Origin of the sequence: Actinoplanes sp. NPDC024001 (assembly GCF_040638955.1) — a bacterium.
Lineage (GTDB): Bacteria > Actinomycetota > Actinomycetes > Mycobacteriales > Micromonosporaceae > Actinoplanes.
Window position 1 is genome coordinate 1 of sequence record NZ_JBEZZB010000090.1, and the last position, 42,082, is coordinate 42,082.

At 72.4% G+C, this 42,082-nt stretch carries 44 protein-coding genes; 24 read left to right on the forward strand and 20 right to left on the reverse strand.

Features of this window, described 5'->3' with window-relative positions; genetic code table 11:
* From AB0F81_RS30325 to AB0F81_RS30335, 3 genes are all read right to left on the reverse strand, one after another.
* Window positions 1-1,008 (reverse strand): glycosyltransferase family 4 protein (locus AB0F81_RS30325; RefSeq protein ID WP_360202721.1); only part of this gene is annotated, 1,008 nt, incomplete at its 3' end.
* Window positions 1,005-1,403: a 6-carboxytetrahydropterin synthase gene (locus tag AB0F81_RS30330; RefSeq protein ID WP_328469950.1), complete on the reverse strand. Its 399-nt coding sequence runs from the start codon at window positions 1,401-1,403 to the stop codon at window positions 1,005-1,007. The genes AB0F81_RS30330 and AB0F81_RS30325, both read right to left, overlap by 4 nt.
* Before the next feature lie 58 nt (window positions 1,404-1,461).
* Window positions 1,462-2,439 carry a zinc-binding alcohol dehydrogenase gene (locus AB0F81_RS30335; protein WP_360202723.1) on the reverse strand — a complete coding sequence of 326 codons (978 nt, stop codon included), beginning with the start codon at window positions 2,437-2,439 and terminating at the stop codon, window positions 1,462-1,464.
* 83 nt (window positions 2,440-2,522) lie between these two features.
* On the opposite strand from AB0F81_RS30335, the gene AB0F81_RS30340 reads away from it, so the two are divergent.
* Window positions 2,523-3,368, forward strand: coding sequence for a CDP-alcohol phosphatidyltransferase family protein (locus AB0F81_RS30340; RefSeq protein WP_360202724.1), 846 nt, complete (start codon window positions 2,523-2,525; stop codon window positions 3,366-3,368).
* Between the two features lie 4 nt (window positions 3,369-3,372).
* On the opposite strand, the gene AB0F81_RS30345 is transcribed toward AB0F81_RS30340, so the two are convergent.
* Window positions 3,373-4,257 carry an ABC transporter substrate-binding protein gene (locus AB0F81_RS30345; RefSeq protein WP_360202725.1) on the reverse strand — a complete coding sequence of 295 codons (885 nt, stop codon included), beginning with the start codon at window positions 4,255-4,257 and terminating at the stop codon, window positions 3,373-3,375.
* A 112-nt stretch (window positions 4,258-4,369) separates the two neighbouring features.
* On the opposite strand from AB0F81_RS30345, the gene AB0F81_RS30350 reads away from it, so the two are divergent.
* On the forward strand, window positions 4,370-4,975 hold the full coding sequence (locus tag AB0F81_RS30350) for a hypothetical protein (protein WP_360202727.1): 606 nt from the start codon (window positions 4,370-4,372) through the stop codon (window positions 4,973-4,975).
* A 4-nt stretch (window positions 4,976-4,979) separates the two neighbouring features.
* Here the strand turns inward: AB0F81_RS30350 and AB0F81_RS30355 are convergent, their stop codons facing one another.
* The 3 genes from AB0F81_RS30355 to AB0F81_RS30365 all read right to left on the reverse strand — a co-directional run bounded on the left by AB0F81_RS30355 (window position 4,980) and on the right by AB0F81_RS30365 (window position 7,172).
* Window positions 4,980-5,891, reverse strand: a complete 912-nt coding sequence (locus tag AB0F81_RS30355) for an endonuclease/exonuclease/phosphatase family protein (RefSeq protein WP_360202728.1) — start codon at window positions 5,889-5,891, stop codon at window positions 4,980-4,982.
* Window positions 5,892-5,903: 12 nt separating this feature from the next.
* Complete coding sequence (locus AB0F81_RS30360) at window positions 5,904-6,728, reverse strand: alpha/beta hydrolase (protein WP_360202730.1); 825 nt, start codon at window positions 6,726-6,728, stop codon at window positions 5,904-5,906.
* A 78-nt stretch (window positions 6,729-6,806) separates the two neighbouring features.
* Complete coding sequence (locus AB0F81_RS30365; RefSeq protein WP_360202731.1) at window positions 6,807-7,172, reverse strand: hypothetical protein; 366 nt, start codon at window positions 7,170-7,172, stop codon at window positions 6,807-6,809.
* 181 nt (window positions 7,173-7,353) lie between these two features.
* On the opposite strand from AB0F81_RS30365, the gene AB0F81_RS30370 reads away from it, so the two are divergent.
* From AB0F81_RS30370 to htpG, 3 genes are all read left to right on the forward strand, one after another.
* Entirely contained in the window at window positions 7,354-7,617 is a 264-nt protein-coding gene (locus AB0F81_RS30370) for a hypothetical protein (RefSeq protein ID WP_360202784.1), read from the forward strand.
* 41 nt (window positions 7,618-7,658) lie between these two features.
* Window positions 7,659-8,210: an SMI1/KNR4 family protein gene (locus AB0F81_RS30375; protein ID WP_360202733.1), complete on the forward strand. Its 552-nt coding sequence runs from the start codon at window positions 7,659-7,661 to the stop codon at window positions 8,208-8,210.
* A 66-nt stretch (window positions 8,211-8,276) separates the two neighbouring features.
* On the forward strand, window positions 8,277-10,121 hold the full coding sequence (gene htpG / locus AB0F81_RS30380) for a molecular chaperone HtpG (RefSeq protein WP_360202735.1): 1,845 nt from the start codon (window positions 8,277-8,279) through the stop codon (window positions 10,119-10,121).
* A gap of 322 nt (window positions 10,122-10,443) precedes the next feature.
* On the opposite strand, the gene AB0F81_RS30385 is transcribed toward htpG, so the two are convergent.
* On the reverse strand, window positions 10,444-11,511 hold the full coding sequence (locus AB0F81_RS30385) for a PfkB family carbohydrate kinase (protein WP_360202737.1): 1,068 nt from the start codon (window positions 11,509-11,511) through the stop codon (window positions 10,444-10,446).
* A 310-nt stretch (window positions 11,512-11,821) separates the two neighbouring features.
* On the reverse strand, window positions 11,822-11,980 hold the full coding sequence (locus AB0F81_RS30390) for a hypothetical protein (protein ID WP_360202739.1): 159 nt from the start codon (window positions 11,978-11,980) through the stop codon (window positions 11,822-11,824).
* A gap of 135 nt (window positions 11,981-12,115) precedes the next feature.
* Here AB0F81_RS30390 and AB0F81_RS30395 point away from each other — a divergent pair, with 135 nt between their 5' ends.
* Both AB0F81_RS30395 and AB0F81_RS30400 read left to right on the forward strand, forming a co-directional pair.
* Window positions 12,116-13,597 (forward strand): MFS transporter, encoded by a 1,482-nt coding sequence (locus tag AB0F81_RS30395; protein ID WP_360202741.1) that lies wholly within the window; start codon window positions 12,116-12,118, stop codon window positions 13,595-13,597.
* Complete coding sequence (locus AB0F81_RS30400) at window positions 13,594-14,199, forward strand: TetR family transcriptional regulator (protein WP_360202743.1); 606 nt, start codon at window positions 13,594-13,596, stop codon at window positions 14,197-14,199. The genes AB0F81_RS30395 and AB0F81_RS30400 overlap by 4 nt, the downstream gene beginning before the upstream one ends.
* Here AB0F81_RS30400 and AB0F81_RS30405 read toward each other — a convergent pair.
* Window positions 14,129-14,740 carry a TetR family transcriptional regulator gene (locus AB0F81_RS30405; protein WP_360202745.1) on the reverse strand — a complete coding sequence of 204 codons (612 nt, stop codon included), beginning with the start codon at window positions 14,738-14,740 and terminating at the stop codon, window positions 14,129-14,131. The genes AB0F81_RS30400 and AB0F81_RS30405 overlap by 71 nt on opposite strands.
* Window positions 14,741-14,812: 72 nt before the next feature.
* Between AB0F81_RS30405 and AB0F81_RS30410 the strand changes: the two genes are divergently transcribed.
* The 3 genes from AB0F81_RS30410 (at window position 14,813) to AB0F81_RS30420 (ending at window position 18,710) form a co-directional block, all read left to right on the forward strand.
* Window positions 14,813-15,484 (forward strand): SDR family oxidoreductase, encoded by a 672-nt coding sequence (locus AB0F81_RS30410; RefSeq protein ID WP_360202746.1) that lies wholly within the window; start codon window positions 14,813-14,815, stop codon window positions 15,482-15,484.
* Window positions 15,485-15,629: 145 nt separating this feature from the next.
* Window positions 15,630-17,192, forward strand: a complete 1,563-nt coding sequence (locus AB0F81_RS30415; protein WP_360202748.1) for an alpha/beta hydrolase — start codon at window positions 15,630-15,632, stop codon at window positions 17,190-17,192.
* A 51-nt stretch (window positions 17,193-17,243) separates the two neighbouring features.
* Complete coding sequence (locus AB0F81_RS30420) at window positions 17,244-18,710, forward strand: SLC13 family permease (RefSeq protein WP_360202750.1); 1,467 nt, start codon at window positions 17,244-17,246, stop codon at window positions 18,708-18,710.
* Between the two features lie 137 nt (window positions 18,711-18,847).
* On the opposite strand, the gene AB0F81_RS30425 is transcribed toward AB0F81_RS30420, so the two are convergent.
* Window positions 18,848-19,831: a WYL domain-containing protein gene (locus AB0F81_RS30425; RefSeq protein ID WP_360202751.1), complete on the reverse strand. Its 984-nt coding sequence runs from the start codon at window positions 19,829-19,831 to the stop codon at window positions 18,848-18,850.
* A 108-nt stretch (window positions 19,832-19,939) separates the two neighbouring features.
* On the opposite strand from AB0F81_RS30425, the gene AB0F81_RS30430 reads away from it, so the two are divergent.
* From AB0F81_RS30430 to AB0F81_RS30440, 3 genes are read left to right on the forward strand one after another with little or no spacing between them, the layout of a single operon-like run.
* Window positions 19,940-20,335, forward strand: coding sequence for a RidA family protein (locus tag AB0F81_RS30430; RefSeq protein ID WP_360202786.1), 396 nt, complete (start codon window positions 19,940-19,942; stop codon window positions 20,333-20,335).
* A 59-nt stretch (window positions 20,336-20,394) separates the two neighbouring features.
* Window positions 20,395-20,877 (forward strand): DUF488 domain-containing protein, encoded by a 483-nt coding sequence (locus tag AB0F81_RS30435; RefSeq protein WP_360202752.1) that lies wholly within the window; start codon window positions 20,395-20,397, stop codon window positions 20,875-20,877.
* Window positions 20,878-20,920: 43 nt separating this feature from the next.
* The gene (locus AB0F81_RS30440) at window positions 20,921-21,577 is read left to right on the forward strand and encodes a hypothetical protein (protein WP_360202753.1); all 657 of its coding nucleotides are present in this window, start codon (window positions 20,921-20,923) and stop codon (window positions 21,575-21,577) included.
* Here AB0F81_RS30440 and AB0F81_RS30445 read toward each other — a convergent pair.
* From AB0F81_RS30445 to AB0F81_RS30455, 3 genes are all read right to left on the reverse strand, one after another.
* Window positions 21,574-21,891 (reverse strand): hypothetical protein, encoded by a 318-nt coding sequence (locus AB0F81_RS30445; protein WP_360202754.1) that lies wholly within the window; start codon window positions 21,889-21,891, stop codon window positions 21,574-21,576. The genes AB0F81_RS30440 and AB0F81_RS30445 overlap by 4 nt on opposite strands.
* Window positions 21,888-22,157: a hypothetical protein gene (locus tag AB0F81_RS30450; protein WP_360202756.1), complete on the reverse strand. Its 270-nt coding sequence runs from the start codon at window positions 22,155-22,157 to the stop codon at window positions 21,888-21,890. The genes AB0F81_RS30445 and AB0F81_RS30450 overlap by 4 nt, the downstream gene beginning before the upstream one ends.
* 79 nt (window positions 22,158-22,236) lie before the next feature.
* Window positions 22,237-22,605: an FKBP-type peptidyl-prolyl cis-trans isomerase gene (locus AB0F81_RS30455; RefSeq protein ID WP_360202758.1), complete on the reverse strand. Its 369-nt coding sequence runs from the start codon at window positions 22,603-22,605 to the stop codon at window positions 22,237-22,239.
* 129 nt (window positions 22,606-22,734) lie between these two features.
* On the opposite strand from AB0F81_RS30455, the gene AB0F81_RS30460 reads away from it, so the two are divergent.
* The 5 genes from AB0F81_RS30460 (at window position 22,735) to AB0F81_RS30480 (ending at window position 26,880) form a co-directional block, all read left to right on the forward strand.
* The gene (locus AB0F81_RS30460; protein ID WP_360202760.1) at window positions 22,735-23,637 is read left to right on the forward strand and encodes a lytic polysaccharide monooxygenase; all 903 of its coding nucleotides are present in this window, start codon (window positions 22,735-22,737) and stop codon (window positions 23,635-23,637) included.
* An 82-nt stretch (window positions 23,638-23,719) separates the two neighbouring features.
* Window positions 23,720-23,995 (forward strand): hypothetical protein, encoded by a 276-nt coding sequence (locus tag AB0F81_RS30465; RefSeq protein ID WP_360202762.1) that lies wholly within the window; start codon window positions 23,720-23,722, stop codon window positions 23,993-23,995.
* 16 nt (window positions 23,996-24,011) lie between these two features.
* Entirely contained in the window at window positions 24,012-25,406 is a 1,395-nt protein-coding gene (locus AB0F81_RS30470) for a DUF4331 domain-containing protein (RefSeq protein ID WP_360202764.1), read from the forward strand.
* Window positions 25,403-25,762 carry a phospholipase gene (locus tag AB0F81_RS30475; protein WP_360202765.1) on the forward strand — a complete coding sequence of 120 codons (360 nt, stop codon included), beginning with the start codon at window positions 25,403-25,405 and terminating at the stop codon, window positions 25,760-25,762. The genes AB0F81_RS30470 and AB0F81_RS30475 overlap by 4 nt, the downstream gene beginning before the upstream one ends.
* Before the next feature lie 119 nt (window positions 25,763-25,881).
* Window positions 25,882-26,880, forward strand: coding sequence for an AraC family transcriptional regulator (locus AB0F81_RS30480; protein WP_360202766.1), 999 nt, complete (start codon window positions 25,882-25,884; stop codon window positions 26,878-26,880).
* 24 nt (window positions 26,881-26,904) lie between these two features.
* On the opposite strand, the gene glgC is transcribed toward AB0F81_RS30480, so the two are convergent.
* Both glgC and AB0F81_RS30490 read right to left on the reverse strand, forming a co-directional pair.
* Window positions 26,905-28,137: a glucose-1-phosphate adenylyltransferase gene (gene glgC, locus AB0F81_RS30485; protein WP_360202767.1), complete on the reverse strand. Its 1,233-nt coding sequence runs from the start codon at window positions 28,135-28,137 to the stop codon at window positions 26,905-26,907.
* A 123-nt stretch (window positions 28,138-28,260) separates the two neighbouring features.
* Window positions 28,261-29,772: a GGDEF domain-containing protein gene (locus AB0F81_RS30490; RefSeq protein ID WP_360202768.1), complete on the reverse strand. Its 1,512-nt coding sequence runs from the start codon at window positions 29,770-29,772 to the stop codon at window positions 28,261-28,263.
* A 68-nt stretch (window positions 29,773-29,840) separates the two neighbouring features.
* Between AB0F81_RS30490 and glgA the strand changes: the two genes are divergently transcribed.
* The 3 genes from glgA to AB0F81_RS30505 all read left to right on the forward strand — a co-directional run bounded on the left by glgA (window position 29,841) and on the right by AB0F81_RS30505 (window position 33,721).
* On the forward strand, window positions 29,841-31,046 hold the full coding sequence (glgA, locus tag AB0F81_RS30495) for a glycogen synthase (RefSeq protein ID WP_360202769.1): 1,206 nt from the start codon (window positions 29,841-29,843) through the stop codon (window positions 31,044-31,046).
* 44 nt (window positions 31,047-31,090) lie between these two features.
* A complete protein-coding gene (locus tag AB0F81_RS30500; protein ID WP_360202788.1) occupies window positions 31,091-32,659 on the forward strand; it encodes a family 10 glycosylhydrolase in 1,569 nt (522 codons plus the stop codon).
* Between the two features lie 99 nt (window positions 32,660-32,758).
* Window positions 32,759-33,721 carry a hypothetical protein gene (locus tag AB0F81_RS30505; protein WP_360202770.1) on the forward strand — a complete coding sequence of 321 codons (963 nt, stop codon included), beginning with the start codon at window positions 32,759-32,761 and terminating at the stop codon, window positions 33,719-33,721.
* Here the strand turns inward: AB0F81_RS30505 and AB0F81_RS30510 are convergent.
* Window positions 33,703-34,608: an SDR family NAD(P)-dependent oxidoreductase gene (locus AB0F81_RS30510; protein ID WP_360202772.1), complete on the reverse strand. Its 906-nt coding sequence runs from the start codon at window positions 34,606-34,608 to the stop codon at window positions 33,703-33,705. The two genes, AB0F81_RS30505 and AB0F81_RS30510, sit on opposite strands and share 19 nt — an antisense overlap.
* Window positions 34,609-34,668: 60 nt before the next feature.
* Between AB0F81_RS30510 and AB0F81_RS30515 the strand changes: the two genes are divergently transcribed.
* Window positions 34,669-35,598, forward strand: coding sequence for an AraC family transcriptional regulator (locus AB0F81_RS30515; RefSeq protein ID WP_360202773.1), 930 nt, complete (start codon window positions 34,669-34,671; stop codon window positions 35,596-35,598).
* Here AB0F81_RS30515 and AB0F81_RS30520 read toward each other — a convergent pair.
* The 3 genes from AB0F81_RS30520 to AB0F81_RS30530 are packed head-to-tail and all read right to left on the reverse strand — an operon-like array spanning window position 35,588 to window position 38,524.
* The gene (locus tag AB0F81_RS30520) at window positions 35,588-37,222 is read right to left on the reverse strand and encodes an ABC-F family ATP-binding cassette domain-containing protein (RefSeq protein WP_360202775.1); all 1,635 of its coding nucleotides are present in this window, start codon (window positions 37,220-37,222) and stop codon (window positions 35,588-35,590) included. The two genes, AB0F81_RS30515 and AB0F81_RS30520, sit on opposite strands and share 11 nt — an antisense overlap.
* Before the next feature lie 25 nt (window positions 37,223-37,247).
* Complete coding sequence (locus AB0F81_RS30525; protein WP_360202777.1) at window positions 37,248-37,679, reverse strand: PPOX class F420-dependent oxidoreductase; 432 nt, start codon at window positions 37,677-37,679, stop codon at window positions 37,248-37,250.
* Between the two features lie 29 nt (window positions 37,680-37,708).
* The gene (locus tag AB0F81_RS30530; protein ID WP_360202778.1) at window positions 37,709-38,524 is read right to left on the reverse strand and encodes a PhzF family phenazine biosynthesis isomerase; all 816 of its coding nucleotides are present in this window, start codon (window positions 38,522-38,524) and stop codon (window positions 37,709-37,711) included.
* Between the two features lie 112 nt (window positions 38,525-38,636).
* On the opposite strand from AB0F81_RS30530, the gene AB0F81_RS30535 reads away from it, so the two are divergent.
* Window positions 38,637-40,052 carry a sigma 54-interacting transcriptional regulator gene (locus AB0F81_RS30535; protein WP_360202780.1) on the forward strand — a complete coding sequence of 472 codons (1,416 nt, stop codon included), beginning with the start codon at window positions 38,637-38,639 and terminating at the stop codon, window positions 40,050-40,052.
* A 3-nt stretch (window positions 40,053-40,055) separates the two neighbouring features.
* Window positions 40,056-42,005 (forward strand): VWA domain-containing protein, encoded by a 1,950-nt coding sequence (locus AB0F81_RS30540; protein ID WP_360202782.1) that lies wholly within the window; start codon window positions 40,056-40,058, stop codon window positions 42,003-42,005.
* Window positions 42,006-42,082: the final 77 nt, after the last annotated feature.

A 42,082-nucleotide genomic window follows, 5' to 3' on the forward strand; every position in this document is an offset into this window, starting at 1 on the left:
GCCCGCTGCTTGACGCCCTGAAGCAGATCGGCGTCGACCCGCGGGCCGGCCGCCGCCGGGCGCGGCGCCGAGCGCCTCCGGCACGCCGCCGACGTCGCTCGCCACCACCGGCAGGCCACGGGCGAGCGCTTCGGTCACCACCATGCCGTACGTCTCCGCGCGCGACGGCAGCACGAAAAGATCGGCCTGGGCGTACGCGTCGTCGAGGGCCGCCCCGGTGAGCGGCCCGGCGAACCGCACCCGCTCGCCGCCCTCCCCGGCCCACCGTGTGAACTCCGGGTGCGCACCGGCGCCGAAGTCCACCCGCGGGCCGGCGGTTGCTTCGGTGCGCGTGGAGCCGGGGCGCGGATCGGATCCCGCGTTCACCCGCGGGCCGGCGCCTACCAGGGTGCAGGTCCAGTCGAGGTCGGTGAGCCGGCGCAGCGCGGCGAGCAGGACGTCCTGGCCCTTGCGCGGGGTCAGCGACGCCACGGTGAGCAGGCGGGTGCCGCCGGGTGAAGGTTCGGCCGGCGGGGCGGGATCGACCCCGGGCAGCGCCACCTCCACGGCCGGCACTTCGTATATGTCCGAGATGTGCCGGGCGGCCTGGTTGCTCGTCGCGATCACGGTCGCGGCGAGGTGCAGCGTCCGGCGTTCCAGGGCGGTGAGCTCGGCGGCCTCGGCGCTGCTGAGCCCGGTCTCGTCACCGAGCGGCAGGTGCACCAGGACGGCCAGGCGCAGCCGGTGCGCGTGCGGTTCGAGCAGGTCCGGCACCCCGCCGGCGACCAGGCCGTCGAGCAGGACGGTCGCGCTGTCCGGGACACCGCCGAGCACCTCGGCCAGGGCCCGCCGCTCGGACGGTCCGGGACGCGGCCAGCTGCCGGCGACCAGCTCCTCCCGTACCTCGAAGGGTTTGCCGCCGGGCGCAGCCGCGGCGAGGCGCCGCAGCGCCTCGCGGTCGTAGCGGTTGCCGCCGCTCGGCGCTGCCGGGTCGTCGATGCCACCCGGCAGCACCGCGAACAATCTCACAGGGTGCGCTCGTAGGCGGCCCAGGCGATGTGCGACTCGTGCAGCTTGACCTCGATGCCGGTCAGCCCGCTCGCGCCCGGGCCGAACTCGCCGGCCTTGATCCGCACCGCGAGCCGGTCGGCGATCACCTTGGCCAGGAACTCGGTGGAGGTGTTGACCCCCGAGAACTCCGGGTCGTCGTCGAGGTTGCGGTAGCTGAGCCCGGAGCAGATGGTCTTCAGCTGCTCGCTCGCCCGGCCGATGTCGACCACGATGTTGTCGTCGTCCAGGTCGGGGCGGCGGAACGTGGCGTCCACCACGAAGGTGGCGCCGTGCAGCCGCTGCGCCGGGCCGAAGACCTCGCCGGAGAAACTGTGGGCGATCATGATGTGGTCGCGGACGGTGACGCTGAACAAGGGCTCATCTCCTCTGAGTCGATCGTGGGAGTACTACGGGTACCCGATCCCGAAAAGATCAATTCCCGTCCGGGTAGTCGATCACGTGACAGAGCGCGGCCAGGCTGCCGTCGGCGAGCCGGGGCAGCACCCGCGGCATCTCGTCGAAGGGGGAGTGTCCGGTGACCAGGGCGTCGAAGCGTGGGTCCCGCAGCAGGTCCAGGGCGACGGCGAGGCGTTCGGCGTAGGTGCGGCGGCGGTCGGGCCGGATGCCGCCGACCTGGCTGCTGCGGATGGTGAGGCGGCGGGAGTGGAAGAACTCACCGAGCGGGATCGCGATCTGCCGGTCGCCGAACCAGCTCAGCTCCACCACGGTTCCGCCCGGCGCGAGGAGCTCCAGCGCCCGGTTCAGGCCCTGTTCGGTGGCGCTGGCGTGGATGACCAGGTCGCGGTTCTCGTCGGCGCTGCCCGGCTCCGCGAATCCGATTTGTAGCTTCTTGGCGATTTCTTCGCGGCTGGGGTCGGTGTCGACCAGCTGCACGTCGGTGCCGGGGAAACCGGCCAGCACCGCGGCGACCGAGGAGCCGACCATGCCGCCGCCGACCACCGAGATCCGGTCGCCGATCTGCGGGTGTGCGTCCCAGACGGCGTTGACCGCGGTCTCCACGGTTCCGGTGAGGACCGCGCGGGCGGCCGGCACCCCGTCCGGGACCACGGTGACCGATTCCGCCGGGACGACGTAGCGGGTCTGGTGCGGGAACAGGCAGAAGACGGTCCTGCCGACCAGCTCGGGGGCGCCGGCCTCGACCACGCCGACGTTGAGGTAGCCGTACTTCACCGGGGCCGGGAAATCGCCGGCCTGGAACGGCGCCCGCATGGCCGACCACTGGTTCTGCGGCACCCGGCCCTGGAAGACGAGGGTCTCGGTGCCGCGGCTCACCCCGGAGTGGAGTGTGCGGACCAGCACCTCACCCGGTCCGGGATCGGTCACCGGCTCGGTGCGTATCTCACCCGTACCGGGGGAACTCAACCAGAACGCGCGAGCCGTAGTCGACAAGAGTTGGCCTCCCTGTGAACCGAAATCCCCCGGCGAGCGTGTCAATCGGGGACAGCCGCTAAACCCTACGTCCAGGAGGAACGGTGACCATCAGTACCGCCACGACCACGACGAGTCCGGCCCGGGCTCCACTGGCCGGGTTCGCGGCCCAGCTTCTCCTGCTCGCCGCGCTCGCCGCGACCGTGGGGCTCAGCACGCCGGGCTGGGTGGCGGGGGTCGCCTACGGAGCGGTCCTGTGCGGACTGCTCGCCGTCGCGCTGCGCCGCTCCGGGATGCGTGACCTGGGCTGGGCCAACTCGGTCACCCTCGGAAGGGCCATCCTTACCGGCGGGGTCACCGCGCTGCTGCTGTCCGGCGCGCCGAAGCTGCTCGTGGTGACGATCGCCGCGGTCGCGCTGGCGATGGACGGGGTGGACGGCCAGATCGCCCGGCGTACCGGGACCACCACCTCGCTCGGCGCCCGCTTCGACATGGAGGTCGACGCCTACCTGATCCTGGCGCTCAGCGCCGCCGCGGCCGTCGAGTACGGCTGGTGGGCCCTGGCGATCGGCGCCTTCCGCTACGTCTTCGTCGCCGCCGCCTGGGTGGCCCCGTGGCTGAACGCGCCGCTGCCGCCGAAGTTCAGCCGCAAGGTGGTCGCCGCCCAGCAGGGCGTCATGCTCGCCGTCGTGGTCAGCGGCCTGCTCCCGACGTGGCTCGCGGTCGCCGCCCTCGCCGTCGCGCTCGGCTCGCTGGCCTGGTCGTTCGGCCGCGACATCGCCTGGCTGTACTCTGCTCACCGGCGTCGCCTCCGGCTCGCGGGCGTTGCGCCCTGGGACGCCGGTGTCGAGGCCACCGAAATCGCCCACGCCTGCGCCTCGCCGATGTCGGCGTCCTCGACACCGGCGGGCGCAACGCGACTCTGGTTGCGCATCCAAGCGCAGAGCTGAGGGGTCAGGCGACTCTGGTGGTGGTGCCGGGCGGGGCGGGTGGGACGGCGTCCGGGTGCAGGATCGCGGCGATCGCCTCCACGCCGTCGACCAGCCGCGGACCGGGGCGCACCACCAGGCCGTCGCCGTCGATCGCCCACACCGCGGCGCCCGGGAAGTGCGGCGCCACCGTCTCCGCCTGCCGCGCCGCACCCTCCAGGTGGTAGCCGCACGGCGTCACCAGGACCACGTCCGGCTCCGGCGCCGCCAGCTCCGCCCAGGTCAGCGCCACCGAGCGTTGCCCCGGCCGTGCCGCCACCGGCTCGCCGCCGGCCGCGGCGATCAGGTCCGGCACCCAGTGCCCCGCGCCGAACGGCGGATCCACCCACTCCACCACGGCCACCTTCGGCCGCGGGCGGCCGGCCACCGCCGCGGCCACCCGCGCCAGGCGTTCCTCCAGCGCGGCGACCAGGTCACGGCCCCTTTCCGGTACGCCCACCGCGCGCGCCACCTCCGCGAAGGTGCCGAGCACGTCGGCGAGGGTGTGCGGGTCCAGCGACAGCACGTCCGACCGGCAGCCGAGGTGGCTCAGCGCGTCGTCGACGTGCCCGGACGGCAGCGCGCACACCCGGCAGAGGTCCTGGGTGAGGATCAGGTCCGGGTTCAGGCCGGCCAGCGCGTCCGCGTGCAGGGTGTAGAGATCCCCGCCGGAGGCCATCTCGGTGCGCACGTAGTCGTCGATCTCGGCCGGCGTCATGCCCCTGGTGTCGCGCCCGCCGACCACCACGGTCTTCGTCTCGCGGGCCGCGGGCGGCTCGTCACACTCGAACGTCACGCCGACCAGGTCGTCGCCCAGCCCGAGGGCGTAGACGATCTCGGTGGCGGACGGCAGCAGGGAGACCAGTCGCATGGGGGATCAGCCTAAAGGTGTAGTCGCGCCCGGACGGATCGAACCGGGGAGGGATGTGCGCCGCCGCGCTCCCGGGCGAGGCTGACAGCATCGCCGAAGCCCGGGAGGAAGCATGACCACGGCACCGACAGCCCAAGCCGACACGCTCGTCCTCGACTACCTCGCCGCGCTCTGGGCCGTCACCGACGACCTGTCGCCCGAGACCCGCGACGATCTGATGCGGACGGTGACCGGCTACATCGCCCTGCGCCAGGACCTCGCCGAGGACCCGGCCCTGATCCTCGGCCGGCTCGGGCCGCCGGAGCAGCTGGCGGCGGCCGTCCGCCGGGGCGGGATGCCGACGCACCTGCGGCTGCCCGCGCCGGTTCCCGCCGCGCCGGTCGCACGCCCGGTCGCGTCCACCCCCACGCCGGGTGGCGGGGCCGAGCACGCGGCGATCGCGCTGCTGCTCGCCGGCACGTTCGTGCTGCCGGTGATCAGCCCGGCGGCCGGCCTGCTGATCGCCACCGGCTCGAGCCGCTGGACCCCGGCGCAGAAAGGCGCCGCCTGGATCCTCACCGTCGGCGGCGGCACCGGCGCGCTGCTGATGGCGCTCGCCCTGGCCGGGCTCGGCGGGGGCGGGGCGCTCTTCCTGATCGTCGCCTACCTGGGCGCCTGCGCCGGGTCGGTGATCGCGGGACTCGCGCTGCTCACCGCGCTGCGGGCCCCGCGCGAGTGACTCGTCAGAGGTCGAGGGTGGCCGCGATCGGCAGGTGGTCGCTGCCGGTGCGCTCCAGTGACCACAGCTCGGGGACGGTCATCGAGCGCACCATGATCTGGTCGACCCGGGCCACCGGCAGGGTGGCGGGCCAGCTGAACGGGAAGGTGGACCGGCCGGTCGCCAGCAGCCCGGTGACCGGCGCCAGCCCGCGGTCGTCGATCGTGCTGTTCAGGTCGCCGAGCAGCACCACCCTGTCCACCGGTTCGGCACCGACGGCCGCGGCGAGTTTGCGGGCGCTCTCGTCTCGGCGTAGGCAATCGAAACCGCCCAGGCCGAGCCGCACCGACGGCAGGTGCGCGACGTAGACCGCGATGTCGCCGATCGGGGTCTGCGCCACCGCGCGCAGCCCGCGGTTCCAGTCGGCGCCGAAGGCAGCCGGCCGGATGTCGAGCGCACGCGCCTCCCGCAGCGGATGCCGCGACCAGAGCGCGACCGTGCCCTGCACGGTGTGATGCGGATAGTCCGCGCCGAACGCGGCCGCGTAAGCCGGCAGCGCCTCCGGGGTGACCTCCTGCAGCCCGACCAGATCCGGTTTCCCCTCCACGAGGGTGCGGACGGTGCCGGCCGGATCGGGGTTCTCGTCGCTGACGTTGTGCTGCACCGCGGTCAGCGACGACCCCTTGCCGGTGGTGGGGAACACCTGGCCGCCGAACACCACGGCCCAGACGGCGAGCGGCAGCAGCGCGGTCAGCAGGATCGCGACTGAACGGCGCCACAGGGCGAGCGCCAGCAGCACCGGAACGCCCAGGCCCAGCCAGGGGCGGAAGGCCTCGACGAGACTGCCGAGGTGGCCGAGCCGGTTCGGCACGAGACCGTGGAGCAGCATCAGGGCGGTGACGAGGACGGCGAGGGGCACGGCGACGCGGAGCAGCACGCGCCGATGATGTCAGGCCAGGATCTCGGCGATCACCCGGTCCCAGACGGCGCGGGGCGGGAACTCGTGGCCGACGCCGTCCAGCCAGACCAGGCGGGCGCCGGGGATGACGCGGGCCAGCTCCTCCGGATGTTCCGCCGGGAAGCGCTGGTCGAGGGTGCCGTGCAGGACCACGGTCGGTGCGGTGATGTCGCCGAGCCGGTCCCGGATCGGTGGGCCGTAACCGGCTAGCCGGTGGTTGTCGCGGGCCGCGGCCAGCCCGGCGGACCGGTCGAAGACGCGCTCGGCGAGGCGGCGCAGCTGCGGTTCCTCCGGGGTGAACGGGCCGCCGTGGGCGATCACCTCGGCGACCAGGCCGGCCACCGCGGCCTTGCGGTTCGACCAGTCGACCTCGGCGTGGGTGGTGTCGGTCGTGGTGCCGTCGGCGCTGGTCGACAGCAGGGTCAGCCCGAGGACCCGCCGTGGATGGCGGACCGCGATCCGCATGCCGAGGGCGCCGCCGAGCGAGAACCCGACCAGGTGGGCGGCCGGCACGCCCAGGGCGTCGAGCACCCCGAGGGCGTCGTTCATCAGATCGAGGCCGGTGTAACCGGGCACCCCGACCGGGAAACAGGTCGAGCGGCCGGTGTCCCGGTGGTCGTAGCGGATCACGAACCGGCCACCGGCCGCGAGCCGCCGGCAGAACTCGTCGTCCCACCAGTCCATCGAGTTGGCCTCGCCGGCGAGCAGCAACAACGGCGGTTCGGCGGGCTCGCCGAAGGTCTCCACACACACCTGGATGCCGTTGACGGGCATCAGCGTCTCGGTCACCACGCAGCCCATTGTGGTGAGCCTCACTTGCGGGCACGTTACGCGGGCATCACATCGGATGACGCGTCCGCTGAGAGGCGGCCGGGCCGCCTCTCAGCTTGCCCGTCACCGGCGAACTGGGACCGCCGCCGCGGCGCGGGCCTGCGCCCGCACGAGCCGCAACGACACCGCGGTGAGGGCCAGGGCGAAAGCGAACAGGGCCAGATGCAGGTACGGGTCGGCGATCGGCACGAAGCCGATGATCGCCACCGGGATCTGCACCACCCCGATGAGCGCGGCCAGGAGCCACCGGCGCCCGCCACTCCACAGCAGCGCCGTCCAGACCGGCGCCGAGACCACCAGCAGGGTGAGGCCGTCGAGCAGGGCGTGCAGGGCCGGGCTGTGCACCCGGTTGTGCGCGAACGCCTGAGCGGGGGAGGCGATCCAGAGACCGGCGAGAGTGAGGGCGAGAACGACAGCGGCACGACGCATGGGATCCTCCAGCGTTATCAGACCGTTGCTCCGAGTAATCACCGTATGTGGGCGGCGGTGACCGGGTAAAGCCTCACGCCGATTCATTCGTGCTCTTGGCCGTCACTCTTCGGGTTCGTCATCTCGGCCGATCGGCCAGCTGGATACATTCAGTGATCGTGACTAGCCTGCTCGGGTGCGAATGATGGAGCTGGCGATGGCCGCGGCGGTGACGGTGAGTATTTCCGGCGTTTCTTACGCTGCGTTGAACCCGCAGCGGCTCGAGGCGAACGCCGGCGTCGTCGCCGACCAGGCCACCTGCCGCGCCGTGGATACCGCCATCGTCGGGTACGTGGCCCAGCACGGCGAGACTCCGCGTAACGTGCGCCAGCTCCGGGACTACGTGAAGGGCGACCTCTCCCGCTACCGGATCGTCGACGGCATGGCGGCCGGCCCGGGCTGCTGACCGCGGCGAAACTGTCGGACCCGGCTGCTATTCATAGCGGCATGGATATCGAACAGGCCGGCCCCGCCGTTCTCGCCGAGCTGCGCGACGCCCTCGGCGCCGACGACGACGGCAAGTCGGCCCTCGGCTGGCCCGCCGTGCACGCGTTCGAGGCCCGGCACGGGGTGACCCTGCCGGAGCCCTACCGGTCGTTCGTCGCCGAGATCTCCGACGGCTCGTTCGCCGGCCCACCCGACTACGGCCTGGTCGCCCTCGCCGACCTGCCCGCCGACTGGGGTGACGACCGGCCGGAGCGGGTCCTCGCCCGCCCGTTCCCGCTCACCGCCGAGTGGCTGTGGGAGGAGGACGACGAGCCCGACGACGACCTGATCGAGCGGGTCTGCAACGACGGCTCGATCGTGCTCGGCACCGACGGCTGCGGGATGTACTGGCATCTTGTCGTCACCGGCCCGCACCGCGGCCACGTCTGGATGATCTCCGGTGAGGGCGCCGTGCCGTTCGGCGCCGCGTTCGGCCGCGACACCGGCGAGCCCGGTTTCGCCGGCTGGGTGCGCCACTGGTCGGCGGGCAAGGGATGGTTCGACGCCGCCTGAGCCGGACGTCATACGATCGGTGGGTAACACCGGGACATGACGGTCGAGCATGTTTGACGACAAAGGGTGACGATGGAGACGTTGGAGTTCCAGGCCGAGGCGCGCCAGCTGCTGCAGCTGATGGTCCACTCGATCTATTCGAACAAGGACATCTTCCTGCGCGAGCTGATCTCCAATGCGTCTGACGCGCTGGACAAGTTGCGCCTGGCCAAGTTGCAGGACGGCCTGGAGGCGGACACCTCCGACCTGCACATCGAGGTCGAGACGGACACCGAGGCCCGGACCCTGACGGTCCGCGACAACGGCATCGGCATGACCCGCGAGGAGGTGGTCGAGCTGATCGGCACGATCGCCAAGTCCGGCACCGCGGAGCTGCTCACCAAGCTCAAGGAGGCCGCCGAGGCCAAGGGCGACACCGAGCTGATCGGCCAGTTCGGCGTCGGCTTCTACTCGACGTTCATGGTGGCCGACAAGGTCACCCTGGTGACCCGCAAGGCCGGCACCGAGGGGCACGGCACCCGCTGGGAGTCCGCGGGCGAGGGCACCTACACGATCGACGACGCGCCGGACGCGCCGGTCGGCACGAGCGTGACCCTGCACCTGCGGCCCAAGGACGAGGACGACGCGCTCTACGACTACACCGACGACTGGAAGATCCGGGAGATCGTCAAGCGGTACTCGGACTTCATCTCGTTCCCGATCCGCAAGGGCGAGGACACCCTCAACTCGATGAAGGCGCTGTGGGCCCGCCCGCGCAGCGAGGTCACCGACGAGGAGTACCACCAGTTCTACCGGCACATCAGCCACGACTGGACCGACCCGCTCGAGATCATCAACATGAAGGCGGAGGGCACCTTCGAGTATGAAGCCCTCCTGTTCATCCCCTCGCGCGCCCCGCACGACCTGTTCCAGCGGGACGCCCGCCGCGGCCTGCAGCTCTACGTCAAGCGCGTCTTCATCATGGACGACAGCAAGGAGCTGATCCCCGACTACCTGCGCTTCGTCAAGGGCGTGGTGGACGCGGCCGACCTGTCGCTGAACATCTCCCGGGAGATCCTGCAGCAGGACCGGCACATCCAGATGATCCGGCGCCGCCTGGTCAAGAAGGTCCTGTCCACCATCAAGGACCTGATGAGCAGCAACCCGGAGAAATACGCGACGTTCTGGCGCGAGTTCGGCCGGGCCGTCAAGGAGGGCCTGCTCAGCGAGCCGGACAACCACAAGCCGATCCTGGAGATCGCCTCGTTCGCCACCACCCACGGCGCCGAGCCGACGACGCTCGCCGGTTACGTGGAGCGGATGAAGGAGGGCCAGGAGGAGATCTACTTCCTGACCGGCGAGAGCCGCTCCCAGGTGGAGAACTCGCCGCACATGGAGGCGTTCAGCGAGCAGGGCTACGAGGTGCTGATCCTCACCGACCCGGTCGACGAGATCTGGGTCGACGTGGTGCCCGAGTTCGAGGGCAAGAAGCTGCGCTCGATCGCCCGGGGCTCGGTCGACCTGAAGAAGGACGAGGAGGAGAAGCAGCCCGAGGGCGACTTCGGCCCGCTGCTCGGATTCCTCAAGGAGAAGCTGGACGAGCGGGTCAAGGAGGTGCGCCTGTCGCACCGGCTGACCACCTCGGCGGCCTGCCTGGTCAGCGACGCCGACGACATCACCCCGGCGCTGGAGAAGATGTACCGGGCGATGGGCCAGGAGGGCCCGCGGGTCAAGCGGATCCTCGAGCTCAACCCGAACCACCCGCTCGTCTCGGGCCTGCGCGCGGCGCACGAGCGCGGCGCCGACGACCCGGCGCTGCCGGACACGGCGGAGCTTCTCTACGGCACGGCCCTGCTGGCCGAGGGCGGCGACCTGGATGACCCGGCGCGCTTCGCGAAGCTGCTGGCGGATCGCCTGGCGCGCACGGTCTGATCGGGTTCTCCCGGCTGTGGGCGGTCCGCCGGCTCGGCGGGCCGCCCCTCCCGTTGCGCCGGCTCGGCGGGCCGCCCTCTCGCTGCGCCGGCTTGGTGGGGCGCCCCTCCCGTTGCGCCGGCTCGGCGGGGCGCCCTCTCGTTGCGCCGGCTTGGTGGGGCGCCCTCTCGTTGCGCCGGCTTGGTGGGGCGCCCTCTCGTTGCGCCGGCTTGGCGGGGCGCCCTTCTCGTTCCGCGCCTTCCACGACTCGCTCGCCACCGGCGTAGCGATCGCCGCGCAGGCCGGCGCCGGCCTTGCGGGCTGTGCTTCTGGTGGCGGCGAGTCAGCGGAGGTGGGCGAGCCAGGCGCGCGGGCCGGCATGTGTCACGCGGGTCGCGGCCACCGATATCGCGTAGGCGATCGCGGTCGGCAGGTCGTCGCCGCGGGCGAGGGCGACAGCTAGCGCGCCGTGGAAGGCGTCCCCGGCGCCCGCCGTGTCCACAGCCTTGACCCGCGGCACGTCGATCGCGCCCGAAGCGCTCACGCCCGACCCGCCGGCGTCCGCTGTGCTCGCGCCCGACCTACCAGCGTCCGCTGTGCTCGCGCCCGGCCTGTCGGTTTCTGCTGTGCTCGCGCCCGGCCTGTCGGTTTCTGCTGTGCTCGCGCCTGACTTGCCAGCTTCTGCTGTGCTTGCGCCGGACCTGGCGGCGTCAGCTGTGCTGACACCCGCGCTGCTCGCGCCGGCTTCGCCGAGGGTGTGCGGGGCGCTCGCTGTGCTGAACCACTGGACCGGGTTCGCGCCGTGGGTGACGACGACGTGCGGGGCGGCGACGGCTTCGGCGGTCGCGCGGTCGGAGGGCCCGGTCGCGGCCGGATGGCGGAAATCCGCTGAGCAGGCCACCACCTCGGCGTGCGGGAAGATCTCGGCGAAGACCGGGCGCCAGCTGCCCGCGTCGACCAGCAGGCGCCGCGCGGAGCGCGCCGCGGCTGTCGCCAGCGCTGGATGATGTCCGTCGACCAGCGTCAGGTCCGCTTCGGGCAGACCCCCTTGGGGCACGCCGACCGCACGGTTCCCGGCGTTACGGCTGACGATGGTGCGCTCGCCCGTGCCGGCCAGCACCGTCACCGCGGAGACCGGTGGCGGCTCGAGGTCGTCCGGCGCCACGTCGATCAGGGTGACGCCGTGCGCGGCGAGGTCGGCACGGATCAGGTCGCCGAGCGGGTGCGCGCCGACCGCCGTGACCAGGGTGACGTCGGCACCGAGCGCGGCGGCGGTGACGGCCGCGTTGGCGGCCGGGCCGCCCGCGGCGACCTCCACCGATGCCGACTGCACCTTCTCGTCGGGGCCGGGAAACCGCTCCACCTGCTGCACCAGATCGACGGTTGCCAGGCCGGCGCAGAGAATCCGCACGCCGCCGAGCCGGCCGCTCGGAGCGGGCCCGGCCGCTGCCGGGCGTCCTGCAGCGCCGCTTGGAGCAGGCCCGGTTGTTGCCGGGCGTCCTGCAGCGCCGCCGAGCCGGCCGCATGGAGCGGGCCCAACTGCTGCCGGGCGTCCTGCGGCGCCGTGGAGCCGGCCGCTTGGAGCGGGCCCGGTTGTTGCCGGGCGTCCTGCCGCGCCGCTCGGAGCAGGCCCGGCTGCTGCCGAGTGTTCCGTGGGGCCGCCGGCGGGGATCGGCGCGGGTGTCGTCCGATGCTCCGCGTCGCCGGCGGGTGGGGGCACGTCAGCCGTTGGAGAGGTCGACGAAGAACGTGCCGATGTTGGTGAAGATGTCGGCTACGCCCTGGCCGAGGCTGCGGGCCACGTCGGCGGCCGGGCCGGGGTTCGTGCCAATCCAGAAGACCAGCAGGAACACCACGATCCAACCGATGACCTTCTTCATCGAGCTCCTCCGCACCCCGCCGACGCCATCCAAGATCGTGACACAGGGCGGCAAGCGCGCGCAGGCGGCGCGCCCATCCGGAACTGTCTCGCATTGAACTGCGAGCAAGTAGCTTTTGACAGCTACCCTCAAAATATGGCTACTTCCACATCGCGCTGGTATGCGCTTGCCGCTCTCTCGCTCTGCACACTCGCCATCGGTCTGGACAGCACGGTCCTCAGCGTCGCGCTGCCCACGCTGGCCCGGGACCTGGAGGCGTCCACCGGCGACCTCCAGTGGTTCACCTCGTCATATCTGCTGGTTCTGGCCGCCGGGCTGCTGCCGGCGGGCATGCTCGGCGACCGGTACGGCCGCAAGAGGTTCCTCCTCGGCGCCCTGGTGCTCTTCGGGGCCGCCTCGGCCGCCTGCGCCTACGCGGAGACGTCCGGTCAGTTGATCGCCGCCCGCGCGGTCCTCGGGCTCGGCTCCGCGGTGATCATGGCGTTGCTCGGCGCGGTGCTGACCGTCCTCTTCGACGAGCGGGAACGCCCGCGCGCGCTGTCCATCTGGGTCACCGCCAACGCGCTCGGCGTGCCGCTCGGGCCGCTGCTCGGCGGCTGGATGCTCGACACCTTCCACTGGGGATCCGTCTTCCTGATCAACCTGCCGCTGGTCGCGCTCGGCCTGATCGCCGTCGGCATGCTGGTCCCCGAGTCGTTCGGCGACCGGCGCCGCCGCTTCGACCTGCCCGGAGTCCTGCTGTCGACCACGGGGCTGATCGCTTTCACGTACGGAATCATCGAAGCCGGGGAACGTGGCTGGAGTGACCCGCGCGCCCTGATCTGCATCGCTGTCGGCGTGTTCGCGCTCGGCGCGCTGGTGCTGTGGCAGCGGCGTGCCGCCGCGCCGCTGATCGACCTCGACCTGTTCCGGAACCGGGCGTTCACCGGCGGGACGCTGTTCGCCACCATCGCCGGGTTCGCGTTCTTCGGGCTGCTCTTCGCGTTGCCGCAGCTCTTCCAGGCGGTCGACGGGGCGGACGCGCTCGGCACCGGGCTGCGCCTGCTCCCGGTGATCGGCGGCCTGCTGGCCGGCGCCCGCGTCGCCGAGAAGCTGGCCGGCCGGTTCGGCGCCCGGCCGGTCGTCGCCACCGGCCTGGCCGTGATGGCCGCCGCGCTGTTCGCGGGCGCCGCCACCGGCCCGGACAGCGGGTACGGCTACGTCGCCGCCTGGATCACCGCGGCCGGCGTGGGCCTCGGGTTCACCATGCCGCCGTCGATGAACGCGGCGCTCGGCGCGCTCACCCCGGAACGCAGCGGCGTCGGCTCCGGGCTGATCCAGGCCCTGCGCCAGGTCGGCAGCGCGATCGGGGTGGCCGTGCTCGGCACCGTGCTGAACTCGGCCTACCGCGGCGCGCTGCCCGCCTCGGCGCCGGACGCGGTCCGGGAGAGTGTCGTTGCGGCGCCGGCGTTCGGGGATCCGGCGCTGCTCGACGCGGCCCGGGAGGCGTTCACCCACGGCATGGGCGTCTCCCTGGTGGCCGCCGGGGTGGTCACCGCGGTGGGGGCGGTGCTCGCGCTCGTGGTGCTGCCGCGCTCCCGGCAGGACACCGCTGTGCTGGCAGAATCGGGGGTATGACAGCGCCCCCGACCAGCCTGCGCGAGCGCAAAAAGGCGAAGACCCGCGCCGCGATCCGCGAGCACGCGATGCGGTTGTTCGAGGAGCAGGGGTACGCGGCGACCACCGTGGACCAGATCGCGGACGCGGCGGAGGTCTCGCCGAGCACCTTCTTCCGGTATTTCCCGACCAAGGAGGACGTGGTCCTCGTCGACGACGTCGACGCCGTCCTGTTGTCGGCGGTCCGCGACCAGCCCGCTGAGGTGCCGCCGGTCGAGGCGATCCTGCGCGGGATGCGCCGGGTGTTCGACGACATGAGCCCGCAGACGTGGGAGTTCGAACGGCGGCGGCAGCGGCTGGTGCTCGGGGTGCCGGAGCTGCGGGCCCGGATGCTGCATCAGATGACCAGCGCCATCGACATGGTGGCCGAGGTGATCGCCGAACGGGCCGGCCTGCCGGCGGACGATTTCTCGGCCCGGGTGACGGCGGGGGCGGCGGTGGGGGCGATGCTCGCGGTGCTGCCGTCGGACGGGATCGATCAGGCGGAGGGTGTCACGCCGGGCGATTACCAGCGGTTGGAGAAGGCGCTGATGCTGCTGCAGAGTGGGCTTCCGCTGGGCTGATCAGGGCCTCGCGGGCGGCGGCCAGGATGCGGTCGGAGAGTTCCGTGCCGGCGGTTGCCCGCGACAGCAGCAGCGCGCCAACCATGGTGCTGACGGCGGCGAGGTCAGCCTCGCCGGCCACGCCCGCGAGGTGCGCGAAGGCCTCGACCCCGTCCGCGTAGGCCTGGCGCGTCGCGTTCCCGCCGGCTGCGCGAGCGACGTCTCCGCCGAAACCCGCGGACGGGCAGCCGGTGCCGGGGTGGTCGCGGTGAGTGGGGGACAGGTAGGCCTCCAGCAGGGCAGTCCGCGCGTCGTCGCTGCGTGCCGAGCCCCGCCCCGCGATGCTGCTCGCCTGCTCCGCGAAAGCCTGCGTGACCGCCTCCGCCACCAGCGCGTCCTTCGACGCGAAGTGCTTGTAGAACCCGCCGTGCGTCATCCCCGCCTCGGCCATCACATCAGCGACGCTCACCCCTGCGACTCCGCGCTCCCGGAACAGCCGGGCTGCCGTAGCGACGATCCGTTCCCGGTTCTGTGCGGCCTGCGCCTGCGATACCCGTCCCATGACCGCAACTATAGATGAGGTGTGTCATCTATTACCTGGTGCGTATTAGATGATGCACGTAATCTAAGCGGCATGGAACTCACCGACGCCGTAGCCGTCATCACCGGAGCCAACCGTGGATTCGGGCGCCACCTCGCCGCCCAGCTGATCGAGCGCGGGGCGAAGGTCTATGCCGCCGCCCGCGACACCGAGAGCATCGACCTGCCCGGCGCCGTGCCGCTGCGGCTCGACGTGACCGACCCCGAGTCGATCTCCCGGGCCGCGGCCACCGCCTCCGACGCCACCCTGCTGATCAACAACGCCGGCGTCGCGGCCGGCGAGTCGCTGCTGGACGGTGACCTGGACGGCATCCGCCGCGACATGGAGGTCAACTACTTCGGCACGCTCGCCGTGACCCGCGCGTTCGCCCCGGTGCTCACGGCCAACGGCGGGGGAGCCGTGCTCAACGTGCTCTCCGTGCTGTCCTGGCTGCACCCGGGTGCCGCCGGTTCATATTCGGCGTCGAAGGCCGCGGCCTGGGCCCTGACGAACGCCAGCCGTGACCTGCTGGCGCCGGCCGGCATCACGGTGACCGGTCTGCACGTCGGCTACATGGACACCGACATGGCCGCGAACGTCCCCGCCGACCGCAAGACCGACCCGGCGGTGGTCGCGAAACTCGCCCTGGAGGCGGTCGCGCGCGGCGACGCCGAGGTCCTCGGCGACGAACTCACCCACGGTGTGAAGGCCGGCCTGTCCCGCTGACAGGGCCGCGGACGAACGACCGCACGATCCGCGGGCGGCCGGGGCTGACGGCGGTTGCATCGGCAGGTTTGAATGGGGCGGGCGGTCGCCGGTGACCAAGCCGGCGGCACGCCACGACCCTGCCGCCGACCCATGAGGTTCGCCCATGAGACGCAAAGTCGTACCTCTGCTCGCGCTCCTCCTGCTCGTCCCGGCCGCTCCGGCGGCCGCCGCCAACAAGCCCAGCCAGCAGGCGGGAAAGCCCAGCCCGCAGGCGGGGAGCATCGCCTGGGCCCCGTGCGATCCCGCCGAGGAGGCCCCCGAACGGGTCCTCTGCGGCACCCTCGAGGTGCCGATCGACTGGTCCCGGCCGCACGGCCCGAAACTCACCCTGGCCCTCGCGAAGCTGCCCGCCGCCGACCCGGCGCAGCGCATCGGCTCGCTGCTGATCAACCCGGGTGGTCCGGGCGGTTCCGGCGTGAGTTTCGCCTTCGCCGCCGGTGACGCGTTCTCCCCGGCGATCGTCAACCGGTTCGACATCATCGGTTTCGACCCGCGCGGGCAGGCCCGCAGCCAGGCCATTCAGTGCGACAGCGACGACATCGCCGCGCAGCAGGAGTTCGCCTATCCGAAGAGCGCCGCGGAGTACGCGAAGTTGCGCGCCGCCAACCGGGAGCTCTTCGCCGGTTGCCGGGAGCTGAGCGGCCCGCTGTTCAAGTTCGTGGACACCGCCAGCGTGGCCCGCGACATGGACGCGATCCGGGCCGGCCTCGGCGAGTCGAAGATCAGCTACTACGGCGTCTCCTACGGGACGATGATCGGCCAGCAGTACGCCGAGCTGTTCCCGACCCGGATCCGGGCCATGACGCTGGACTCGAACATGGACCACTCGCAGAACATTCTCGGCTACCAGGCGTACGAGTCGCTCGCCATGGAGGGCTCGTTCACCGAGTTCGCGAAGTGGTGCGAGCGCACCGAGGCGTGCGTGCTCAACGACGAGGACGTGCTCGCCTACTTCGACGGGCTCTACGCCGAGGCCGAGGCCGGCGAACTGGTCTTCGAGGGTGAGCAGGTCGCGCCGGAGACCCTGATCTCCGCGATCTTCGGCTACCTCTACGACCCGGTCAGCTGGTTCGACCTGGCGAACCTGCTCGCCGCCCTCGGCGGGGACGCCCCGGCGGGCGCGGACACCGCACGGCTGCGCCGCGGCGAGCCGGTCGAGAACGGCTACCTGCCGGTGATGTGCTCCGACTACCGGTTCGAGCTGGGCTCGTACAGGGCGCTGGCCGCCCTGGAACGGGTGCAGAACCGGCTGGCCCCGCACACCAGGTTCAACCCGCTCGCCTGGACCGACCTGACGAGCTGCCAGAACTGGCCGTACCCGGTGAGCAACCCGCCGCACCGGCTGAAGGCGTCCGGCAAGCTGCCGCCGATCCTGCTGGCGAACAGCCGCTGGGACGTCGCCACGCCGTACGAGTGGGGCCGCAGCCTGGCCAAGCAGCTGCCCAGCAGCACGTTCCTGACCTATGACGGCGTCGGTCACGGCACGTACTGGCTGAGCCCGTGCGCGCAGGCGGCGATCGACACCTACCTGGTCGAGCGCCGCACCCCGGCGAAGGGCACGCACTGCCCGGCGGTCTTCCCGGACACGCCGCCGCAGGTCGCCGCCCTGAGCACCTCCGGCCTGGTGAACCCGCTGCCGCAGTTGGTGGGCACGAACACACGGTGACGTGAGTGCCTCGGCGGATTCAGGTGCGTCGGCGAGGGGTATCGCCGCCCCATGTCGATCATCGCCGCCGAGGCCATCACCGATGCCGGCACCGGCCAGCTCGTTCTCGCTGCGGTGCTCGGCATCGCTGTCGTCGTCCTGCTCATCGCGTGGGCCAAGTGGCATCCGTTCCTGGCCCTGATCGGCGGCTCCGCCGTTCTCGGCCTGGCCGCCGGCGCCGCGCCGGGCAGCACGATCGACTCGTTCACCACCGGGCTGGGCACCACGGTCGGCAGCGTCGGTCTGCTGATCGCGCTGGGTTCGATGATCGGCGCGATGCTCGCCGAGTCGGGCGGCGCCGACAGCGTGGTCAGCCGGGTGGTCAACGGCGTCTCGGGCGCGGCCCTGCCGTGGGCCATGGCCGGGGTCGCCGCCCTGGTCGGCCTGCCACTGTTCTTCGAGGTCGGCGTGGTGCTGCTGGTGCCGATCGTGTTGCTGGTCGCCCGCCGTACCGATGTGGGTCTGCTCCGTCTGGGCATCCCGGCCCTGGCCGGGCTCTCGGTGTTGCACGGCCTGGTGCCGCCGCACCCCGGCCCGCTGGTCGCGATCTCCAGCCTGAACGCCGACCTCGGTCTGACCCTGCTGTTCGGCCTGATCTGCGCGATCCCCACGGTGATCATCGCGGGGCCGGTCTTCGCCAACCTCGTCGCCCGCTACGTGCACGTCCCGGTGCCCGCGCTGCTCGAACCCGCCGGTGACCGGTCCGGCTCCGGCCCGGCCGGCGGCCGGGACTTCGTGGACCGCGACGACCTGCTCAACCCGGGCGCCGGCGACCCGGCCGAACTCGTCGACCGGCAGGTCTCCGGCCGCCGCAGCCCCGGTTTCTGGCCGGCTGTGCTCACCGTGCTGCTCCCGGTCGCGCTGATGCTGGCCCGCGGCGTCGGCGAACTCGTCCTCCCCGAGGGCAACACCGTCCGCAACGCCCTGGAGATCGCCGGCGAGCCGGTGGTCGCGCTGCTCGCCGGGGTCGTCCTCGCGATGTGGACGCTCGGTCACCGGGCCGGTTTCGACCGCAAGGAGACCTCCGCGGTGCTCGGCGGCTCGCTGCCGCCGATCGCCGGCATCCTGCTGATCGTCGCCGCCGGCGGCGGCTTCAAGCAGGTGCTGGTCGACGCCGGGGTGGGCACCGTGATCGCCGACGCGGCGCGGGACGCCAACATCAACGCGCTGCTGCTGGGCTGGCTGGTCGCGGTCGGCATCCGCGTCGCCACCGGCTCCGCCACGGTCGCCACGATCACCGCGGCCGGCATCGTCGCCCCGCTCGCCGGCAGCCTGGACAGCACCGGCGTCGCCCTGCTCGCCCTCGCGATCGGCGCCGGCTCGCTCTTCTTCTCGCACGTCAACGACGCCGGCTTCTGGATGGTCAAGGAGTACTTCGGGATGACCGTCGGCCAGACCATCAAGACCTGGTCGGTCATGGAGACGATCATCTCGGTGGTCGGTTTCGCCTGCGTGATGCTGCTGGATCTGATCTTTTAGAAAACCCTTTCCGGTACGGGCTACGCCGCCCCAGGCGCAGCTACGACGCCCGTGGCATCCGCGCGGCCGGCTGCCGGGTTGCGGCCGCCCGGCGGGCGCCGGGCTGGAGCGGATGGTTGCGCGACCGGGTGCCGGGCTCAGGCGGGTGGCGGGGCGAGCGGCTGGTAGCGGTCGGCCAGCGCGGCCGCCCGCTCGCGCAGCGCGGCGCGCAGCGACGGCGGGGACAGCGCCTCCGCGCTCGCCGCGAGCTGCCACAGCGCCCACTCGGCGTGCCACGAGTCCTGGAAGGTCACCTCCAGCCGCGGCCAGCCGTCCGCGCCGGGTTCCTCGGCGCGGACCGCCACCGCCATGGCCAGCAGGTCCTCGCGCCGCGCCGGGTTCACCCGCACCAGCACGCTGAGGTGGCCGTCGGAGAGGAACTGCGCGCGGCGCTCCTGCCAGATCCGGTCCAGATCGACCCGGTCGGGCCGCTGTGCCGGCTCGGGCAGCGCTTCGGCGGCCAGCACCCGCGACAGCCGGTAGGTGCGGTCGTCACCGTCCCGCCGGGCCAGCAGATATCCGCGGTCGCGCACGGTGACCAGCCCGATCGGGTCCACTGTGCGCCACCGTGCCGCCTGGCCGGCGGCCGCGTAGTGCAGGCGCAGCTTGCGCCCGGCGAGCACCGCGTGCCGGACCTCGGCCATCGTCGCGTCCGGCACCGTCTCGGTGGCCGTGCGGCGGGAGAGCAGGTCGGTCTCCGGCTCGACCAGGATCCGCCGGGCCGCGTCGCTCGCGGTGGCCCGGTGGCTCTCCGGCAGCGCGTCGACCACCTTGCGCATGGCCGAGGCGAGCGCCGACCCGAGGCCGAAGACCTGCTCGCCGCGCCCCGACCCGGCGGTGAGCACGGCCAGCGCCTCGTCGTGGTTGAGCCCGGTCAGCTCGGTCCGGAAGCCGGGCAGCAGCGCGAAGCCGCCGTGCCGCCCGCGCTCGGCGTGCACCGGGACGCCGGCGGCGGACAGCGCCTCGATGTCGCGCAGCACGGTGCGGGTGGATACCTCCAGCTCGCGGGCGAGGGTCTCCGCGGTCAGCCGGCCCCGCTGGCGCAGCAGCAGGACCAGGGAGACCAGCCGGTCGGCGCGCATGCGCGAACATTATCGGAATACACGACAGAGGATGTCGTGATTTGTTGCGAGGCTTCGTCGAGAACGGCGGCCAACCGGCCGGACGAGTCGAATGGAGCGGATGTGGCAGTGCAGCGAACGGCGGTCAACCCGGTCACGTGGTCGGTGGAGATGGGGTTCAACCAGGGCGAACTGGTCTCGGGCCAGACCCGGACCCTGTACTGCTCCGGGCAGACCGCGATGAGCGAGGACGGCAAGCCCCAGCACGACGGCGACATGGCGGGGCAGCTGGCGCTGAGCCTGGACAACCTGGAGGCCGTGCTCGCCGGGGCCGGCATGTCGCTGGCGAACCTGGTGCGGCTCAACGTCTACACCACCGACGTCGACCAGCTGTTCCCGCACTACGGCGTGCTGGCGTCGCGGCTGGGCGCGGCCGGGGTGGCGCCGGCCACCACGATGCTCGGCGTGACCCGGCTGGCGATTCCCGGCCAGATGGTCGAGCTTGAGGGAACCGCGGTCGCGTGACCGACGCTGCCCGGGCCCGTCGCGCGGGCCCGGGCAGCCGGCAGGGGAGGTGAGCTCCGGTGCGCTCAGTGGTGACGATCGGCGTCTACGGCTTCGACGGCGAGTCCTTCCTGCGGCGGCTGCGGCTCGCGGACGTCCGCCTGCTGCTGGACGTGCGCCAGCGCCGCGGAGTCCGCGGCCCCGAGTACGCCTGGGCGAACTCGCTGCGGCTGCAGGCGGCCCTGGCCGGCGCCGGGATCGCCTACGAGCACCACCGCGAGCTCGCCCCGACCACCGAGCTGCGCCACCTGCAGTACGCCGAGGACCACCGCCAGGGTGTCGGCAAACGCTCACGCCGCGAGCTGGCCGCCGAGTACACCCGCCGCTACACCACCGAGATCCTCGACCGCGCCGACCTCGCCCCGCTCGTCGCCACGCTGCCGGGTCGCGGATCAGCGGCGCTGCTGTGTGTCGAACGCGACGCGCAAGCCTGCCACCGGTCACTGATCGCCAGGCGGCTGGCCGAGAATCACGACATCACCGTCGAGCACCTGCGCCCGTGATTGCCGGCCCGGCGTACGGGTATGGCTGAGCGCTGTGAGAGTGATGACCGTGATCATGTCCGGTGCGGCGCTGGCGCTCGGCGTCCGGCTCGCACGTTCCCGCCACCGCCGGTCGCTGCACCCGGACGGCCGCTCGTTCACCGGTGAGCTGGAGATCTGGGGTGTGTCCGGCACCGGTTCGGAGCTGCTCGGCCGCCCCGCCGTGCACCCGGTGACGGTGCGGATCTCCAAGGGCGCCGGCACCCGCCGCAGCCGGCCGGACGTCCTGGGCCTGGCGGTCCGGGTCGGCGAGACCGACCTGCTGCTCTCCACCACCGGCAAGAGCCGCCTGACCCGGCACGTCCCGATGCCACGGCGCGCCTTCGACTCCCGGTACGGCACGATCACCGGTTACCGCACCGGCGCGGGCCACAAGGTCTATCTGGCGGCGGGCGCCGACCCGGACGCCGTGCCGCTGGGGGACTCGCTGGAGTCCGTCGCCGCCGCGGCCGCCACCGGCCGCGCCGCTCTGCTGCTCTTCGCCGGCCCGCACGCGTTCGGGCGGGTGCGCTTCGGCGCCGCGCTGCCCGCGGCCACGGACGCGGCGCTGGCTTTCGACCCGGTGCGCAACTCGACCGCCGACCTGCACCCCACCGGCGCCGTGCACGGGGTGCGCGCCTACGCCTACCGTGCCAGCCACCGCTGGCGGGGAGTGCGCTAGGCCGCGTGGCCGCTCTGGGCGGCGTGCGCGATGGCCCGCCGCAGCACCGCCACCGAGACGGTGAGGTCGCCGGCCATCTCGGTCAGCCCCAGCTCGATCCACTCCCGGACCAGCTGCGAATAGGGCACGCCGGCCTGGTCGGCGGCGTCGCGGACCCGCTGGGCGAGCGCCGGCGGCACCCGGACCCCGAGCGGCACCATCGGCTCGGTCTCCGGCACCGGGGGCAGCGCCACCGGCCGGGACTCGTGGTAGGTGACCTGACCGTCGGCGAACGCCGCGGCCGCGGCACTGAGCTGGTCGTCGCTGTATCTCATGACGCCTCCCACTTCTCGAACCGGGTCAGCTCTTCGGCTGTCATCTCGCGGGCCCCGATGATCTGCTGCTGGTGCCCGCCGAGCAGGCGGACCGCGACCACCAGTGGCCGCCCCGCCCGGGTGCGCCCGCTGATCGTCAGGAAGTGCACCCCGGCGCTCTCCGCCGCGATCGGCAGCCGCCGCGGCGCGGAGAGCACCTCCGTCGCCTCGTGGGGTGCGACGTCACGGAGCGCGGCCAGCGCCGCCGTCAACCACTCGTACCCCACACCGCCAGCGTAAGACGATTGTCATACAACGTCGAGCGGCCCGTCCGGTGATCCGGACGGGCCGCTCGGACATCGCTGGTCAGTGCACCTCGAGCAGGTCCACCACGAAGATCAGGGTCTCGTTGGGCTTGATCGCGCCGGCCGCGCCGCGGGCGCCGTAGCCCAGGTGCGGCGGGATGACCAGCCGGCGGCGGCCGCCGACCTTCATGCCGGCCACGCCCTGGTCCCAGCCGGCGATGACCTGCTGGCCACCGACCCGGAAGCCGAAGGCCTCGCCCCGGTTGTAGGAGGCGTCGAACTCCTTGCCCGTGGACTGGGCGACACCCACGTAGTGGACGCTGACGAAATCGCCGGGCTTGGCCTCCTGGCCCTCGCCCACCACGATGTCCTCGATCGCCAGTTCGGTGGCGGGGGCGTCGGGGATGGGGCCGACGTCGGGCTTGCTCATGAATCCTCCAAGTTGTTACCGGACTCGGCCATGCAATCACAGCGGCGCGTGCGCTGAACGAGCGGTGCCGGAAGTACGTACTCCCGGGTGGCCGGGAAACTCCCGGTCACCGTGTACCCGGGAGATCCCGTGCTCGTCCGACGTCTCGCCATCGCCGGTCTGCTCGCCGCCGCGTCGGTGCCCGCCGTACCTCTGCCCGCGCTGGCGCACGGCGCGCCGATGACGCCGATCAGCCGGAGCGCGGCGTGCGCCGGCAACGGCGTGCAGCGCGCGGCCGCGGCCTGCAAGGCCGCGCTGAAGGCCACCGGCGGCTTCCTCGGCGCGTACGACAACGTGCGGCTGGCCGGGGTGAACGGCGACGACCGGCAGCGGGTGCCGGACGGGAAGCTGTGCAGCGCGGGCATCGACACCTACCGGGGCCTGGACCTGGCCCGCGACGACTTCCCGGCGACCGAGGTGCGCTCCGGACAGCGGCTCAGCGTCTCCTACCGGGGGACGATCCCGCACCAGGGCTCGTTCCGGATCTATCTCACCCGTCCGGGGTACTCGCCGGAGAAGAAGCTGGCCTGGGACGACCTGGGCGCCCAGCCGCTCGCCGAGGTGAAGGACCCGCCGCTGCGCGACAGCGCCTACCGGATGCGGGTGAAGCTGCCGGAGCGGACCGGGCGGCACGTGCTCTATGTGGTCTGGGAGACGTCCAGCACGCCGGACACCTACTACTCCTGCTCTGACCTGGTGTTCCCGGCCGCGGCGAAGACCCCGGCGGCGCGGCCGGCGAAGACGAGGAAGGCCACGCCCACGGCAGCGGCGCCGGCATCCGAGGCGCCGGCCACGCCGGGCACCGCCGCGCCGGCTACGCCGGAACCGAGCAGCGCCGCGCCGGTCCTGGCGGCCGCTGAGAAGGCGGCGGGCGCGGCCGAGGACAGCACGATCACTTTCGGGCACTTCCTGATCGTGGGAGCGCTCGCAACAGCCGCCCTGGTGGCGGCCGGTACGGGCGTCGCACGGCTGCGCCGCCGCGAAAAGAGTTGAACCGCTCGGCTGTGGATCTCGTACTGACGGGCGTCGACGATGCATTGCCTGTCCGGCCCCCAACGACGACGAAAGGCCAAGCATGAGTCGTGTTCGTTACCGTGCCCAGGGACGCCAGTGGCTGTCCCGCCGCCGGGTTCTCGCCCTCGCCGCGACCGGCGCCGGCGTCTCCGCGGCCTCGGTCGCCGGCCTGAGCCTGGCCGGTGAGAACGAGTCCGCCGCCGGCGACGGTTCCCCCCTGGTGGTCTCGGTCCTGGACGCCAAGAAGGGCACGATCGACGTCTTCTCCGGTGAGAAGCGCAAGACCATCACCGACAAGAAGCTCGCCGCGAGCCTGATCAAGGCCGCCGGCCGCTGACCTCCCGGAGGAAAAGATGTCTTCCCATCGCGAAGCCCCGGAGATCAGCAAGGACCCGGTGGCCGACAGTTCCGACCTGTACGCCTTCGTCAGCCCCGACGACCCCGACACGGTCACGCTGATCGCCAACTACGTGCCGCTGCAGCTGCCGGCGAGCGGCCCGAACTTCTTCGAGTTCGGCGACGACGTGCTCTACGAGATCCACATCGACGCGAACGGTGACGCCCGCCCCGACGTCACCTATCAGTTCCGGTTCCGTACCGAGCTGCGCAACGACCGGACGTTCCTCTACAACACCGGCCCGATCGAGTCGCTGGACAGCGAGAACTGGAACCGCCGCCAGTTCTACTCGGTCACCAAGGTGGACTCGTCCGGCAAGAGCACGGTGCTCGCCAAGAACCTGCCCTGCCCGCCGTGCAACGTCGGCCCGCTCTCCATCCCCGATTACGAGCAGCTCGCCGCCGACGCCGTGCACAAGCTGAAGACCGGTGAGAAGGTCTTCGCCGGCCAGCGCGCCGACGCGTTCTTCGTCGACCTGGGCGCCATCTTCGACCTGGGCACGCTGCGCCCGTTCCAGGACAAGCACCTGGTCGGGCAGAACCTGTTCAACTACGCCGGAAAGGCGGTCAACGCCACCGACAAGACCAACGTGCACAGCATCGCGATCCAGATCCCGCTGCACATGGTGCGCCGCGACGGCAAGAAGCGGGTCCGCGGCCGCGACGCCGGCGCGGTCATCGGGGTGTGGACCTCGGCCGGCCGCCGCCAGGTGGAGGTCCGCAACGGCGACGGCAGGTCCGGCGACGTGGTGGTCGGGCCGCAGGTGCAGGTGTCCCGGCTCGGCAACCCGCTGTTCAACGAGGTCATCGTTCCGATGGCGGAGAAGGACAGGTGGAACAGCCTGCCGCCGAGCGAGGACAAGCGGTTCGCCGAGTTCGTCGCCACGCCCGAGCTGGGTGCGCTGCTGCCGGTGCTCTACCCGGGCCTGTTCGACAACCTGGCCGCGCTCAACGAGACCAAGGAACCGCGTGCCGACCTGCTGGCGATCCTGCTCACCGGCATCCCGGACGGGCTGATCGACGGCTTCCAGAACAACACCGGTGAGCTGCAGGCCGACATGCTGCGCCTGAACACCGCGATCCCGCCGGCCGCCAAGGAGAACAAGTTCGGCCTGCTCGGCGGTGACCTGGCGGGCTTCCCGAACGGCCGGCGGATCGCCGACGACGTGGTCTCGATCTCGCTGCGGGCCATCGCCGGCGCGACCGTGCCGCTGGTCAACGCCGACTTCGAGCCGGACGCCGCGGCCGCCGCGGTCGAGCAGGGCCTGAGCATCAAGGACTCCAGCGCCAAGCTGCTGAAGAAGTTCCCCTACCTGGGGACGCCGTTCGACGGATTCGGGAACCCCTCATGAGCCACCACCACCATCACCACACCCTCGCTCCGTCGGGGCAGGGCACGGTCATGCTGAACATCGGCGGCCGGATCGGCGCCCTGATCATCGACACCCTGGCGCAGTGGCACGGCCACGAGATCGAGGTCAGCCCGGTCGGGGAGCCCGGTGAGCGTACGCACGCCGCGGTCCGCGCCCGGTTCGTGCGCGGCGGCGTCACCTACTGTGTGGTGCTCGACGCCCTGCCGCAGGGCCGCTACCTGATCTGGCAGGACGCCGCCGAGCCGCTGGCCGAGGTGGAGGTACGCGGCGGCGCGGTCACCATGTTCAGCTGGCCGGCCCACGCCGTTCCGGGCCGGGTGCCGGTCGCGGCCTGACGCGACGGTCCGCCGGGCACGTCCCGGCGGACCGCCCCGTGATCATTCGCCGGATTCGATGAGCGGCGATACCCGATCGGGGTCTGCCCGTGGCCCGTCCCGCGACTAGTGTGGACGCCATGGCGGGCAGCCTGTTCCACGGCGCGGATGTCCCGGTCCATGTCGGACTGCACACCACCGACATGGAGGAGGCGCGGGCGTTCTGCCGCAAGATCTACTACGGTCCGCTGCGGATCGAGCCGGTCGGCGACCCGCGCACCTTCCAGTTCTCCGCCGATGTGGTGCTGCTCGGCCCGATCACCGTCGGCGAGGTGGGGTACGGCACCGACATCCGGGTCACCATCGGGGCGCTGGAGACGTCGTACCACGTGCTGGTGCCGCTCACCGGGATGCTGCGCTCGCGGCACCGCGGCGCGGTCGTCGAGGCCGACCCCACCCGGGCCGTGGTCTACCGGCCGACCGGCGACATCGAGCTGGACTGGCCCGGCACCTGCCGGCTGCTCAGCGTCAAGATCGAGCGCGGCGCCCTGGAACGCGAGCTGGACGCCGCCCTCGACCAGCGGGTGGTCTCGCCGCTCCCGCTCGGCGCCACCTTCGACCTGGTCGACGGCCCCGGCCGGACCTGGGCGGCGATGGTCCGGCTGCTGCTGGCCGAGCTGCGCGACGCCGACGGGCTGGCCAGTCAGCCCCGGATGGCGGCGCGCTGGCGGGACATGGTGGTCAGCGGGCTGGCGCTGACCGTCGAGCATCCGTACGGCGAGGAGCCGGCCGGCCTGCAGGGCCCGCACCGCCCGCGCACCGTGAAACGCGCCCTCGACGTGATGCACGCGGAGCCGTGGCGGCCGTTCACCGTGGGCGACCTCGCCGACGTGGCCGGCGTCGGCGTCCGGGTCCTGCAGGAGTCGTTCCGCCAGCACGTCGGGATGCCGCCGCTCACCTATCTGCGGCGGCTGCGCCTGGACGGGGTGCACGCCGAGCTGTCCCGCTCCGACCCCGGCCAGCTCAGCGTCAGCGAGGTGGCGTACCGGTGGGGTTTCACCCACCTGGGCCGTTTCGCCGGCGCCTACCGGGAGCGGTTCGGCGTCTCCCCGTCCTACACGCTGCGCGGCAGTGACTGAACGGTCGCGGCGCCGGGCGGGTGATTACAGCTCCACCCGCTGGCCCTTGCCGATCACCACCACCCCGTTGTCGCTGACCGTGTAGAGCTTGCGGTCCCGGTCCAGGTCGACGCCGATCTGCGCGCCCTCCGGGATCACCACGTTCTTGTCGATGATCGCGTTGCGGATCACCGCGCGGCGGCCCACCGAGACACCCTCCATGATCACCGCGCCGTCGACGTGCGCCCACGAGTTCACCCGCACGTTCGGGGAGATGATCGAGCGCTCGACCAGGGCGCCGGAGACCACCACACCGGGCGAGATCATCGAGTCGATGGCCCGGCCCTGGCGGTCGTCGTACCCATGCACGAACTTGGCCGGCGGCCAGGAGCCGTAGTTGGTGAAGATGGGCCAGTCGTGGTTGTAGAGGTTGAAGATCGGCAGGGTGGCGATCAGATCCTGGTGGGCCTCGTAGAACGAGTCCAGCGTCCCCACGTCCCGCCAGTAACCGCGGTCGCGCTCGGTGCTGCCCGGCACGTCGTTGTCGCGGAAGTCGTAGACGTTCGCCTCGCCGCGCTCGACCAGCATGGGGATGATGTTGCCGCCCATGTCGTGCTTGCTGTCCGGGTTCTGCGCGTCGGCGGAGACGGCCTCGCACAGCGCCCGGGTGGTGAACACGTAGTTGCCCATCGAGGCGTAGACCTCGTCGGGGGAGTCGGCCAGGCCGACCGCGTCGCGCGGCTTCTCCCGGAATGCCTGGATCTTCTTGCCGTCCGGCCCGACCTCGATCACGCCGAACTGGTCGGCCAGCGACAGCGGCTGGCGGATGCCGGCGACGGTCACCGCGGCGCCCGAGGCGATGTGGTCGTTGACCATCTGCTTCGGGTCCATCCGGTAGATGTGGTCGGCGCCGAAGACGATCACGTAGTCGGGGGACTCGTCATTGATCAGGTTGAGACTCTGGTAGATCGCGTCGGCCGAGCCGGCGAACCATCGTGGGCCGAGCCGCTGCTGGGCCGGCACCGGAGTGACGTAGTTGCCCAGCAGCGTCGACATCCGCCACGTCTTGGAGATGTGCCGGTCGAGGGAGTGCGACTTGTACTGCGTCAGCACGACGATCTTGAGATACCCCGCGTTGGCGAGGTTGGACAGGACGAAATCGATCATGCGGTAGATGCCGCCGAACGGGACGCCGGGTTTGGCCCGGTCCGCCGTCAGGGGCATCAGGCGCTTGCCTTCTCCACCAGCCAGAACGATCGCAAGCACCTTGACAGCCATGGGAAGGACGCTAATGTTCCGGCCGCCCGTTCGCCACCCGAAAGGGCGGTTCGAAATATCTTGCTCGCGCTGCCATGATCTTACTGATCATGCCGCCGCTCGTCCTCCCGTTCGGGCCGGCGCTCATGCCGGCGCGAAGCGGTAGCACGCCCGGCCGGCGCCCTTCGCGGCGTAGAGCGCCGTGTCCGCGTCGTGCAGGGCCCGCGCCACCGATCCGACGTTGTCCAGATCGAGCACGCCCAGGCTGGCCGAGACCCGCACCGGGTGCCCGCTGACCGTGCGGGCGAGCGAGGCGACCCGCAGCAGCGCCTCGGTCCGCTCCCGGACCACCGCGGCCGGCGCCGGGCCGAGCACCACCGCGAACTCGTCCCCGCCGAGCCGGGCCACCAGGCCGTCCGGGACCACCGAGCGGAAGTCGCCGCCGAGCGCGACCAGCAACTCGTCGCCGACCGGATGCCCCAGGCTGTCGTTGACCTGCTTGAACCCGTCCAGATCGAGCAGCACGAGCCAGCCGCGGTCACCGGCCGGCCGGGCCGTCGCGGCCTCCAGCGCCGCGGTCAGCGCGGCCCGGTTGCCGAGCCCGGTCAGCGAGTCGTGGGTGGCCCGGTGCTCCAGCTCGGCGCGCAGCACGTCCTGCTGCCGCAGGGCGGCGTCGAGCGCCTCCGCCCGCCGCTGGACCAGCCCGCCGAGCACCCCCATCCGGACCACGAGCAGCACGGAGAGCGCGGCGGACAGCAGCACCGGCAGGACGGTCGTGGTGGACCCCGGGCGGAAGCCGCCGGAGAGCATCGGGCAGGCGACGGCGAGCAGGACGAACACGACGAGCCGCACCCGCGACATCCGCCCGTCGGTGCTGCGCGCGACCGCGGGTGTGGCCATCGCCGGGTGCAGCGCCGCCGCGCCGATCAGCACCGAGCCGAACACCCAGAAGACGTCCTGCAGCTCGGTGATCCGCAGCCCGGCCAGCACGCCCGGGTCCCAGCCGTAGACGTTGCGCCCGGCCTGCGCGGTGGTGAACACCACGTCCCCGACGATCTGCACCAGCGTGCCGCCGAGCATCAGCCGTTCCGCGACGCTGCGCCGGCCCGCGGCCAGCACCACCATCCCGGCCAGCGAGATGCGGATCAGGTCGAGCACCTCGTACGTGCCGAACAGCAGCACGGCCGGGACGTCGCCGCCGTGCCGGACCAGGAACGGCTCGGCCGCGACGGTCCAGGTGACCCCGGCCATCGCGACGAAGACGATCAGCCCGTCGAGCACGTCGGCGCGGCGCTGCACCGGCGGGATGTGCCGCCCGGCGAGCACCAGCAGGGCCGCGGCCGAGAACCCGAACGCCAGGAAGAACAGCAGGTCGTCGAAGGTCTCGGTGGGGATGTCGGGCCGCCGCCCGGCGAAGCCGATCCGCCACCACGCCTGAGCGGCGGCGTAGCAGCCGAGGGCGGCCGCCGCCAGCCACCAGAACACCGGCCGGGCCGGCCGGTGGCGGTACAGGCCGTAGAGCACCGCGAGCACGGCGGAGACCTGCAGCACCGTGGCGCCGGCGACCGCCCACCGCTGGCTGAACATGGTGGCCGCGGTGACCGCCGCGCCGGCCGACAGGTAGGCCGGCCATGCGCGATTCCCGAGCCGATTCACGTACCCGCTTATCGTCCGGTCGGAGCGCGACTTGAACGGCCGGCCGCCGGGCCGACTATCCTGCGGGCGTGGCCGACTTTCCCGCGCTCCGTGCCGACCTGCTGACCCGTGAGTACCCGCCGGAGGTGTACGGCGGCGCCGGCGTCCACCTGGAGTACCTCTCCCGGGACCTGCGCCGGCTCGCCGAGGTGCGGGTGCACTGCTTCGGCGCCGAGCGCGACGAGCCCGGCGTCACGGCGTACCCGGAACCCGCCGAACTGGCCGGCGCGAACGCGGCGCTGCGCACCATGGGGGTGAACCTGGCGATGGCGTCCGGCTGTGCCGGCGCCGACGTGGTGCACAGCCACACCTGGTACGCGAACTTCGCCGGGCACACCGCGAAACTGCTGCACGGCGTCCCGCACGTGATGACCACGCACAGCCTGGAGCCGCTGCGCCCGTGGAAGGCCGAGCAGCTCGGCGGCGGGTACGCGCTGTCCTCGTTCTGCGAGCGGACCGCGATCGAGCACGCCGACGCGATCATCGCGGTCTCCGGCGGGATGCGCCGCGACGTGCTGAAGGCGTACCCCTCGGTGGACCCGGACCGGATCCACGTGGTCTACAACGGCATCGACACCGAGCTGTACTCGCCCGACCACGGCACCGACGTCGTCGACCGGCTCGGCATCGACCGCAGCCGGCCGAGCGTCGTCTTCGTCGGCCGGATCACCCGGCAGAAGGGCCTGCCCTACCTGATGCGGGCCTGCCAGGACCTGCCCGCCGACGCCCAGATCATCCTGCTCGCCGGCGCCCCGGACACGCCGGAGATCGCCGCCGAGGTCGAGGCCCTGGCCCGGGACCTGCGCGCGGCCCGCGACGAGCACGGCGTGATCTGGGTGCAGGAGATGCTGCCCAAGCAGGAGGTCATCCAGGTCCTCACGCACGCCACGGTCTTCGTCTGCCCGTCGGTCTACGAGCCGATGGGCATCGTCAACCTGGAGGCGATGGCCTGCGAGACCGCGGTGGTCGCCACCGCGACCGGCGGCATCCCGGAGGTGGTCGCGGACGGCGAGACCGGCCTGCTGGTGCCGATCGAGCAGGTCGAGGACGGCACCGGCACCCCGGTGCACCCGGAGAAGTTCGTCGCCGACCTGGCCGCCACGCTGACCCGGGTGCTGCGTGACCCGCAGCTGGCCGAGGCGATGGGCAAGGCCGGGCGCCGGCGCGCCGTGGAGCACTTCAGCTGGGCCCGGATCGCCGAGGACACCCTCGAGGTCTACCGGTCGGTGCTGTGACCTTGCTTCGCCGGCCCCCCGTACAGATCGCCCTGTTGACCTCCGTGGTGCTGCTGGTCGTGGCGGTGCTCGGCCTCGGACTGCTGCGGGCCGCCCTCTTCGAGCCGGCCGCGGTGCGCGACGACGCCGTGCCGGTCGTCGAGGCGCCGGCGCAGACGGAGGCCGGGCAGTGCGGGACCCAGCCGGTGCGCGCCAACCGCGAACTGCGCGGCATGTGGCTGACCACGGTCTACAACATCGACTTCCCGAGCAAGCCGGGGCTGTCCGAGGCGCAGGTCAGGGCCGAGTACCTGAAGTGGCTGGACCTGGCCGTCGCGCAGCACCACAACGCGATCTTCGTGCACGTCCGGCCGAGCGGCGACGCGTTCTGGCCGTCGAAGTTCGCCCCGTGGTCGAACTTCCTCACCGGCAGGCTCGACGGCTCCGACCCTGGCTGGGACCCGATGGCGTTCATGGTCGACGAGGCGCACAAGAGGAACCTGGAGTTCCACGCCTGGTTCAACCCGTACCGGGGGACCCAGCCGGCGCCCGCCGGCGCGGGCGCCGACCTGACCAAGCTGGCGCCGAACCATCCGCTGCGCACCCACCCGGAGTGGCGCATCGCCTACCCGACCGGCAAGACCAGCCGGCTCTACTTCGATCCGGGCATCCCGGAGGCGCGCAAGTTCGTCGAGGACTCGATGCTGGAGGCGGTCCAGAAGTACGACGTCGACGGCGTGCACTTCGACGACTTCTTCTACCCGTACCCGGAGAAGGGCGAGGACTTCCCCGACAGCGCGTCGTACGCGAAGTACGGCGCCGGCAAGTCGAAGGCCGACTGGCGCCGGGAGAACGTGAACACCCTGATCCGCGAGATGCAGCAGCGGATCCGGCAGATCAAGCCGTGGGTGAAGTTCGGCATCAGCCCGTTCGGCATCTGGCGCAACGGCGGCGAGGGCTCCGACACCAAGGGCCTGGAGAGCTACAGCGCGATCTACGCCGACACCCGGCGCTGGGTCCGCGAGGGCTGGCTCGACTACATCGTGCCCCAGCTGTACTGGACGATCGGCTTCGACAAGGCCGACTACGCCAAGGTGCTGCCCTGGTGGGTGCGCACGGTCAAGGGCACGAACGTGCAGCTCTACATCGGCATGGCCGACTACCGGATCGGCGAGAAGGGCGACTGGAGCGATCCCGCCGAGCTGGACCGGCAGATGCAGCTCAACGACAAGCACGGCATCCAGGGCCAGATCCACTTCAGCGCCAAGCAGATCCGCGGCAACAAGCTGGGCGCGGTGGAGCGGTACCGCAGCCGGCACTACGCCTCGCCGGCCCTGCCGCCACGGATGGCCCACCTGCCGGCCCAGCCGCCCGCCGCGCCGAGCATCACCGGCGCCGAACGCGCCGCCGACGGCTCGATCGTCATCACGACGGCGCCGGGTGGGCAGGCCACCAGCTGGGCCCTCTACCGTACGGGTCCCGACGGCGCCGCCCTGGTGTCGACCGGCCGCACGGGCACCGCGGTGAGGGACCCGAAGCCGCCCTCCGGCACGGTCACCTACTGCCTGAGCGGCCTCGACCGCTCCGCCAACGAGGGCCCGCTGAGCGCGCCCTTCACCACCACCGGCCCGTGACGCCCGGCAGCGTCGGCATCGAGACATCGGGAAGCGTTGCGATCCGCTGTCCAGCAGAATCCGTCGCATGTCTGCACACGTCGTCACCCGGAGGCCCTGATGGCCGCCGCGAAGCGCCGGACCGGCTCGTCCAAGACCCACTACGTCTACCTGTTCCGTGACCCCGACACGGCCCGCATCCGGTATGTCGGGAAGGGAACCGGCAACCGGCTCCCCGGCTGGCTCAAGGCGGCTTCGGAGATCGAATCCGAGGCGGAACGCCGGCCGCTGAAACGGTGGATCGAGGAGTTGCGCGAGACCGGCCGGGAGCCGCTCGTGGAGACCATCCCCGCGGCGGACGACGAGATGGCTCAGGGCATGGAAGCAGCCCTGATCTCGGCGCTGTGGGATCAGGACATCTTCAACAAGGTGCACGGCAACCTGCGCAGATTCACACCGACGGGGCTGCCCGAGTCGTTGGGTGGACGTCGATACGAGCCGGCCCTGACCCGGCAGGAGGTGGCAGCCGCCGGCGGCGCCATCGTCGTGCGGGTGTCACCGAAACCACTGGACGGCGGGGAACGCCGGGGCACCTGGCCCAGGATGCCCCGGGACGCCGACCAGAGCGACAAGTTCCTCGACGACGTGATCTGGCAGTTGGAGAAGTGGTGGGCCCTCGACCGCTATCTACCACAGTGGACCGACCAGCCGAGCCGCGCGCCGAAGTTTCTGCTCGGCCTGGCGGGCAGCCCTCGGCGGTTGTGGGTCTACGGATCTCTGCGCATCGACAACAAGCGCTGGCGGCGCGTCCTCGACGGTGGATCGGATCCGGACCACACCGGCCGGCCCGAGGTGCCGTGGCGTGACGGCGCCCTGGTCCGGGTCCCGTGGAAGTACCCGTCGCGGAAGACCACCAAGGCCGCGGCATTGGACGGCGGCAGGTTCCGCGGCCGGCTGGCCGGCGTGCAGCAGTTCGGGGGCCGGATCCTCGACGCCGGCGGGACGCGGCGAGCCTTCGGTTCGTGGCGGGAGCAATTGTTCGACGTCGTCCCGCCGGTGGACGCTCAGGAAGCCGGCGGCTGACCGCCCAGCGCGCCCACCGCGAGGCTCCAGAGCCGGTCGGCGGCCTGCGGGTCGACCGACCACTCGGCGACGCCGTGCTGCAGGCCGGTGCCGCCCGGCACCACCGGGGCCTCCTGGTTGTCCTCGTCGAAGTAGCGGCCGGTCACGCCGGCCAGCAGCGGCGACGCGGCCAGCATCACCGAGGCGGCAGCGCCCTGCTCGGGGGTCTTGAAGTTCTCCGGGTGCAGCAGGTTGCCGTCGTCGTCCATGGCGCCCATCGACTGCATCGTCGGCGCGTCCAGGTGGCGCTGCAGGGCGGTGTGGATGCGGCCCGGCGCGAGGGCGTTGGCGGTGATCCCGTCGGCCGCCCAGCGCTTGGCGAGGGCGACCGCGAGCAGCACGTCCGCGGTCTTGGACTGGCCGTAGGCGACCCACGGCTCGTAGGCGCGGCGCTCGAAGTGCGGGTCGTCGAAGTCGACGCCGGAGATCAGCTGGGCGCCCGAGCTGACCATGACCACCCGGGCGCCGCCGGCCGCCCGCAGGTGCTCGTGCAAGCCGGTGATCAGGGCGAAGTGGCCGAGGAAGTTGGTGGCGAGCTGCAGTTCCCAGCCGTTGGCGGCGAGCCGGCGGGTGGGCAGCGCCATGATCCCGGCGTTGGCGACCACGGCGTGCAGCGGGCCCGTCCAGCGCTCGGTGTAGGCCCGCACCGAGGCAGGGTCGGCCAGGTCGATCTCCCGGCGGGTGAGCCCGACGACCTCGGCACCCGCATCGGTGAGGGCATGCGCGGTCGCGGCGCCGAGCCCGGAGGCGCTGCCGGTGACGAGGATGCGGCGACCGGTCAGGTCGACGTCGCGCAGGACCTCGGCGGCGGTGGTGGCGGCGGTGAACGGAGTGGTGAAGCGTGTCATGTGAGCAACCGTACGAGCGCGAACCTGGACTCAGAATGCTGTCGCGTCCAGGATTGTTGCGTGAGCGTCCAGCATGTTGATCCGCTTGAGGATGTCCTCGCCCTCGTCGGCACGACCAGCCGGTTCTCCGTCTCGTTCGAGGCCGGCGGCGACTGGGCGGTCGCCTTCGAGGCGCCGCCGGCGGTGAAGTTCAACGCGGTCCGGCGCGGGCACGCGGTGCTCACCGTCGACGGGGTGCCCGAACCGATCGCCCTCGGCCCGGGGGACTGCTTCCTGCTGGTGCAGCCGCGCCTGTTCGTCCTGGCCAGCGGGCCGGGGGTGACGCCGCAGCCGGCCGGGCCGATCTTCGAGGCGGCCGAGAACGGCGTGGCCCGTACCGGCGCCGGCGGCGACTTCTTCAGCATCGGCGGCCGCTTCGACTTCGGCGACCGGGCCCGTGAGCTGCTGCTCGACGCGCTGCCGCCGGTGATCCGGGTGCCCGGCTCGGCGCCCACCGCGGCCACGCTGCGCTGGGCGCTGGACCAGATCGACACCGAGCTGCGGGACCGCCCGCTCGGCGCGTCCCTGGTCGCCGAGCACCTCGCGGTGGTGATGCTGATCCACATGCTGCGGCTGCACCTGGCCGGCGGGGCCGGCACCGGGCCGGGCTGGCTGAGCGGGCTCTCCGACCCGGTGGTCGCGCCGGCTCTGCGCGCCATGCACGCCCGGCCGGCCGAGCCGTGGACGGTGGCCGACCTGGCCCGGGTGGCAGCGGTGTCCCGGTCCACCCTCGCTGCCCGGTTCCGGCAGTCGGTCGGGCGTGGCCCGCTCGACTACCTGACCGACTGGCGCATCGAGCTGGCCGCCGGCCGGCTGCGCCGCGGCGACGGCGTGGCGAGCATCGCGCGCAGCGTCGGGTACAGCTCGGAGAGCGCGCTGAGCAACGCCTTCAAACGGGTCACCGGCAGTTCCCCGCGCGACTACCGCCGCCGGTACGAGCTCAGCCGGTGACCTTGCCGTCGGCGACCTCCAGGTGCCGGTCGGTGTGCACCGCCTCCAGCATCCGCCGGTCGTGCGTGACCAGCAGCAGCGTGCCGGTGTAACCGCTCAGCGCCGACTCCAGCTGCTCGATGGCCGGCAGGTCCAGGTGGTTCGTCGGCTCGTCCAGGACCAGCAGGTTCACCCCGCGCGCCTGCAGCAGCGCCAGCGCCGCCCGGGTCCGCTCGCCCGGCGACAGCGACGCGGCCGGGCGCAGCACGTGTGCCGCCTTCAGGCCGAACTTGGCGAGCAGCGTCCGCACGTCCGGGTCGTTCCAGTCCGGCACCGCGGCGCCGAAGGCCCGGACCAGCGGCTCGTCGCCGAGGAACAGCCCGCGCGCCTGGTCGACCTCACCGACCACCACGCCGGGGCCGAGATGGCGGCTGCCCTCGTCCAGGTCGGCGCGCCCGAGCAGGGCGGCGAGCAGCGTGGACTTGCCGGCGCCGTTGGCGCCGGTGATCGCCACCCGGTCGGCCCAGTCGATCTGCAGCGTCACCGGGCCCAGGGTGAAGTCGCCGCGGCGCACGACCGCGTCGCGCAGGGTCGCCACCACCGCGCCGGCGCGGGGCGCGGTGGCGATCTCCATCCGCAGCTCCCACTCCTTGCGCGGTTCCTCGACCACCTCCAGGCGCTCGATCATCCGCTCGGTCTGCCGGGCCTTCGCGGCCTGCTTCTCGCTGGTCTCGCCACGGAACGCCTTGACGTTCTTGTCGTTGTCGGTGGCCTTGCGGCGGGCGTTGCGCACACCCTTGTCCATCCAGGCGCGCTGCGTCCGGGCGCGTTCCAGCAGGTCTTCCTTCTTCTCCGCGTACTCCTCGTACTGCTCGCGGGCGTGTGAGCGGGCGCGGGCGCGTTCCTCCAGGTAGGAGGTGTAGCCGCCGCCGTACAGGTGGATCTGCTGCTGGGCCAGGTCCAGCTCCAGGACCTTGGTGACGGTGCGGGTGAGGAACTCGCGGTCGTGGCTGACCAGCACGGCGCCGGCGCGCAGCCCGGCCACGAAGGCCTCCAGCCGGGCCAGCCCGTCCAGGTCCAGGTCGTTGGTCGGCTCGTCCAGCAGGTACAGGTCGTAGCGGCTGAGCAGCAGCGACGCCATGCCGGCGCGGGCCGCCTGCCCGCCGGAGAGGGCGGTCATCGGCAGGTCCAGCAGGCCGGTGAGACCGATCTCCTGAGCCGTCTGCTCGGCGCGTTCCTCCAGGTCGGCGCCGCCGAGGTCGAGCCAGCGTTCGAGCGCCGCCGCATACCGGTCGTCGGCGCCGGCCGTGCCGGCCGCGAGTTCCTCGGCGGCGGCGTCCATCGCCGCCTGCGCGGCGCCCACCCCGGTGCGCCGGGCCAGGAAGTCGCGCACCGACTCCCCGGCGCGCCGCTCCCGCTCCTGCGGCAGATATCCGACGTTGGCGGTGGGCGGGCTGAGCGCGACACTCCCGCTCTCCACCGGGAGCAGACCCGCGAGGGTACGCAGGAGCGTCGTCTTGCCCGCCCCGTTCGCCCCCACCAGCCCGATCACGTCACCCGGCGCGACCACCAGGTCCAGGCCGGAGAAGAGGACTCGGTCGCCGTGCCCCGCGGCGAGTTCCCGGGCGATCATCGTGGCGCTCATCAGGGGCAATCCTAGGCGGCGCCGGTCAGCGCAGGCTCGCCCCGTAGACGTGGTCGACGGTCATCGTCATTAGCACCCGGCGGTCGGCGACCATCACCGACCGGTACTCGTCCCAGTCCGGGTGCTCGCCGGCCGCCCGCCGGTAGTAGTCGACCAGCGCCTCCACCTCCGGGCCGTGCGGGTCGGTGGCCGGGCCGGTGAGCGTGGCGATCCCCTCGGCGGTCGCCCACGACCAGCCGTCCTTGCTGGTCACCTCCAGGGTGGCCCGGGGATCACGGCGCAGGTTGGCGGTCTTGGCCCGCCCCTCGGTGATCGAGACCATGATCACCCCGGCCTCCCGGTCGTAGTGGTGCGTGACCGGCGAGAGCTGGGGGCGCCCGTCCGCCTTGATCGTGGCGAGGACACCGAGCCGCATCTCCGCGAGCAGCGCGCGCGGATCGAAGGTGGTAGCCGTCATGCCTGTTGCCAAGTCCCGCCCCGGCCGGCCTATTCCACGATCGGGACCGCGTTTCCGCTGACCCGCACGCCCGGCTCGCCGGCCACCAGGCGGACCGTCAGCCGGCTCGGGCGGCCCAGGTCGTCGCCCTGGCGCAGCGCGACCGTGGCGTCCGGCCCGACGACGCCCAGCTCACGCAGATAGGCGCCGAAGGCCGCGGCGGCCGCGCCGGTGGCCGGGTCCTCGTAGACGCCGCCGACCGGGAACGGGTCGCGCACGTCGAACGACGCCGGGCCGGTGCGGTGCACCAGCTGCACGGTGGTCCAGCCGCGCTCGGTCATCAGCGCTTTCAGCGCCGGCACGTCGTAGTCCAGGTCGGCGAGGCGCTGCCGGCTGGTCACGGCCAGGACCGGGTGGTACGCGCCGGCGTACGCGATCCGTGGCGGCAGGGCCGGGTCCAGGTCGTCCGTGGCCCAGCGCAGGGCCGCCAGCAGGGCGGTCAGCTCGTCGTCCGGCAGCTCGCTGACGGCCGGCGGCACACTCGTCAACGTCGCCACCCCGTCGGCGACGGCGACCGGGACCTCGCCGGCGTTCGTCACGAACAGGTGGTCGCCGGGGCCGAGCGCGACAGCCGTGGCCACCGTGGCGTGCCCGCAGAACGGCACCTCGGCGAGCGGGCTGAAATACCGCACTCGGTACGCCGCACCGCGCCGCCCCGTCACGAACGCCGTCTCCGAGTAGCCGAGCTCGGCCGCGATCGCCAGCATCTTCGCGTCGTCGAGCTGGGCCGCGTCCAGAACCACACCGGCCGGGTTGCCGCCGGCCGGATCGTCGCTGAAGGCCACGTACCGCTGAATCTCCGTCATGGGGTGAGCGTGCCGCGCGGCACCCGGCCCGGGCGAGAGCCAATCTCGCGGGCCTGGATGTGTCGGCCCACACAATCGTGGTTTGTCATATCTCCGGAGTAGCGTTCTTGCGGTGACAGAGGCGATCACACCCAACCCACCCGCCGACCTGCCGCGCACCGTGGGCGAGCTGCGTGCCACCGGGCACGAGTTCCGCACGGTCAAGGAAGAGCTGCGCGACAACCTTCTTCGCAAGCTGAGCGCGGGCGAGCCGCGCTTCCCCGGGATCGTGGGCTATGAGGACACCGTGCTCCCCGAGGTGGAGCGGGCCCTGCTGGCCGGCCACGACATGGTGCTGCTCGGTGAGCGGGGCCAGGGCAAGACCCGGCTGATCCGGGCGCTGGCCGGGCTGCTCGACGAGTGGACCCCGTTCATCACCGGGTCGGAGCTGCGCGAGCATCCGTACCATCCGCTGACACCCGCCGCCCGGCGGCTGGCCGCCGAGAGCGGCGACCTGCTGCCGATCTCCTGGCTGCACCGCTCCGAGCGCTATGGGGAGAAGCTGGCCACTCCGGACACCAGCGTCGGTGACCTGATCGGCGACGTCGACCCGATCAAGGTGGCCGAGGGCCGGGCCCTCGGTGATCCGGAGACGATCCACTTCGGCCTGGTGCCCCGGACGAACCGGGGCATCTTCGCGGTCAACGAGCTGCCCGACCTGGCCGAGCGCATCCAGGTCTCGCTGCTCAACGTGCTGGAGGAGCGCGACATCCAGGTCCGCGGCTATCAGCTGCGCCTGCCGCTCGACCTGCTGCTGGTCGCCTCGGCCAACCCGGAGGACTACACCAACCGGGGCCGCATCATCACCCCGCTCAAGGACCGCTTCGGCGCCGAGATCCGCACCCACTACCCGGTCGACCTGGAGCTGGAGACCGCGCTGATCCGGCAGGAGGCGGCCCTGGTCGCGTCGCTGCCGGAGCACCTGGTCGAGGTGCTCGCCCGCTACACCCGGGCGGTGCGCGAGTCGCCGTCGGTGGACGCGCGCTCCGGCGTCTCGGCCCGCTTCGCGATCGCGGCGGCCGAGACGGTCGCCGCTTCCGCGCTGCGCCGGGCCGGGCTGCGCGGGGAGCGGGAGGCGGTGGCCCGCGTCTGCGACACGGTCTCGGTCACCTCGACGCTGCGCGGCAAGGTCGAGTTCGAGAGCGGTGAGGAGGGCCGGGAGACCGAGATCCTGGCGCACCTGCTGCGGGTGGCGACGGCCGAGACGTTCCGGGCCCGGCTCGCCGGGCTGGACCTGTCCGGCTTCACCGACCTGGTCGCCGAGGGCGCGATCATCGAGACCGGTGAGATGGTCAGCGCGGAGGAGCTGCTCGCGCAGATCGGCACGGTGCCCGGCCTGGCCAAGGTGCTCGACCGGCTCGGGCTCGGCGACGCGCCCAGCCCCGGGCAGGCGGCCTCGGGCATCGAGTTCGCCCTGGAGGGGCTGCACCTGACCCGGCGGCTGGCCAAGGAGCTGACCGACGACGGCCGCACCATCTACGGGAGCTGAGCGGTGAGCCGCAACGTCTTTCGCTACGGGGCCTGGCGGGACGGGCCGGATCCGCTCGCCCCGCCGTACGACGTTCGTGCCGCCGTCGACGAGATGGGGGAGCGGGTCCTGGCCGGCGACAGCCTGCGGGACGCGCTGCGTGACCTGATCCGCCGGGGGCCGCGCGACGGCCGCGGGCTGGACGCGCTGCGTGAGCGGGCCCGCCGGCTGCGGCGCGACGCGCTGCGCCGGGGCAACCTGGACGGCGCGGTGACCCGGGCGCGGCAGATGCTCGACCAGGCGCTCGCCGCGGAGCGGGACGCCCTCGCGGCCCGTGACGACGAGGCGGCCCGGTTCAACGAGGCGGTCCTGGACAGCCTGCCCCGCTCCACATCCCAGGCGATCTCGGAGCTGTCCTCCTATGAGTGGGCGTCCGAGGAGGCTCGGGCCATCTATCAGCAGATCCTTGACGGACTGCGGGAAGAGATCGTCTCGCAGCGCTTCGCGGGCATGCGGCAAGCCTTGCAGCAGGGCGACATGTCCGAGATATCGGAAATGCTGGGTGATCTGAACGAGTTGCTGGCCCGTCATGCCCGCGGCGAGGACACCGGCGACGCGTTCCGTGACTTCATGGCCAAGCACGGCCGGTTCTTCCCGGACAACCCGCGCAACGTCGACGAGCTGATCGACTCGCTGGCCCGGCAGGCCGCGGCCGCCGAGCGGCTGCTGCGCTCGCTCAGCCCGCAGCAGCGCGAAGAGCTGGAACGCCTGATGGAGCAGGCCCTCGGCGACGGCCCGCTGCGCGGGCAGCTCGCCCAGCTCACCGACAACCTGCGAGGGCTGCGCCCCAACCTCAACTGGGGCCGCGGCGAGCGGATGCGCGGCCCCGGCGATCTGGGGTACGGCGACGCCGCCTCCGCGCTCGGCGAGATCGCCGACCTGGACGAGCTGATCGAGCAGCTGGACCAGGACCATCCCGGCGCCACCCTCGACGACGTCGACGTGGAGGCGGTGGAACGCCAGCTCGGCCGGGGCGCCGCCGACGACCTGCGCCGGCTGCGCGAGCTGGAGCGGGAGCTGCGCCGCCAGGGCTGGGTGCAGCGCGACGCGGAAGGACTCACGCTCGCCCCGAAAGCGCTGCGCCGGCTCGGCCAGACCGCCCTGTCGAAGATCTTCCACGACATCGCCGGCAAACGCGGCCAGCACGACATGCGCGACGCGGGCGCGGCCGGTGACCTGATCGGCTCGTCGCGGCGCTGGGAGTTCGGCGACGACCAGCCGCTCGACGTGGTCCGCACGATCGGCAACGCGGTCCGCCGCCGGGCCGCCGGGGGGATCGGCACCCTCCCGGTGCGTCTCGCCCCGGACGATTTCGAGGTCGCCGAGACCGAGCGCCGCGCCTCGGCCGCCGTGGCGCTCTGCGTCGACCTGTCCTACTCGATGTTCGCCGACGGCCGCTGGGGCCCGATGAAACAGACGGCCCTGGCCCTGTCGCATCTGGTGGCAACGAAATTCCCGCAGGACGCGCTGCAGATCGTCGGCTTCGGCAAATACGCGCAGACGCTGTCGCAGGGCGAGCTGGCCGCGATCGAGCCGACGATCGAGAAAGGCACCAACCTGCAGCACGCCCTCAAACTGGCCGGCCGTCACCTGCGCCGCCATCCCGGCGCCGAGCCGGTGGTCCTGGTGGTGACCGACGGCGAACCCACCGCCCACCTGGAGGACGACGGCGAGGCCGTCTTCTGGTGGCCCCCGCTGACCGAGACGATCCAGGCCACCGTCCGCGAGGTCGACCAGCTGACCCGCTACGGCGCCACCCTGAACGTCTTCATGCTCGGCGAGGACCCGGGCCTGCAACGCTTCGTCGGCGCGGTCGCCAAACGCAACGGCGGCCGCGTCTTCAGCCCCGACGCGGAGGACCTCGGCCGCTACGTCATCGACGACTACGTCCGGGCCCGCCGCGGGCGCCGCTGACCGGCCGCCCACCGCTCCGCCCGCGCCCGCGCGGTTGCGCTCGCGCCCCAGCCGGCGCCTGGGTCGCTGCGGCCCGG

Coding starts and splice junctions, on each gene's coding strand:
- AB0F81_RS30365 (WP_360202731.1), bottom strand. CDS start 7,172: ATGCGTCGTGCCGCTGTCGTTCTCGCCCTCACTCTCGCCGGTCTCTGG.
- AB0F81_RS30520 (WP_360202775.1), bottom strand. CDS start 37,222: ATGAGCGCCACGATGATCGCCCGGGAACTCGCCGCGGGGCACGGCGAC.
- AB0F81_RS30455 (WP_360202758.1), bottom strand. CDS start 22,605: ATGAGCAAGCCCGACGTCGGCCCCATCCCCGACGCCCCCGCCACCGAA.
- glgC (WP_360202767.1), bottom strand. CDS start 28,137: ATGGCTGTCAAGGTGCTTGCGATCGTTCTGGCTGGTGGAGAAGGCAAG.
- AB0F81_RS30375 (WP_360202733.1), top strand. CDS start 7,659: ATGGATATCGAACAGGCCGGCCCCGCCGTTCTCGCCGAGCTGCGCGAC.
- AB0F81_RS30470 (WP_360202764.1), top strand. CDS start 24,012: ATGTCTTCCCATCGCGAAGCCCCGGAGATCAGCAAGGACCCGGTGGCC.
- AB0F81_RS30405 (WP_360202745.1), bottom strand. CDS start 14,740: ATGGGACGGGTATCGCAGGCGCAGGCCGCACAGAACCGGGAACGGATC.
- AB0F81_RS30345 (WP_360202725.1), bottom strand. CDS start 4,257: ATGCGACTGGTCTCCCTGCTGCCGTCCGCCACCGAGATCGTCTACGCC.
- AB0F81_RS30480 (WP_360202766.1), top strand. CDS start 25,882: ATGGCGGGCAGCCTGTTCCACGGCGCGGATGTCCCGGTCCATGTCGGA.
- AB0F81_RS30395 (WP_360202741.1), top strand. CDS start 12,116: ATGGCTACTTCCACATCGCGCTGGTATGCGCTTGCCGCTCTCTCGCTC.
- AB0F81_RS30475 (WP_360202765.1), top strand. CDS start 25,403: ATGAGCCACCACCACCATCACCACACCCTCGCTCCGTCGGGGCAGGGC.
- AB0F81_RS30350 (WP_360202727.1), top strand. CDS start 4,370: ATGACCACGGCACCGACAGCCCAAGCCGACACGCTCGTCCTCGACTAC.
- AB0F81_RS30420 (WP_360202750.1), top strand. CDS start 17,244: ATGTCGATCATCGCCGCCGAGGCCATCACCGATGCCGGCACCGGCCAG.
- AB0F81_RS30525 (WP_360202777.1), bottom strand. CDS start 37,679: ATGACGGCTACCACCTTCGATCCGCGCGCGCTGCTCGCGGAGATGCGG.
- AB0F81_RS30370 (WP_360202784.1), top strand. CDS start 7,354: ATGATGGAGCTGGCGATGGCCGCGGCGGTGACGGTGAGTATTTCCGGC.
- AB0F81_RS30390 (WP_360202739.1), bottom strand. CDS start 11,980: ATGAAGAAGGTCATCGGTTGGATCGTGGTGTTCCTGCTGGTCTTCTGG.
- AB0F81_RS30505 (WP_360202770.1), top strand. CDS start 32,759: ATGGCCGCCGCGAAGCGCCGGACCGGCTCGTCCAAGACCCACTACGTC.
- AB0F81_RS30530 (WP_360202778.1), bottom strand. CDS start 38,524: ATGACGGAGATTCAGCGGTACGTGGCCTTCAGCGACGATCCGGCCGGC.
- AB0F81_RS30415 (WP_360202748.1), top strand. CDS start 15,630: ATGAGACGCAAAGTCGTACCTCTGCTCGCGCTCCTCCTGCTCGTCCCG.
- AB0F81_RS30410 (WP_360202746.1), top strand. CDS start 14,813: ATGGAACTCACCGACGCCGTAGCCGTCATCACCGGAGCCAACCGTGGA.
- AB0F81_RS30510 (WP_360202772.1), bottom strand. CDS start 34,608: ATGACACGCTTCACCACTCCGTTCACCGCCGCCACCACCGCCGCCGAG.
- AB0F81_RS30425 (WP_360202751.1), bottom strand. CDS start 19,831: ATGCGCGCCGACCGGCTGGTCTCCCTGGTCCTGCTGCTGCGCCAGCGG.
- AB0F81_RS30445 (WP_360202754.1), bottom strand. CDS start 21,891: ATGAGATACAGCGACGACCAGCTCAGTGCCGCGGCCGCGGCGTTCGCC.
- AB0F81_RS30465 (WP_360202762.1), top strand. CDS start 23,720: ATGAGTCGTGTTCGTTACCGTGCCCAGGGACGCCAGTGGCTGTCCCGC.
- AB0F81_RS30440 (WP_360202753.1), top strand. CDS start 20,921: ATGACCGTGATCATGTCCGGTGCGGCGCTGGCGCTCGGCGTCCGGCTC.
- AB0F81_RS30400 (WP_360202743.1), top strand. CDS start 13,594: ATGACAGCGCCCCCGACCAGCCTGCGCGAGCGCAAAAAGGCGAAGACC.